This window comes from Paenibacillus solisilvae (assembly GCF_042656405.1).
GTDB classification, from domain to species: domain Bacteria; phylum Bacillota; class Bacilli; order Paenibacillales; family Paenibacillaceae; genus Paenibacillus_Z; species Paenibacillus_Z solisilvae.
In genome coordinates, this window is the sequence record NZ_JBHSOW010000047.1 from 115,343 (window position 1) to 156,418 (window position 41,076).

Genomic DNA, 41,076 nt, shown 5'->3' on the forward strand with positions numbered 1-41,076 from the left:
AAAGATTGCTGCAGCACCTAGAATAACAATTGGAATCCATTGGCCGTAGACTAATAAGAGGGCGATAATAATAATGAATTGAAGGAAGAGCTGCACCATTTGGAATCCGGTAATAACCGTATCATGATGGGATACCTGCTGTGCACGATCGAGGAGATTTTTTGTAGCCGGCCTTTCAAGAGATGCAAAAGGAAGAGCAGCATTCTTCTGCATAATCAGCCGTTGCTCTACGAGAGGACCAATTTCCATCAGTCTTGTCATTGCCATAGGCACAGGAACTCCAAGCGCAATATTGCCGATTACCATAAGCAAGGCCAGCTCGGCAGCGACAATAAGAATCGTAACTATAGAATCCGGTGCCTCCCAAGCTTGAATGCGGTCCACTAATGTTTTGATCAGCCACATTTCCACGGGTATGATGGGAACAGACAGAAGTAAAGCCGCAGCCAACACCCATACAGGGCGTCTTTCAATCCGATATAACAGGACAACCGAATGGGTAAATGCTCTTACATATTTTATCATATTCGCTCCTTCCTCTATAAAGCAGCACGATTAAATATATAGGATTTTTCCCCAAAATTGTAGACTTATATTGATCCTGCATTTATACTATGATTATAGGGAGCCGAAAGTAGGCACCCTGTATTTGAACCCACCTAAATTTAATGAGACGCCTTCCGGGTGTCTCTTTTTCATTCCTTAGAGCTGAAGCCGGCAGCAAAAACAACCGAAAGCGGCCTTATGGCAGCTTCCGGTTGTTGATTTAAACAAGCACTAATCTGATTTTTTCGCCAAAGTGATGACCATTACGATCAGCATGAGTAACTGAATGAGAAGCTCTGCGCTCATTTCATTACCTCCATGATATTCATAATGCTCCTTCGCCTCCGGCTTCTCCTCTTTAGTTACAAGATAACGTCTCCCGCTATATAGATATTCGTGATCATGCAAACTTATGACTCCTAAGCTGAATCTTCCCCTATCCCCGTTTAGTTTGTAATCAAAATTCCAATCGCATATAATACATTTTATATATCTGTGTAACTCTACTACAATCGAATAGAGTTACACCTTTTTAAGAGGAGCAGCTAATCATGAAGCCTTATGAAGAACAAAGTAAAAATGACATCGCTAACCGACGATCATTTGCCGTACGATTGAACATGTTTTTTGTCCTGACCTTCTTATTATTCAGCACGCTGATCGTGCGGCTGGCGATTTTGCAGTTCGTTGATGGCCCGAAGCTGCAGGAACAATTCGATGATTTGAGCACCAAGCCTATCAAAATCCCGCCGATCCGCGGTAACATTCTGGATTCAACAGGCTCCCGTATTGCATACTCTACCTCAACCCAGTCCCTATATTTCACCATTCAACCTAAATTTAAAGAGGAAGATGCGGATAAACTTGCCCAAAAGCTAGAAGCGGTGTTCACTAAATACGGCAATCCTCAGAAAGCATTAACATTAGAAGAAATCAAGAAACGAATGGACATGGATCATATTCAAAATACCTACTCCGTTCCAAGAAGGATCAAGGTAGGACTCTCGAATGCAGAAATCGCAATCTTCTCTGAGAATCAGGAACAGTATCCAGGCATTGATATTGTTGAAGAAAGTGTTCGTAACTATGAACAAGATAAAGTTGCTGTACAGTTAGTCGGCTATCTCAAGAAATACAGAGGCGTCCGCGAATCGATGAGTAAATATGAGAAAATCCAGGAAGAAGACGATCCGAAGCTTCAATATACAGATGATGAAGATGTCGGGGTGGACGGCCTCGAATATTTGTACCAAGACCTGCTGCGCGGGGAGAATGGAATCAAATTATATCCGGTTAATGCCCAGAACAGTATCGTCGGTCCCCCAACTATAACCCCTCCGGTAAAGGGCGATGATATCTACCTCACATTCAATAAGAATGTGCAGCTGAAGACGCAGCAGGCGATTACGGAGCATCTTGATTTCCTGCATCATTCCAACTCCAAACCTTGGAACGATGGCAATGATGCCACTACCGGATATGCCGTTGCAATGGAAGTGCAGACAGGCAAGGTCGTCGCAATGGCAAGCATGCCGGATTATGATCCGAACGTGTGGTCAGGCGGTTCGATTACGACGAAGGAATTGAAGGATATCACTTATTTTCAATCCAATGGCACGATTCGCCAATCCTACCCGCCTTATGAGGATGAGAAAGAACGCAACCGTCACCCTTCATCTATGGTGCCGCTTGGCTCGACTCAGAAACCGTTGTCCGTTCTTGTAGGACTGAAAGAAGGCTTATTCACTACAAATTCGATTTATAACGATACAGGAATCTTTGCATTCGGCCGGAAGGGATCCCAGGTTTATATACACAACTCTTCCAACCATGCTTATGGCAAGATTGATCCTGCTGAAGCGATTGCCCACTCTTCCAATACCTTCATGTCTTCGGAGGTAGGAAACAAATTATATATGAAATACAAAGGCGACAAAGGCGTCGATGTGTGGGACAACTACATGAAACAGTTTGGCCTTGGGGTGACCACTGAAAGTGGACTGCCAGGAGAAAGCAGCGGCGTTATCGACTATTATCACGAGGTTGAGACCGGCAGCGCCCAGTCAGCTCTAGTCAGGGCTTCCTTTGGCCAACAGGCCAAATATACAACGCTTCAGCTGGCTCAATATGCAGCTATGCTGGGTAACCGCGGGAAACGGCTGCAGCCTCAATTTGTAAATAAAGTCGTAGATGCAAGGGGCGCAACTGTACAAACTTTCTCCCCGAAGGTACTGAATACCGTCACTCTGCCGGATTCTTATTGGAATGAAATCTACGACGGAATGGGCAAAGTTTCGGTGCAAGGCTTTGAAGGCTTTAAGTATAAATTCCTTCGGAAGACCGGTACTTCTGAGCAAGATGTCGGTAACCGTAAAAAGGTGGAAAATTCCGTATTTATCGCCTTGGCCCCTGCCGAGAATCCCGTACTCGCGGTGGCAGTCGTGGTCCCCGATGGCGGATTCGGCGCTTATGGCGCAGCTCCAATTGCAAGACAGATCTTCGATGCCTATGACCAATATGTTGGCTTGGACGGCACTCCTCACCCTGGACTCGCTCTAACGACAGAGAAGTGAGTATAATAATCGATAGACGGATTAAGAAACCGGAAGTGCTCAAACGGCGCTTCCGGTTTCTTTGTTACTGTGGGCATCCATAGATTCTATCCTTCAAGTCTTTATCCTCAATCCATAATTGTGAGCTATCGACAACTTCATGCTCATTCTCATAGAACCTTGCATGTCCACCGAATCCAGCACCTAACCATTGATCCACTTTTAGACGCGTGTAAATGGTAATTGTTGCATAGAAAAAACAACCTATGCCATCATGCTCAGGTTGTTTGGAAGTCACGATTCCTGTAAGACCGTTCGCTGTTTATCTAAGGAAATAATACCAATAGGCAACGTGCACACAATCATACATGTCCGAGCATGGAGGGATGGATTCACAGAACATGGCATCAGCCTTGCTTGGGGAAGATACACTGACAGCGACAATAAAGGTTACCGCCAGCACTCCGACAACTAATTTATTGCGTAGTATTTTCAGCATTACATTGACCTCCTTTCACAAGGAAATGATTAATACTTGAACATTTTACCATCTCCTATTGCGGCCCAGACAGTTACTGGAGTAACCAGATTCCACTCCATTGTAGTTACTGGAGTCATATGCACGGATCGTCATTACTCCCGATTCTCTTCCCGAAGCGGTCTGGCATCAAGCGGAATGCGATTGATTTTCAGATCCAGATAATAAACATCAAACGAACCCTTATAGCGAAAGACAGGACCGAAGAGCGGATTGTCAATTTGAACTGAAATTTTGAATTGCTCCTCCCAATCGTCATACCATTCACATACCTCGGCTGTACCTGTGAACCACCGCGGGAATCGAAATTGAAGCCAGCCTTCGTAGAAACGCTGCTCACCCGATCGAATTCGTATGCCTCCGTTCTCTCCTGCAGATAAATCAAGGTCCACTGCCAGATGCTGTTTGTTGCCCAAATAATCCACGATCGCTGCACGCTCCGAACTATATATCATCGTTGCGTCGAACTGTCTAATCGCTTTGGGAAACTTAAACTTCCGATTCCAAGTCACCGTCTCCCTGCCAAAGCGATCCTTATAGGCAAAATTCTCAATGGTGAAAGGAACCCGCTCGCCCCCTTGCGGAAACATGATATTCCTGGTTGTGCCTAAATATAGAGGCAGTGCCGCCCATTTCGCGAACCAAACGGAGTCCATGATACCATGTCCAATCGATGAGATCCGATCTGTACTATTAAAGCCGAACCGCTGCTGAATGCGGGGATGAAGCTTCTTAAACTCACTGCCCATCACCTGCTCATATATGGACGCCATTTAATAGACCTCCCCCTTGATACTTGTGCGTATTTCCGGCCGAATAGGCTTCCTTGAACACCGGCTGGCCTGCGGTAGATCGAGTCCCGACCACCCTGCTACCAAGCAGAATCCAATCATTGGAACACTAAGCGTCAATGGATTAAACGGTGCTTGCAGCAGGTCAGGATTCTTAAACAGAGCAGCACCGGCAAGAGCCAGCAGAGCAGTGATCTGCAGCTTATAGATCCCCGCCTTCCTATGCCCTAGCACGGCAATCACTCCAATGCCAATTTCAGCAATTCCTAGCAGCTGAAGAACCTGTGCTTCCCAACCTCCGAACCAACCCGTATGCTGTAAAATCACGAGTTCACCCGCTTGAGGGTATACAATCTTCGGAATCAGCCCCTCATACAGCCAAAGGAGTGATATCATTAGGACACTGAAATAATGGATAACCGTCCGCTGCAGACTAACCGCAGGAGGGATGTTTTTCTCCAGCCAGATTCGCAAGCAATCGAAGCTCCAAGCCGTAGCAAACCCGAACAGCGGGCGAAAGAATAGGTAATCAAACCACCTGCCAATCACACCGCAGCGCGTCTGGTAATCATACCGGGTTGAGAAGGTCATCCCCTCCCCATTCTGCATGTATTTCCAGTAACCGCCTCCCTTATGGATAAGCGATAAGTACTGATCTGATCCGAAGGTTAATACCGATAGCCGCTTACGGCCATCAGTTCCTTCATAATCGCTTGCTTTTGTGATGCCTGTGCCCGCAATCGCAAGCCCGAATCCGATCCGCGTCTGATAGCGAAAACGCTGCTCCCTTTCTCCTTCTCCCCGAGGTAAGTATTCAATTTTGGAAAAGCGAAGATCCCATTGCTCATGTAACTCCGGCGTCTGTGTCCGCTCCCAAAGAGAATCGATATCCGTCTTGATATCGATTTCAACGTAGATAGACTTTCTTCTCATTCCTTCACCTCCCAACCGATTTGATCCCCGTGTTCAATAAATCTTTCCCTCAGTTCCTTAGATGGCACTAGACAAGTCTTATCCTTCCTAAACCAACGATGCCTATGGCCTGCGACCTGGTCATATACCCAATCTCGAATAAAGGTCGGAACAACTTTAAAACCATAGAATGGAGCCCAAAAACTTCCTAAATGCCGAAGTACATGAAGTGCGGCTTCAGACTTTGTGAATGTCGCGTAGCTTGTCATCATGACAAAAGTGTTCAAATCATTCTGCGGGAGTCTTCGCTGCAGAAGCAGCGCCTGTCCCACCTGTGATTGTATAGAAGCAAAGCGAAATCGCTTATCGGTATCCCGCTTAACGACGAATTTGGTAATCGTATGGCAAAGGGAACACTCACCATCAATTAGCAGTACAATCGGCTCGGCATTCTCCGTTCTATGCAGCACTTTCTGCTTGACTTTCCCCTTACTATGCAGCACATTTGAATCGGCTTTCTCCGTTCTAAGGTGATGATTCATAGCTATCGTGCCTCCTCTCACAGCTTCATTCTAGCTCTAAACCAACTATTTGCTCAGTTCCAACTTTCGTAGGTCCAACGAAAAAAGAGGTACTACATGATGTAGTACCCTGCGGTATTCATTGTGGTATCTCTATTGATAACCAATTGGTCTTATTGATATCCTACTGATCTCTACTGATATTTCTTATTGGTATCCCTTATTGATACCCTATTGGTATCCCTTATTGAGATCTCATATCGATACCTCATTTTGATATCTCATATTGATATCTCATATTGATATCTCATATTGATACCTCATATTGATACCTGATTGGTCTTTTGGTATCTCTATTGACATCCATTGTGGTATACCTTATCGCTACTCAATATGGCGAAATTCAAGATGCGCCTAAATTATACCCAATTTTGCAAATTATTTACTTTTATTTTCTTGAATTGAGCCCTCACCTTAGCGTGTCGAGTCGATCTTCAACTTAACCCCCTTCTGCACATTAAGCCCGAGAAAGCTATACTGGATTTCATACAGTTAAATACTAATTTTTTCGCTATTTCTGCATCTATACTGGATTTCGTACAGCTATATAGCCAAAATGAGCTGCTGGAGAGCAAATTTCTCAATAATAAATGGATATTTACAGTATAGAGAATCATAGAAGCATACCATATCTAAATAACTGTATTTTTCCAGTTTAGATAAGGAGTACGCATAAATGCATGGAGTTTATGCGTTCTTGGTTTGTATGGGAATGACTATTTGAGCAGGATGTGCAAATTACGAGGAGTAACACGTATTACGTCATGCTGAGCATGCTGACATAACTACGCATATAGCGAGCGGTCTTATATTGGATGAAAGATTATTTTGAATAGGATGCTCATTTGATGAGTGGGGCTATAGGATGTTGTGTTGCGCATACTGGCATAGCTACGCGTATAGCGAGCGGTCTTATATTGGATGAAAGTTCATTTTGAATAGGACGCTCATTTGATGAGTGGGATTATAGGACGTCATGCTGCGCATACTGACATAGCTGCGCGTATAGCGAGCGGTCTTATTTTTGCATGAGAGGTACGATTGAATTTAGGATAATCAGTTAGTGAGTGGGGTTATAGGATGTCATGCTGCGCATACTGACATAGCTACGCATATAGCGAGCGGTCTTATATTGGATGAAAGTTCATTTTGAATAGGACGCTCATTTGATGAGTGGGGTTATAGGATGTCATGCTGCGCATACTGACATAGCTACGCATATAGCGAGCGGTCTTATATTGGATGAAAGTTCATTTTTAATAGGACGCTCATTTGATGAGTGGGATTATAGGAAGTTGTGTTGCGCATATTGGCATAGCTGCGCGTAAAGCGAGCGGTCTTATTTTTGCATGAGAGGTACGATTGAATTTAGGATAATCAGTTAGTGAGTGGGGCTATAGGACGTCATGCTGCGCATACTGACATAGCTGCGCGTATAGCGAGCGGTCTTATTTTGCAAGCGTTTTTCTTTGCCCAGAACGCTTGAAGTGGTTAGAGTGTTATTTTGCATGATAGGTTCGGTGTGCCTAGGATGCTCGTTTGGCAGTGGGATCATAGGAGGTCGTGTTGTGCATAATGCCAGTCTACGCGTATAGCGAGCGGCTTTATTTTGCTCGAGTCTTTACGAATTACTCCCGGCTTGCGTGTATTGGCATTTAAAAATAGCCCAGCATGCTTCACGATTATGGACGGCGGGCATTCGTTCAAAATAACCCTTTGCGCTTCACTTTCTTCACTGCTTCTTTACTGCTCTTCACACCGAGCTTTTTCAGCATTTTATTTACTTGGTTCTTCAGTGTGCTCTCGGCTTTGTACAGCTTCTTCTCAATCTCGGGCTGCGTGTAGCCCTCTTCGATGAGCTCGAACACTTCCCTCTCAGCAGAAGTTAGTTCCTTGAGCTGCTCCTCCCTCTTCAATCTCGTAAACTCCTTTAACAATGCTTCCATCGCATTAGGATGATGATAGGCGTCTCTTATCGCATGCGGCAGCGCTTTGAAATTGCTCTTCTCAATATAGTTAACAGCTCCGGCCGTGAAGGACTGCGTCATGACCTGTTCGTCGGTCAAAGAGGACAGCATGATGATTTTGGCAGGATGAAGCTCGAGCATTTCTATGGCTGTATGGATGCCATCAAGCTGACTGCCGTTTAGCTGAATATCCATGAGAACCACATCAAATGCAATTGTCCGAGCAAGCTGGATAGCTTCGGTTGAATCCGTTGCTGCACCTACGATAAGAAGATCCTCTTCCTTATTGAGAAAGACGGTTATCGCTTTAATCCAATCCGGATCATCCTCGACAAGGACCACTTTAATATGATTCATCTGCGTTCCTCCTGGTTCATTTGCAAGATTTTCTTGCGTGAGAAATAAAGCTTGACAAGTGTGCCTTCATTCTCCCTGCTCGACATTTCTACCGATCCGCCGCTCTTCTGCATCACATTGTACACATAAGAGAGACCAAGCCCAAAGTTCCGCGACTGATTCTTCGTACTGTAGAAAGGTTCAAACACGCGGGCAAGCTGCTCAGCGGTCATTCCTTTCCCGCTGTCTTGTATGCATAGTGTAACCCCCTGTTTAATCGCATCCAGGGAAATCTGCATCATCCCGCCGCCTGGCATCGCTTCGAGTGCGTTCATCAGCAGATTCCCCATCACTTCTTTCATATGGACCGCGTCGCACAAAAGAACAGGATGGCAGCAATAACTTGATATAAAGACAATACCGCGAGCTTCGAGTACCTGCCGATGCTGCTCCAAACATTCTGCAACGAGCACGTCCAATCGACATGGGGCTTCGTGTAAAATAATATCCTTCATCTGGCTGTGAATACGAGTCACCATCGCCATCATATGCTCGGAAGCATTCGCGATAATTTGCAGCTGCTGCATGGATTCCTCGTCAGCTATATTTGCTTTGAGATTCTCAGAGCTTATGGCGATTTTGCCAATCTCATTCTTGATGGTGTGGTTTAGAAGCGTCGTTCCAGAGCTGACCGCCTTCATAGCACTCTCCAGCGGGTCTCTCTCGAATCGCAGCTTCACACCAAGCACTCCATAGATGAAGGAGCACAGCAGCGCCACGGTTAACGAGTAGATAATGAATACCGATACATACCGGAAGAAATGAAAATCCGGAGACACTACATTGGCCACATTAATCAGCACAAGTACTGCGAGCAGTGTCGGTACAATTATGACGGTAGCAACGAAACGATTACGTTTCTTGCTGCGATTCGCTTCTTTCCAAAGTGATTTGAGAAGCAAGTAGCAGGAGAACAGATAATAAGGGGCTGCCCATAGAAGCAGGAATAGGTTGAAGTTGTTCATCGGGACAGGAGAAATTGATGTCCATAGCAGCATCGACATCACGGGGATGAAGCCTATAGCTTTAAAATACCGTCTGACCCGGGGACTTGGATACAGTTCAGAATAAACCACACTGAAAATGAAAACCCCATAAGGCGTTAATGTGTGATTAAGATAGGTGACAGCACTCAGCAAGCCGTCAAGCGACTGCTCGGTCAGCCAATCCGACAAGCCGCCAATTGAGGCACTGGTCAAGAAGAATGCTGCCCAACGATTCGTTTCGTTCCGGTGATTGTTGATAAGCAGGATAACAGCTGCTGCAAGCAGCGCGAAGAAATAATACAGCATCGGGCACCGCCCTATTAAGAAAATGATAATGGCATCGACTCATCTAATTCTACTAAGTAATAGCTGTATCTCCATCCGTTACTTGGTTCAAGATCGTATTCAACGTTAAGGAAAGGTTCGATCCCCGTTTCGGATGGATGAACGGATCTCTCCCTCGGAAGTAGTGCGGATGCCCGCCCAGAACAGTAATCGTATTGATATAACCAGGCGCATATTTGCGGCGATCCCAGTACAATAAGCCAAATCGGTTCTTATTCCATCCACCCCAGCTGCCGATTCGGGTAATCGGATCGCTGCGTTTGCCTTCCTCATCTACAGAGAAATAATAACTGACCTTGCTGCGAAAATCCGGATGTATCGGCTGTTTCGGTGAACCCACTTGAATAACCCGGCAGTCCGAAATAACCCCTTGTGTACAAAGCAAAGAGGCACCCAGATAAGCTGCAACACCGCCACCGCTGTGACCGATAAATAAGGCAGGACGTCCATCGGATAGCCGCCTGACCTGATCTGCAATCGCCTTCCCGCCGGCTCGGACAGCCGTCCCGAGCCGGGATAAATCCTTGCCTACAGCAGCGATTTGACGCAGCATGCTTTGTGTATGGTCGCCGTATGGAAACAGTGAACGAATGATGGGATCCCGGCCAGATTCATGGAATCTTCGCTGCAGCTCGTGGGTGCAATCATTAAAAATGCTGGGTGTAGAGCCTACGCCGGCAACCAAGAAAATATCCCATTCCATTGCAAGTTCTGTTTGGATCATAATCATACCGCCTTATTCGCCTTTTTGCCGGCAGATCTGCCGCGCATTAGGTTAGTATGCGGTGGTGGAATACCGAACATTCATGATGTACAACATTAATCTCTAGGATAATTCACCTGCATGATATCCATGAATGGAACTTTCGTAATAGCTCCGAGATGTCTAATATGTACTTTACCGGTTCGTGAATCCATCTCCACAATTTGACCGCGTACAGGCTCTTCCGCGCCCCATACCGTCAGCACAATCTCTGAATCTTCCTGCTTGGCTTCAACTAACTGATTACCGAGCTCCTCGAGCACAAACTCGTCTCTTGTCGGTCGTTTTGGTACCTTGCCTTTAGCCACTGAAATGTCCCCCTGCATATTAGCTTGAACTTATAAATATACCCGAAATCATGCTCAATGGCAACTAATAATCGCATTCTTCAAGTCATCCGAATGGCGCAAGCACGCTCATAACTTCCTCCAGACACTGCGACAGCTACCGATATTGATGAAACCGATTCTTATAATCGACTCCACTGCTTGATTGAAAGAAGTGAATAAACTATACTTTCTGATAGGTTAATTGCCTGAATGAACGATAGCCATATACAAGGAGGCCACGTGCCATGACCGATTCCAAGCCCGTCTACTCTCGCAGCATTTCGAAGGTGCGCTCCGCACATATCAATATTATAAGCCCGAAGCATCAGAACAGCTTTATTCTGGAAAATGGCCAATTTGAAGAGAATGATCCCTTTCTTTTTTTAGCTGAGGACTGGTTTGAGAGAGGTTCATTCGACGTCCATCCTCACCGCGGCATCGAGACCGTTACCTATGTCATGGAAGGTAAGCTGGAGCATTATGACAACACTTCATCGGAGAAAGACGAACTGCTCGCAGGCGATGCGCAGTGGATGACAGCAGGCCGGGGCGTCATTCATAAAGAAGATCCCGCGGATGGCGAACGTGTACATTCACTGCAGTTATGGGTCAATCTGCCAAGCAAGGACAAAATGACAGTCCCGCGCTATCAGAATCTCCGGAGTGCCAATATGCCCATACGGACTGAGAAAGGTGCTGTTATCCGCGTATTCTCGGGTTCATCAGGCGATGTACATTCGCCCACCAAGAACTATGTTCCGGTTACAATGGTGGAGCTTACTTTGGAGCCAGGAGCTGCAGTGAAGCAGGATTTACCGGGATCATATAACGGATTTCTCTATGTCCTGGAAGGTGAAGGGCTGTTTGGAAGTGAGAATACGAAGGGTGCCAAACGACAAGTCCTGCATCTCAGCCGTTCGGAGAATTACGAAGCAAGCGAGGTTGCCATTACAGCTGTAACGGGTCTTCGCGTCTTGTTATACGCCGGAGAGCCGCTCCGCGAACCGATCGCTGCTTATGGCCCATTCGTCATGAACACAGAGGAACAGATTCGCGAAGCTTTTCATGATTATCAGAATGGAAAATTTGCATAGAGCACGGTAAGCTTCTTACTCCCTGTCCATGTCTTCATTAATTACGAAGTCATCTACAGGGAGATTTTGTATATCCAACCTTAGAAGGTTGAATCGGCCGCACCAACCGTTTCACTTACTACGGCAGATATCCGTTTGCCGGCCCGCCATGTAACCCATGCACTTCCCGCATATAGACAAGCACTCGTGTAGAACAGCACGTCGATCGTCAGCCAATCAATCATATAGCCGCCAATGATAACTGCGAAGCCTGATGCCACCGAAGTCCAGAAATGAAACGCACCGATTACAATACCGCGCTCCCCCCGTTTGCTGTGGTCGGCAATCAGCAGCCGTTCACTCATTTTTTGCATCGCATTGCATATGCCCATCAGCAATTGAAGAACAAGCACCCACGAGTATGCCTCCAGCCAAGGGAAAAGAATCATAGCGATCATCATCCCAACCGAGCTTAATGTCAGCAGCCCCATTCCATGCCGGTCCAGACGCGGTGCCAGCCACTGTGACACCGCAGCAGAGCTGATTGTAAATACCGCGAAAGCAAGTCCGTATTTCGAGTAACTATTGCCCAGATTCTTTAGAAACAACAGATAATACGGGTAAATCATCCCCGCAGCCAGCGTCACGATGCTTTGCGAGCGAATCAGCCATCTAACATTCAAGTCTGTCTACTCCCCTTTGTAGTCCATATAAAAGTAGTTCATAAACAAATGATCGGGGTCAACCTGTTCTTTCTTTAGAAAAACTCCCTATGCCCAGCATATATCGTTTGAAATTGATCAAGCCGCGGATAAGCAATATAGGGCAAATAGTACGTTCCATGGTGCTTAATCAGCCTGTCCAGCACGGCTTGAATACCGATCCGCACCTTGGCCTGACCCTGCTCTGAGAGAGGTACGTGGAACAAACAAACGAGTGCAAACATATCAGCCGTCGCATAAGAAAGCGCCGCTTCCTCATCTTGATTGACATATCGAACCGTAATGTTGAGCAGATTCAAGTTCTCGGCCAGCAGAACCTCCCTGAAATCCTTCATAAATCCTGAAAACGCCTGAACCGGGACAAAATATTCCTGCAGAACGTCATTGCTTCCAGCCGTATTGTATTCCATAAACTCCGACTCCGAGCGCATCGCATTATTTCGAGAGATCAGAGTGCCCTGGCTGTTCATGAAAAATGTTTTTTGCAAATTCCACATCGTATTTTTGCCCCAGTCAAAATGCCGGTTCAGAGCAAACATCAGCTTGGCTGGAAGGACACCCTTTTCACGAATATTCAACTTGTCATGACCCTCTAAGGGAACAGATCGGTCCAGAACATAATTGATAGCGTACATATCGGTCAAAAAATGCTCCGGCGCTGCCGAAATTCGGGCAATGTGCATATGGATGTCAGGGTTAGCTTGGACCTTATTGTCAGGGTTACATCGAGAATGATCCCGAACAACCCATATCCTCCAATGACTGCTGGGAACAGGTCTGCGTTTTCCTTGCGGCTTACGTTTAGAATGCGCCCATCGGCCAGCAGCAGATGGAAGGATTCAACGCTTTTGATAAGTGAGCCGTTACGGATATCCCGGCCGTGAGCATTCACACTGAGTGAACCGCCAATTGTAAAAATATTCTGAGACTGCATCGTCTTCACCGAGAGTCCGTAAGGGTTAATATAATCCTGAACGTCCTTCCAGGCTGCACCCGCCTGAACTTGGATCGTTTTACGCTGCTGATCAAATGCCAGCACGCGATTATAAGAAGTCATATCTATGACAACACTGTCTTTGTAATAGGTATGTCCGCCTTGACTGTGCCTTTGACCGGCTATTGAGACTGTAAGCTGCTTTTCCCTTGCTTCCTTCAATATCGCTTTCAGCTGCTCTTCTTCCCGCCCTGCTTCAACCCTTGAAACTTTAACCGGATGCAGCCTGCTGTAGTCGGTAATCAAATAGGGGTCCTGATCAGGCGTGTTATTTTGCACGTAATTGACGAGGCAAACTACGGTGAGGAGGAGGAGAGCAATCCATTTTTTCATGTGAACCTCCTGTCAAAGAATAACATAATTGACTGCCACATGAAGGTATTCGTTAATCCCGGGCAAACTCCTCTTCTTCCGGTCAGCACTGCAAACCTTCATGTTTGAGAATACAAAGAAAAGCATACTGCTTCGGCAGTATGCTTTACCTTCAATCCCTCTGTATTAATTCTGCTGCTCGCTTTCGCTTGGCTTGACCCGGACAGGCCGGGTCACCCAATTATCGCGTTTCATCGGCTTCACTTGATTCTTCGGATCCGACAGATCCACAGGCGGTATTAATGGTGCTTTCTCAGCAGCTGAATCACTGGCGGTCTGCTTTGCTTTTTCTTTAAACCCTGTTCCTGGCGCCGGACCGCCTCCGCCATCGCGTTTGCCCTTGTTCCACACTCTGCCTTTACTCATTACACAGCTCCATACTCATCATAATTTGATTTATTTGTTCGATCGCCAATCCATTTTGCTGTTGTTAAGCAAGTATTCAAAATCATTGTCAAGCCTCTTCTGCTCTGCTTTGCGCGCTTCCTCCGCCTGCTTGGCAGCTTCTTCCTTGCGCTTCTCCTCGGCTGTCGACAGTTCATTCGCCTTTGTTTTTAGCTGCTCCAGAACTTCAGGCCTCAGCAGGTCCTTCAGCGTCGCCGGCTTTTCTTCCTTGGCAGCTGCCGGAGCAGAATTCGTTCTTTTCTTCGCCACCTTGATCACCTCTATTTCTGCACCTATTATAACAAGATTATGCCCTGCATTCTAGACATATGAAGATCCAATCCGATTGGGTTTTCAATAGAAAAGCCAACCAGAAGGTCTGGATGGACAAAAGAAAAAGAAGAGAGCCGACCACGGCTCTCCCCTTGTTAGGATCATCTATATAATCGGGAACCAGCCCGGTGAGTTAATAATGGCTTCCATAATGGAGTCCTACCAACTAACAAAGAAGTTTGGCATAACGGTTTGTTTATAAATTGCGTTCGTTTAATCTGCTGCTCCACTTCATGTTGTAAGTTTGTTTCTTGCTGCTCCCGTTATCCTTCCATCGGCCCGACAATTGCTTCGCAGACATATAAGATTGGCTGACAAGGTCCTGAAACCAATCTTTATCTTTCGTCATTAAAGCCAGATCGATTAAACTCACCAGTTCGTCTTGGTTAAATGGATTGTCTTCGGCCAGCTTTCTAAGTTTCGGGAGCTTAGTTTGAACGTATTCACCGACAATATTATCATGATCACTTTGGGTTACCCAAACCTTCACCATATTATCCTCCGCCAATGAATCAACATACCCGATAAACTTCTCATCCAATTGTGATGTCCCGCTTATCCAATCTCCGACTTGTATTGAAGTATGGTTTGTAGCTGCCATTCCGTTCAACCTCCCTCTCCTAATGAGAATTCATTTGTCTTCCACGTTAACTGGTGTCTGCAGGATGTGCTCTCTTGCTGTTACTGTAATTATAATTGTTACAGTTGAGAAAGTCAACAATTACATATTAACTTTACTTTAGTTATTTAATAACTGCTTGCCGTATGCTAGTCCCCTTTATCCTTCTTGTCCCCAAACATTTGCAAGTTCGAAACAAGTTGTAATTTCAGCGAAACAATCTGTGGGTAATATACGTTATAGAAACAACAACATCATTGGGAGGAGATTACTTATGAAACAACTTACAATGCCTACAAAAACATTTACTTTCGCTACCCTTGCAGCATTGACGCTTGCTCTTCAAGCAGGAACAGCAGGAGCAGCAGCTGCGCCGGCAGCAAAGCCAGCCCCCTATGCCGCAGCTGCATCCGCCGGAGCAGTCAACAGCGCAGCTTCGAATCAAATCTTCAATAAATACATCACTCTGCTTCAGGTCAAAGGTCAGCTGCCGCGTGCAATCGCTTTTCTTGACACTCACATTGACGAGGTATCGGCTTATCAAGCCAGCATCATGGTGCTTCGTTTAGAAAATGCTATTGTTGCCGGACTTCCATCCTTTGAGAGCGGAATTGCGAAGCCTTCCATACAAACCGGTATTAATAAGGTTTATAAATGGAAGGACAGCTTTGCGGATATCATCAGCAAGACCAAAGATAAAAAGCTGAAAGCACTGCTGCAAGAAGCAGATAATAATGGATTGAAGCTTGAAACGGCAGAAGGCTTTTATTTCCCCGTTGTCGATTATAAAGGCTTTCAGAAATATCGTGCTTATGTAGGCGCCGATGTGAAAGCCTACATCGATATTATGACCGTTGAGGCCGAAGAGCCGAAAGTCAAGGATGCCGGGCTGATGATCGGTTATCAGGAAATTGCCAACCGTACGCTTTCTCAGGAACGTTTCGTAAAGCAATTCCCGAGCTCCAATCGAGCGGCCAAAATCAAAAATCTGCTTCACAGCTACAAAATTTTAACTTTCTATGGGGTAAATAACTCCCCGCTGTTCGACTATGACAACAACAAAATGCAGCCGAATGCCATTAAAGGCTACAACATGATCCTGGAGAGAAACAAAGGAACGAAAAGTGAATATTTGTTCTTATTGCAGCAGTTCATGGATCTGGCTAAAGCACATGATTATAAGCTGACCGATGAAGTTACAGCATTCCGTAAAGCAAAACTGCCGATTCAATAAGAAATGTATTGCAGCTGCCCAGCAGTGGATACTATTATAATCGTTCCAAGTTCAGAAAAGAACCGCGTGCCTCATCGTCGTAAGATGACGGGCACGCGGTTCTTTGCGATAGGAAGACGGGAGTCTGTATAGCTTCTGCTTATTCTTGAGGTGAGAGAAGTCGATATTTCCTGGGCTACACTGCCCATATATGAGGCAAGCTCTGCACATGTAATCATCTGGCTGCCCTGCTTACCAATCAATGTCACATCAGTTCCAACTGGATAATAGCATGGCAGCCGTATCATCAGCTGATCCATACAGATCTTTCCGACAACAGGCATTCTGCAGCCATCCACCAGTACCTCGGAGCCGCGGAGCGATTGTGACCAACCGTCCGCATAACCAATGGGAACGGTTCCAATCCATTCCTCATCCTGCGCCTGATAGGAGTTATCATACCCGATATACTCGCCTTTACTCAGTTTCTTTACTTCCATGAGGCTGCTGTATACGCTGAGAGCCGGCTTTAAATCCACTTCCGGAACCAGATTCTTAGGGTAGAAGCCGAACATCGCAGCGCCAATACGCACCATATCCATCGCAAGCTCAGGAAATCTTAATGCAGCAGCACTGTTCGCGCAATGATAATGATTCACTTTCAGTCCGGAATTCTTCACCCAAGCCATCATTTCTTGAAATCTTCCCCACTGTTTCTGGAGAAAATCTGTCTCTTCCCGTCCAGCAGTAGCGAAGTGCGTATAAACCCCATCAACAATCACGTCGGTTGCCTGGAGCCACGGAACAAGATCCATCCATTCCTGATGATTTCGAATACCGATTCGACCGAGTCCCGTATCCAGCTTAATATGAATCTTCAGTTTTTTGGGAGGAATCCCCTTAGATACTCTGCTTAGCTCATCGAACCAGGAAGCGGATGTGACTGTGAGCATCACATTCAATATGCAGGCTGCATGAACTTCCTGCGGCTTAATCGGAGAGAGTATCAGGATGGGCGCTGTGATTCCATTCTTCCTGAGCTGCAGCGCTTCACTTAAGAAAGCCACTGCCAAATACTGCGCTCCGGCTTGAATCGCCATCCTTGCTGCTTCAACGCTGCCATGACCGTAGCCATTTGCTTTCACAACGGCCATAAGCTTAGTATGGGAAGGAAGGTTCTTTCTGATTGTAAGCACATTCGAACGAATCGCTCCCAGATCTACCTTAGCCCAAGTGTCTCTATATCGGCCAGCTTGCTCAATAGACGCGGCTTGACTAATCCTCACTGCATTTCCCTCCCAAATATGAAGCTGTACTCGCAATCAAGCCGTTATCACATCGAATACTGAACCAATTGTTTCTCCGCATGGCGCATGATGGCGTAGTCAATGAGCATCTCAACGAGTTCAGCATAGGTTGTACCGTCTGTTCGCTCCCACATTAGGGGGTACATACTGAAGTTCGTGAACCCTGGCAGTGTATTGACTTCGTTCAAAAACAGCTGTCCCTCCGGAGTGATGAAGAAATCCACCCGCGCCAAGCCCGAACAGTTCAAAGCTTGATAAGCGATAACGGCGTTCTCCTGAATGCGCTTCGTTAACGATGCCGGAATCTCAGCAGGTATGGACATCGTCAGCTTGCCGTCCATATATTTCGCGTCGAAGTCAAAGAATGCTTTTTCCTGAATAAACTCTCCAGGCATTGAAGCGCGGGGATACTCATTCCCCTTGACAGCCACTTGAATTTCCCGGCCTCTTACTTCCTTCTCAACGACGATTTTACGGTCAAATCGATAAGCCGCTTCCAATCCGTTGCGTAATTCATCTTGATTCTCGCACCTGCTGATCCCTATGCTCGATCCGAGGGATGCCGGCTTTACATAACATGGATAACCAATCTTCACTTCAACATCTTCAAGTACCGCCTCCTTATCTTCCAGCCACTCTGTAAAGGATGCGACAAGATGGCCGGTTTGGGCAATTCCAGCTTGTGCTATTATCGCTTTCGTTACAGCTTTATCAAGAGCCATAGCCGAAGACAATACACCATTGCCGACATAAGGTACGTTGAGCAGCTCCATTAAACCTTGAATGGTTCCATCCTCCCCATTCGTCCCATGAAGCAGAGGCATAACAACCTTCTCTTCCTTAAGCGACAACAGCTTGGACAAAATCAGGCCTAACGAAGAAGCCTCAGTTTCATCCGGTGAAGCCGGCTCAAGCTTCAACTCGCTTAAGTCACCCACCGCCTCAGTCCGCTTACCTTGGCTGCACCAGATTCCTTCTCTTGTAATATAGATGGGGTAAACGTCAAATTTGCTGTAATCAAGCGCCTGTATGACGGTAAAGGCCGTCTTTAATGAGATTTCATGCTCAACGGATTTGCCTCCGTATAGAAGGTATAAGTTATATTTCATATTCAAACAGCCTCCAAGTTCAACGGTTATCTTCCTTAAAGATAACCAATAAAACTAACAGGGCTGCTAATTAAAGCTAAAGAAAAGATTACGATTTCTAACTGTTTCTTAATAATTCAAACGGTTATTGGGAACATTAAAAAAGCCGTGGATACCATCCACGGCTTACACCTTACCTGCATTTGTTATACGACTTCCATCCAAATATCATCCATCTTCTCATCAAAGCGAATGCGGAGCTCTTTGTTCTCTAAATACCATAAATTGTCTTCTTCCAGATAGAAAATAATGCCTTCAACAACTTGCTTGAATGCCGGTTTGCGCGGAGAATCCTTCATAATTCCAAGGGAGAAGCCCGGCTGGAAGCTGCCTGAGCCGCCTAATCGGACAAAAATCCGCAGGTGGTCGCCTTCCACTAATGCCATTTCCCTCTTGTACCATTGTGCAGCTGACTGATCCACATGTATACTCATCGCTTTCATCTCCCTTTCAATATTCATCATTGAAAGCGCATCCATCTACATCTATCATATCATTTTAGTTTCAGAATATTCAATCTATTTGGAATGATTTGAAAAGAAATGTTACGCCCTGGTCTCCGCCATTGTTATCCTCCAGAAAATAATGTATATTGACTGAACTGTATTAACTTATCCTATCAGCAATCAAAGTAAAAGAACTTAGTGAGGATATCAGAGTGAATAAACTGAACAAACCTAGAATCGAAGAAATTGAAACGCTGCGGGGTTTTGCGTTTCTGGCTGTCGTCATGCAGCATTCCATAGCGCACTACTTTCCGCTTCCAGGGGCCGGACTCGCTGATGGCGTAATCCTTGGCCTAATCCTGCTGCTCTCGAAGTTCGCCGTTCCCCTATTTGTGTTTATTACGGGACTGGTGCTCTTTTATAATTATGATGGCGAGGTACGTTATAGCCTCTTCGTTCGTAAACGCTTCAAAGATATTGTACTGCCTTATTTGCCCTGGGCGATCTGGTATGCCATTGTATTCCAGCATTTGAATTTGACTGATGCCGGCTCCATCTCCAAGCTCGCACTCCTGATCGTCACAGGCAAAGCTTCTTATCATCTCTGGTATATTGTTATGATCGTCCAATTCTATCTGTTGTTTCCGCTCCTGCAGCGGGTGATTAGGAAATGGAAGCCCAAGGGAGCCTCCATTGCCGCCGCTGCAGTTGTCGTCTTAGGGGTGCTCTATGTGCTCCTGATGCAGCAATGGGGTATCTTATACCAATGGGCATTAAGACTGGACGTTCCTGTTCTGTCCAGTTTCTTCACCAAATATTTGGATCGGAATGCCCTCATGTTTTTCTTCTATTTTGCTTTAGGCGCTGCTGCAGGCTTGTATTTGGAGCAGTGGCGGACATGGATGCTGCGTTACCGCTATTGGATTATCGGTATCTACGGGATTATGCTGTGCGGGATGTTATTCGTTGTTGCTGCACATTTCAAACTTCAACCAACAATCACCATACGGTATGACGATTTGTCGCTGCTGCGTCCTCAAATGGCAGTCCTGCTTACCCTATCTGTCATGGCGACCTATATATTTGCCATGAACTTTAGCCGGAATGCCCCAGGCAGCCTTCGTAAAATCATTACGATAGCAGGCGCCTATTCGTATACGGCTTATCTGGCTCATGCTTATGTATTGAGATATACCGAGCGGGCTGCTGATTTCTTATTCCCGGACGGTTCTATTACGCTGCGGACGATTACAGCCTTCCTGCTGTGCGCGGCCGGCGCACTCCTGCTTGCTTTCTTATTAAGAAAGCTCTCCAAACGAACAGGGAAGTAATTAAACAGTTGAATACCATAGCAAAAGCGCCGACTGCAATCGGCGCTTTTTTGACACGCGTACGTACTCCAAATACATACAATAATGAAGCGCACACCTAAAGATTATCAGCGTTCCAGGAGCTCGCGGGCAGCTGTGCAGCCTGCTTCCACATCCTCAAATAGCTAATGATGGCATACAACTGGAGTTTTACCTAATTTTACGTGAATGGAGTGAATGAAATGTTCAATCCGAATACGAATCAAAGTCAGTCGGCTCCGTCTGTTCAGCAAAAAGCGATGAATCTAATCGGACGTCAAGTCGGATTATCTTTAAAGAACGGTCAGGGTGTCTCGGGGGTATTATGCAGCGTTCAAGGAGGCCAGGTATTTCTCATTCAATACCTCTATGCCGCCCAGTTCGCAACTTTTCACTATGCATTTAATGATATAGCCGATATTCTCCCCTTCCCTGCTTGTCAAACCGGCTAACTGTCAGGATCACGCTTCCACAATAAATTACGTTCCTCATCAATCCTAAAGCCGAATTTGGTGTAATAGTGCCTCAGCCTGGAATCATGCTCTTGGCTTGTGGCATCCTGCATGTGGCCGTCAATATAATCAATCTGCTTATCCCTGGCTATTGAAAGCAATTCATTCATCATGATGGTGCCGTAGCCGCTGTTCATTTTGTCCCCGATTATTCGAATATATAGGATGCTATACGCATTCTCACCCGGCTTTTTCTTCACGAACATCGCCAGGTCATTGAGATATCTCTTGGTCGATACGCCGGTCGGATAAACAATTCTGGCAAAGATATCATACCCCTGCCGGGTTGAGTAAAGGATCAGTGCATTTTGATTCCTGGTGTCTACAACCTTGAGTATGGTACATCCGTCTTTTTGAATGAGATTAACCTGCGTGTTGATGATAGCCTGCATGCTTCAACACCACCCAATTCAACGTTTACGGTAATCATATTCAAGCATTCGCAAGAAATTCCGAACGATCGATGGTTGTGAGGCAGGATAAAGAAAAGCAGCGGCGATGACCGAAAATGGCCTCGCCGCTGCTCTTGTTCTGCTTACCGGTTTCATCCGGGTAAGCCTGAGTTTCAGTTCATTTTGATATAAAACCATTTCTCGCCGGGCTGGAAGATATGATATTTTTGCCCTGGATAATGCTCCAAGCATTCATTCACGAATCCGGCAATGCCTTCGCTATTGTTCGGATAGAGATCGAAATGGACCGGAACGACCGTCCCCATCTGCAGCTCCCAAGCGAGGCCGGCTGCTTCCCTTGCATTCATGTTGCCGTCAATACCGAGCCGGTTACGGAATAGGTCCCGCCCGTTAATGGGCAGAAATCCAAGGTCAATCTTGTAGCCGTGCAGAATGTCGATTAAGGTTTCATTAATCAAGGTATCTCCGGCATGATATACGACGATATCGTCCCATTTCATCATGTAGCCAAGATAGCGGTCCCAGCCCTCTTCATCCACTTCTCTCTCTTCATGCCACGCCGGAATAGGGTCAATCGTCAGCTTCCCTTCACAGTTGAATGACACGCCTGCCTTTAGAGCATGCAGTCGATCAGTTGGAATCCCCATTTCCTCCAGCAGAGGCATACATACCCGCGGACCTGCGAAGGTACAAGCCGGCGAAGCGGCAGCAATCACCTTCAAGGTTTCGGGATCCATATGATCCAAGTGCTCATGCGTGATGAGGACGACATTCAAATCGGTTAAGGTCTCCGCTTGAATCGGCGGCGAATAACGTCGTCTCCAGAAATCATTCGAAGTGGGAAGCTGATCAACCGAACCCGATAAATAAGGATCAATCGCGACGTTAAAGCCATTTTTGCGTAAAATGACACCTACCTGACCGATGTACTGAATGAATACGGACGAATACTCGCTAAGCGCATACTGCATGTTTAACTCCCTCTCTACTTCGTTTATTTTCCCAAGGTGAATGGTCGTTCAAATAATATAGCAAAAATATGATAGGTATAGTATAACGGACGATGCGTCTTCTGGCCAATGTTGAAAGGAAATCGTTTATAGAAGGCGAATGTATTGTGGAAAGAACAATTTCAGCCTCCCGGAAGAAATTAACCCCGCCTCATAACAGCTTGTTATATTGATCTCTGAGTGAAACAGCTGTAAAATGAGCTAGCTACAGCTAAAATGAAGGGACTTTTATCGTGAAATCTCCATCTCTGTCTATCTCGCCTATGATACCGCTGCTTGTTGGAATGATCGCCATCTCTTTTGCTCCCATTCTCGTTCGTTATTCAGATGCGCCCGTATCCGTCCAAGGGATGTATCGCATGCTCTTTACCGTTATTCTAATGCTGCCATTCGGCGTGAACCAGCTTCGCTCCGTTAGTGCAATAACGAAGAAAGACTGGCTGCTGCTGGCTGCTGCCGGCATTTTTCTGGCGCTGCACTTCCTTCTGTGGATGGCTTCACTGAACTATACGTCCATTGCCAGTTCGACGATTATCTTATCGCTTGAACCGGTGTTCGTTATGGTTGGCGCCTACTTTGTCTTTAGAGACAGACCGACTAAAATTATGGTCACCGGCATGGCAATCGCGCTGATCGGCGCTTTTTTCGTTGGTTCGGGTGACATAGGCATTACGAGGACTGCATTTAACGGGGATATGCTCTCTTTTCTTGGCGCCTTGGCAGTTGCTGTAAACATGCTGATTGCCAAACGGATACTTACCCGTATCCCCTCTTATTTGTACAGTTTGATTGTTTTTGCAATTACCTTTGTTTGTTTCTTGCTCTACAATATCGCTGTGGGCATACAGATGACGCAGTATCCGCTGAAGGAATGGATCGTTTTCCTGCTGCTTGCAATTATTCCGACCGTATTCGGACATATGATATTCAACTGGCTCCTGCAGTACGTCCAGGCGACGACCATCTCGATGTCCGTGTTAGCCGAACCTATCGGCTCAAGCATTCTCGCGATGATGCTCTTTCATGAAATGGTGACGGGATTCCAGCTGCTCGGCGGCGCTTGTGTCATTGTCGGGCTGCTTCTGTATTTACGATCCGAGCAGCCGGCAGAGAAGTCAGCACCTGCTGCAGAGCCTCCGATTACGCAGCCGATTCCGGTAATTCAAGAAGAATCATCTCCGGTTGCTTAGTTTGGAAGCTAATGAATAGGACAAAAAGGAGCTGCCGCGGCAGCTCCTTTTTGTCCAATTATCGTAATGAACGGTTGAAATTAAATTAACCGGATATGAGGTAGAGCAGACCTAATCCAACAATCCAGAGTACGGGAACCAGGTGACAATGAGTGTACTGTTCTACTATGGCGGTTTAGGCATCGGTATTGGCCAACGATGAGAATGATGGAACAGGGAGTGAAGACTATTAGATCACTGAATCTTGCTTCGTGAACCATAAGCGGTAGGTTAATAAGCTGAGCATGATGCTTGTTAACGCAGCCGATGAAGCAAAAGCGAATACAATTAAAATTTGATATCTCACTGCTTCCAGCGGACTTGCCCCCGCAATGATCATGCCGGTCATCATCCCTGGCAGCTGTACCAGCCCAACCGTCTTCATGCCGTCTATCGTAGGAATCATACTGGACTTTGTTGCCCGCTTCAGCAGAGGATGAACGGCTTGCCTTGCCGATGCCCCAAGAGCAAGGAGAGTCTCAACCTCTCCACGGTTAGCTGTTAATTCACGGCTCATCTGGTTCAAATAGAGGCTTGCCACGACCATCGCGTTACCGATTGTCATCCCGCTGATCGGTATGATGTACTGAGAGGTGAACGGAATGATGTTCAAAATGAGCAGCAATCCCACCGTAATAATTTCTGTTGTACATAGTGCCGCTCCGATCCGAATTCCAACGCCACTCAGACTTTTATTCCGCCTGCTTACATTCCATGTAGCGACTGCAGTCATGATAAGCAGGATCAAGATAACGATTAACGGCTGGTTTGAATGAAATACATATTGAAGGACGTAGCCTACCAATAAGAGCTGCACAGCAGAACGAACGGTCCCAATAAAAAGATCCTTTTCTAAACCCAGTTTCTGCCATATTGAAATAAATACCGCAAAGGCAACAAAGATAAGAGTCATGGATAAAGCGAAAACAGACATCGAACGGCTCCTTTTTTTGAATTCATTTTACTCTTCTGGAGCCGATTTAAGCGGACGGTTCGAGAAGAACGCAGGCACATCCATATGTATCGTTAAACGGCCTTCTTCCATCAACCACATCTGGTTTGCAAACCGTGAAGCTTGCTCCATATCATGCGTAATCCAAATACATGCTCTATTTTCTTCTAGCTGCCAGTTTGCTAATACATGTTCAACAGCATGTTTGTGATGATTATCCAGAGAAGCAGTTATTTCATCTAATAACAAGATTTCTGGGCGCAGCAGCAGCGATCTGATTAGCGATATCCGCTGTTTCTCTCCGCCGGAGAGACTTGCAGCATTTTTGGACAGGTCCAATTCCGCAAGTCCAAGCTTAGCAAGAAAAGCTTCAGCAGTCTGACTGTCATATTCAGCGCCGCTGAGTTTACTGACTATTCGCAGGTTATCTTCGACTGAGCCCTCCAGCATGAAAGGCTGCTGTGCGACATAACAGACCTTCTGCCTCCATGCCTTCGGCTGCCATTCCATTACCTTACGGCCTTGTAAATACATTTCACCCTCATCATACTGATCCAGAAGCGATAAAATGCGCAGCAGCGTGCTTTTCCCTTGACCGGAGGGGCCAATGACAGCAATTTTATCTGAACGTATCACATTTGCCTCAATCCGGCCGAAAAGCTGCCTGTCGGGATTGCCTTTAATCGTTTTGGAAATCCGTTCGAAATGCAGAAGCGGCTCCACCCTCGCGTTACCTCCCCTCATCAATCATTGATAATGACATCTAAGCATCGTCACACAACTATAAAACTGTTTCAGATGAATGAGTATCCGGCACTTTTACCCGATACCAGTAGGTATAGCGTTCCTTGTAGCCTATTTTATTATAAAGGGAATTCGCTGCCGCGTTATTCTGCAGGACGAGCAGGTAGCTCTTATCCGCTCCGTTTATCTTCGCCCAGTTTAGAATATGAAGTATCAGCTGCTCCCCATATCCTTGATTACGATGACCAAGTGACGTAACAATATCATATAGGCCTACATAATTATCTTCGATAACGCCCAAGCCGCAAGCCACCGGAATTGAATACTTATACAGAATGAAGTACCCCTGCTTTAAATGGGAGCCGGATAATAATTGATAAGTAACGGCTTTATTCTTCTCGGAAAGGCTGTTCAGTTCGGCAAGCACATCCAGCCATTTATTCGTTATCCGCTCGCCGATTTTGATTTCCGTCAGATCGGGAAGCTTCAGGCTGCCGAAATCATCAAGAATTTTCACATGGGACGGTTCAACTTTCGCATAACCTCCTGCTTCTAATATGTGATCCAGATCAGCTGGTGCAAACGGCGTGATTTTGAAAGTCGTGTTTAACGCAGCCTTTGCATACTGTTCCTCGCAATAATCGATCATGCCGCATATGTCTCTCGTAAGCTTAATTTCCTTATAGATCGGATTAATGGAGTTCGAGCGTTTGGTGTAACCTTCAGCAAACCGCAGCAGCCAGCCATCAAGCAGAAGCGTCCTGAGCGCCGGCCACCCATTGAGAGCATATTCTTCAATTCTTCGATTACCCGAATCGGTCATAGCATCTTCTCCATTCAATGAATGTATAAATATACACATTATTGAATGATAATACCACCCAATGATCTTTCTTTCAACCTTCATCACAAAAAAAGGGATATTGTGGGACAAGTGGAAATAGATTAGACTAGTATAACTACCCTATCAAATGGAGAGTTGATATGAACCTATCCCTATTAGGCGTTTCGGGTTTATCTTTTTTCATTGTTGCTGCACTTATGCCTGTTCTCATCTGGGGTCTGCGGACGTTGAAGTTAACCCAGCCCATAAGGCCCGAACTGCCGCCTGATCATCAGGCCAAACGCGGAACTCCGTTAATGGCCGGCCTTATCTTGCTCATCGGCGTAATCGCAACGCTTACCTATCATCCACAGCCAATGACTCTATTCTTGGCGGCCTGCTTCATTCTCTTCAGCGCTATTGGATTCATGGATGATTTCAAGAAAGCCGCCTTTCAGAACCCGTCCGGAATCTCGGGTAAAACTAAGCTGCTGCTGCAGTTTTGCTTCACCGGCATCCTGCTTTATACGGCGATCAGTCAATTTCGGATAAGCTCCTCCATAACGATCTTTAACGGATTCTCCATCGAGCTGCCCATTATCATTTATATGCTTATCATGATGCTGTTTATCGTCGGTTCGGCGAATGCCATTAATTTCACAGATGGCTTGGACGGTCTGCTTATTAATGTTGCAATACCTTCTTATTTTTTCTTCTTCCTGATATCGCAGCGAGTCGAGGTACAGCTGTTCTCCTTGGTCATGATTGCTTGTCTTCTTGGCATGTTCATCTACAACATCTATCCCGCCCGGGCCTTTATGGGGGATACGGGCTCTCTGGCTATCGGCGGCACCTTATCATTCTTAGTTGTACTGGAGAAGGTTGAGATCCTGATTCCCCTTCTGTTCTTCGTTTATCTTGCGGAACAGTTCTCAGTTATCTTCCAGGTCTGGTACTATAAAAAAACGAAGCTGCGCTTATTCCGTATGGCACCCATCCATTATCATTTCAGCTTAAAATACGGCTGGAGCGAGAATAAAATCGTGCTCATCTTCGGTTTCACTTCATGGTTTTGCGTGCTTCTGTGCTGGCTCATCTGGCGGTTCTTACTCTAAAATGGCTTCCGCTTCAATCTCGACCATCAGACGAGGATCGATTAACGCTTTAACCTCCACCATCGTTGCAGCAGGCTGGATGGAACCGAAGAACTCGCCATGCGCTCTGCCGATCTCTTCCCATCTGGATATGTCCGTCACGAACATTCTCGTCCTGACGACATCCGTCAATTTGGCATCTAACTCATGCAGCGCCTTTTCGATGGTTTGCAGAATACACTTCGTTTGTTCGTAAGGGTCATTCATGCCTATCACTTGTCCATCCCGCATTGCCGTTGTCCCGGCTACTTCAATCCGGCTGCCTACCCGAATCGCTCTGCAGTATCCGACCTTTTGTTCCCATGGTGATCCCGTGAATACCTGTCTGCGGTTCATTGTCACAACCAGCACTCCATTCCGTTATTTACATAAAAGTTGATCCTCTCATTATAATCGTTTTGGTTCAAAATGAAGACCCCCATTCAGGTTACAATGGGGGTCTTCATTCATGCAGGGCTATATTACTGGCTTTTCGATGCAAGCTCCAGCAGCGACTTTATGCCTTTGGCAAACTGGCTCGCGTGTGCAGTCGGATTATCCGAATAGCTTCTCATGCGCAGGATCGTTTCCACTGCTTTTGGACTGACGATTTTCAAAATATGAACTTGACCGCCAATTACAGCTTGGATATGCTTGGCAGCCATGTCCAGGTTATCATCAGAATTTTTATTACCTGCTCCATAGGTGCCTACCCGTGTGTTAGGTTCTTTCCCTCTCCCCGAGAATCCGCTTGTTCCACTCAGCACCTTCTCCTGCATGGCGTCATATTGGGAAGCGGTCAATGCCCGCTTCTTCGCAGCCAATATTACCGTATCATCGAATACGAATACTTTTACATCCCCAATGCCTTTACCGCTTAGACGCGACTCCAGATGATTCGATAGACCATTGCTGTGCAGCCCGGAGCTGCCGATCATGCTGTATACGGAGCTGCCCATCCCATACGTGGTCGTGCCATATTCATTGGTCGTTTGGCGTTTAATCCGGTCAACGCTCGGAATAACGCTGGGATCCATGAGCTGTTTCATCTCCTGACGGGGTGAATGACCCGGCATGACGGATTTCACCTTTACTTGGCCGTGATCATTATTTGTTTGGCATCCCGCTATAAGAAACACACTAATAGCTAATGTCGAGAGTACATTTAACGCTTTCATATCGATCCCTCCGGTTCATGTATGCAGCCTTTCTTCTACCGTAAAGGATGTCCATTCCACGGAAATGTATAAACGTATTTTTTTGGAAAAATACTAACAGCGAATACATCTAGGGGGTGAAGCAAATGGCCAGCAATAACAGCAGCAATTCGAATAAACAAGGCGGGAATGTCCCAGAGCCGTCCAGACGGAAATTTCTCGTGAATACCGGATTTGCGATCGGAGGCGTTGTTGTCGGCGGTGCTCTCGGAAGCTTGATCGGCAGGAAATCCAAGACGGAGGAGCCTGCGCCGACACCGACGAAAGAACCGGCGGCAGCAGCCAACTACAACCGTGCGCTTATGTTCTTTACCAACGAACAATTCAGTATTGTCGATGCGGCGACAGAGCGGATTTTCCCTTCAGATGCGAATGGACCCGGTGCGCGGGCATTAGGCGTTGCGTTCTTCATCGACCATCAACTGGCGGGCGATTATGGATTCAATGGTCGTGAATATATGTCCCCTCCTTTCTATGCCGGAGAGAAAGTGCAGGGCTACCAAGGCCGGTTGAAGCGGAAGGAAATATACGAAATCGCGCTTAGAGAGCTGCAAAATTACAGCCAAGTAAAGTATAAAGAAAACTTCTCCGAGTTACCCGGTGAACAGCAGGACGAGGTGCTCAAAGCTTTCGAGTCCGATGAAGTGCAGCTCACAACGGTTTCACCGAGCGGATTCTTCAAGATGCTTAGAGCCAACACGCTTGAAGGAGCCTACAGTGATCCATTGTATGGCGGGAACGCCGATATGAAGGGCTGGAAATTACGCGATTACCCGGGCAATCAGATGAGCTACGCGTCCATTATCGACAAGCCCTATACCAAGATTGCCCCAAGCAGCCTGCAAGAGCATATGAAGACCCACTAGCGAAACGAGGGAATGTAATGGCGAAGAAACTACCGAAAACAGACGTTGTCATCGTTGGTGTCGGCTGGGCTGGCGGCATCATAGCAGCTGAACTGACGAAGAGCGGCTTGAATGTTGTTGGGCTTGAACGCGGCCGCGAGCGTAAGACCGAAGACTATTTCATGGTGCATGATGAGCTTCGCTATGGAGTCCGGTACGATCTGATGCAGGATTTATCGAAGGAAACCGTAACCTTCCGCAGCTCGGAGAAGATTCGGGCATTGCCGATGCGTCAATACGGCTCCTTCCTGCTCGGTGATGGTCTTGGCGGATCCGGGGTGCACTGGAACGGTCAAACCTTCCGCTTCCTGCCTTATGATTTTGAAATTCGCAGCAAAACGATTGAACGTTACGGGAAAAACAAAATCCCAGATGGTATGACCATTCAAGACTGGGGCATTACCTACGATCAAATAGAGCCTTATTACGACAAATTCGAGAAAACAGCCGGCATTTCCGGTGAACCGAACCCGCTCGGAGGCAAACGCTCCAGCCCCTATCCAACACCGCCGATGAAGAAATCACCGGCGATGCAAATGTTTGTCGACTCGGCCAAGAAGCTGAACCTCCACCCTTATATGCAGCCTTCCGCCAACCTGTCCGAGCAGTATACGAATCCCGACGGTATCTCTCGGGCAGCTTGTCAGTACTGCGGCTATTGCGAGAGATTCGGTTGTGAATATGGAGCCAAGGCGGATCCTGTCGTTACCGTCATCCCTGTAGCGAAGAAATCAGGCAAATTCGAAATTCGCACGCATTCACAGGTCAGACGTATTTTGCATAACGGCAGCAAGGCAACCGGGGTTTTGTACACCGATGTTACAACCGGCGAGGAAATCGAACAGCCTGCGGATATCGTCGTTGTTACCAGCTATGTATTCAACAATGTACGGCTTCTTCTCATGTCTGGTATAGGTAAACCATATAATCCGGCAACAGGTACTGGAGTCATCGGGCGAAATTACGCTTATCAAGTCATTAAAGGGAATGCGGTCGGTTTCTTCGAGAAGCAGCAGTTCAATAATTTTGCCGGAGCCGGAGCGCTTGGCGTTAACCTGGATGATTACAATGGCGATAATTTTGATCATTCGGACTTGAAATTCCTGCATGGCGGCTCTATATCGATCAGTCAGACTGGACAAAGGCCCATTCTGAACAATCCAATCCCGGGTGGAACGGCTACTTGGGGCGCCGAATTTAAAACCAATTCGCTGAAATATGCCAATCGCGTTATATCTGTCGGCGGGCAAGGGTCATCGATGTCGTTCAAGCATCATTATCTGGACCTGGATCCCACTTATAAGGATGCCTATGGAGATCCTTTGATGCGGTTGACCTTCGACTTTGAAGAGCAGGACCGGGAGCTTGCTGTATTCTTGGCAAGTAAATCAGCGGAAATCCTTAAAGAAATGGGAGCCGACCGCGTAGATCCGCTTAAGGAGCTTGGACCCTACGACATCGTCACCTACCAATCCACCCATAATACAGGAGGCGTAATCATGGGCTCGAAACCGGAAACATCCGCAGTCAATACCTTTTCACAAATGTGGGATTACGACAATCTGTTCGTCGTCGGCGCAAGCTCCTTCCCCCAAAATGCTGGTTACAACCCGACTGGCACCGTAGGCGCACTCGCCTATCGTGCGGCAGAAGGTATTCTTACATACCGCCAAAAGGGCGGATCGTTAGTATAACTTCGCACCTTAGCCTGCGCTCTCCCGGCTTGAAATGGTGGGAGAGCTTTTTGCTGCATGCAAAAAGGAGCTGTTCCAAGGTCATCGAAGACCAAGGAACAGCTCCTTTTGTTTTCTGCAGGATTGAATCAAAGCAGCTTCGGCTGCTCTTCTTTCACAATAACCTTGCTGTTATCCGGTTCATCATCGTCCGCAATACCCTTAGTGGAATTGCGGAACTCACGAAGTGTATCGCCGAAGGCTCTGCCAAGCTGAGGAAGCTTCGCTGGACCGAAGACGATCAGAGCGATGAGCAGAATGATTACAAGCCCGGAAATCCCAATATTATTGAACATGGTTTCAATCTCCTTTTCGTTATGTTAATTCGTCGTTGGAACGGCTGCCATTCCTCGTCTATGATAATATCTCACAGAAATGAGGACGCTAAGCTCAAAGAGAATAATCAGCGGAACGGTCACAGATAGATGGCTAACAAAATCCGGCGGTGAAATGCAGGAGCCGACGACGGCAAGTCCGACATAAGCATACTTTCGCGTACTCCGCAGGCGGCTTGGATTCAGCAGTCCCAGTCTGGTTAAGAACAAAATAATAAGCGGCATTTCAAATGCGACTCCAAGCGGGAACACCACATTGAACAGGAACGAAAAATATCGGTCGATGCCATAGGTTTCAACAGCTCCTATGCTCTGGTTCATCTGTTCCATAAACCGCAGCATCATCGGGAATACCAGAAAATAACTGAAGGCGATCCCCCCGAGAAACAACAAAAATGAGATTGGCACATACGATAATGTCCCTTTTGCCTCACTCTCGGTTAATCCTGGACGAATGAAAGCCCACACCTGATACAAAAGAAGCGGAAGCGTAAACAATACAGCAAACAAGCATGCACAGCGGAGATAAATGAACAGCCCGTCGGTAAACGAGAAGACATTCCATTCAATAGGCGCCGTGCCCGGCCTGGATTTAATAAATCTCAGGATTGAAGGCGAAACATACAGCCCTCCGCACATGGTTACTGCAAACCAGCCTGCCACATAGATGAGCCGTTTTCGAAGCTCGGTCAAATGGCGAACAAGATCCTCGCTATTGTCCATAATTCTAGCCTGCCTCCACCAAAAATTGAAACAAAATCTCCCAACATTTTCATCTGCGGGATACCCTTACTATAACCATTCACTCCTCATTTATTCGCAAGAACAAGGTTTAACCTCGCTATGCATGCGGTTAAGAAAATAGGGAAATCTTATACAGAGTCAGAACCGGATTAGCTGAACCAGCGGCTGTAAAACAGAGCCCTTTCGAAGCTAGTTTTTGCCGAGACCTACCGTTATCAGGTACGTCTAGGCAGAACCCCTTCGAAGCGAGTTTTTGCTGTGACTACCGTTATCCGGTACGTCCAGGCAGAGCCCCGCAAAAACTTTTAGGAGGACAAAAAATGAAAAAGCGTCTGCTTCCCTTGTTTCTTCTTGTGACGGCATTTATTGTGATTGCCGCTGGATGCGGGGGGAATAACAAGAATAACACGAATGCGCCGGCACCTGCGAACAACACGGGTACGAATGGTAATGCGGGGAACACAACAAACGCCGCCAATGCAGAAGCCACTTATAAGGCTCAATGCGTTGGATGTCATGCCGCGGATCTGAGCGGAGGCGTCGGCCCTAACCTCCAGAAGATAGGCGGCAGCCTAACTGCAGAGCAAATTTCGACTCAAATCCATAACGGCGGAGGCGGAATGCCGGCTTACAAAGGAACTCTGTCTGAGGATGAAATCACTGCACTAACCAATTGGTTAGCTTCCAAGAAGTAAACCGATACGTAATTGTGAAGGGGCTGAGCATGAGTCATTCAAGATGACTTAAGCTCAGCCCCTTCCCATTATTACAGAATAAGCTCAGACAACTTTAGGAGCGCTTTCGTCCCTGACGCGGCAGCAGCAGCATAGCGGATAATCCGGCAATAATCCCGGCAATGCCCCCATAAATAAACGAATCATTCATCCCCCACACAAACCAATCAGCTGCTGCTGAGCGTAAATTTGTTTTTGCAGCTGTGATTAGATCCACGGTCAGAATGACGTTCATGTCTCCCGCCGCCAATCATTACGGCAGGAAAAGTTTTGTCTCCATCGATGAATGAAGAAAAGCCGTCCTGCCTTGTGATAGGCATAAGACGGCTTCTAATCCGCTAGACATCATTGCGATCAACCGGCAGGTTATTTACTGCTCACATGCTGCTAATTCGTATGGATCTGGAAATTCGCCCGGCGGTTCGGATCCGAATCCCCATTCAGGAAAAACTCCGTAATATCCTGAAGCTGCTGCATGTTATCCGCCCAATGGAACTGCAAAGATAGTCCTTGCGCCTGAGGATTATCTTTGCCGAGCGATTGTCTTGAAACACTAAGCTCCAGCTGATTCCCGGAACTATCGCAATTGTGGAAAAAATGATATAAATAGAAAGACTAACAAAGAACCAAACAAAACGTTTTGAGAATACGAAATCAACCAAGTGAGGGTAATCGTATGGCAACCATTAAAGATATAGCCCGTGAGGCGCAGGTCAGCATTTCAACGGTTTCTTTTGCCATTAACGGAACAGGTCCCGTAGCACCGGAAACGAAGAAACGGATCATGGAAGTCATTGAGCGGCTGAATTATCACCCCAGCAGCGCAGCCCGCGGACTCGTAACGCGAATGACTAATAATATCTGTCTCTACGTGCCGCATCCCAAGTCCAATATCTTCACCTTTCACGGCAACAATTTAATTAATGATATGCTGCAGGGAATCGGCGAATCAATTGATGAGAAGGATTATAATTTGCTGCTTGCCTGGGAACAGCCTGGAAGCGAGACTGATGCGAAGATCATGTCCTTGGTGAATAAGAAGGCGATTGACGGTATTCTCTTCTTTAATCCGACGCATAATTTCAAGCCGATTTATGAGCTCATTAAGCAAAAATTCCCGTTCGTGTTCATGGGACGTTTCTTCGATAATGAGCCGATCGATATTGTCGATATCGATAACTTCGATGCCGGTTACCGTAACACCGTCCATCTTATTAAACTCGGACATAAGAATATTGGATTTATTAGCCCGGGCCCGCTTAATTATTTGGTTGCTGGAGACCGCTTTGAAGGTTATCAGGAAGCACTTAGGGATCATAATATCCGTTACAATGAGCATTATTTCTACTTGGGTGATAATCGTGAGGCCAGCGGCTACAGCGCACTCGAAACTTTCTTGAAGCTGAAGGAGCCTCCTACCGCAGTCGTTGCCGGCCGGGATATCCAAGCTGTCGGGATGCTGCAATATGCACAGGAAAATGGCATTCTGGTGCCGGAAGACATTGCCATTGTCAGCTTTGAGAATTCGCAGCTCGCTGAACTTCATGATATTACATCGATTCGTACCGATCTGTATCGGATCGGAAGAGAAGCTGCCAAACTGCTGCTCCAAGCCATTGGACGCAGAAAGGAACGTCAAACACAGAATATTATCATTCCTTCGGATATCGTCATTCGCCGAAGCTGCGGCAGCGTTCTGAATCCGGAATAGTTTCCCAGTAAATCCCTCCTGCCCCATACATCGCTGCTGCTTGGCAGCGTATGGAGCAGGAGGGTTTTTTCTTCAACGAATGAAGCCCATGATTTGATTATCTGGCTCCGTGAACGACTTAACGACTTCCTTGTAATGGGTAATACCAGCGAACTCCCTGTACAGGAGATCGCTCACTTTAGCGGTTGTTATACTGATCTTAAAGCTGGAATAGAGCGGGTAAAGTGTAAATGCCAGAAAGCCGATGACCCAGATCGATGTAAAAGTATTTGCGGTAATCCACGACGTTTACCCGCGCACGAAGAAGCCCTCCCTGCCGGCAATTACAGGCAGAAAGGGCTGTTACATTCCTTATCAATTCAAGCACACTTGAGTTATTCTGACGGTTGATCCCGTACATATGCAAGCAGTAACACAGCCGTATTCACAATTGCATCGATATGAGTCCGTTCCATACTGTGAGACGCATGTACACCTGGACCAATTAGCGCAGCGCGAATGCTGCTTCCTCCCCGAAGGGCGGCTGTTGCATCCGACCCATAATGAGGGTAAATATCAACTGCATGCGGAATGTTCTCACGCTTTGCAAGCTCAATCAGCTTTGAAGTCATCTTATAGTCGTAAGGCCCGGAGGAATCCTTCGCACAGATGGAGACATCATGCTCGGTCGTCGATAAATCATCCCCGATCGCTCCCATATCCACTGCAATAAGCTCTGTGATGTCAGGCGGAATATGTGACGCTCCGTGCCCAACCTCTTCATAAGTCGAGATAATCAGCTTTATAGTGCGAGTAGGGACGGTCCCGCTTCGCTTGATCCATTCCAACAAGCCGAACAAAGCAGCCACGCTTGCTTTATCATCCAGATGCCGTGACTTGATCCAGCCATTCTGAAGTACACGAGTACGCGGATCCCATGAGATGAAATCTCCAACTCCGATACCAAGGCCTAGAGTATCCTCCTTTGATCGGACGAGCTCATCAATGCGAATCTCCATATTGGCTTCTTCCCGTTTCCAATCACGCGCATCGGAATAAACGTGCACAGACGGTTTGGTGGTCAGAACCGTCCCTTCGTAGCTTCTGCCGTCACGGGTGTGGATCAGGCAATATTCATTTTCCACGCTTTGCATCGCATAGCCGCCAATCGGCGTAAAACGCACCGTTCCGCTGGACTTAATCGAACGAACCATCGCACCTAGTGTATCCACATGAGCGGATAGTCCAATGACATCCTTCGAGCTGAAATCCGTTCCTTGAATAGTAATGATTCCATTGCCTTTGGGAGTCAGCTCCACTTGATAGCCAAGCTTAGCCGCTTCCTCCGAGATTAAGCTCATAATTTGCATGCAATAGCCGCTTGGACTCGGGGTTTGAAGCAGCAGCTTCAGGATGCGAATCATATATTCGCGATCCAGCTTCGAGCTTAGAGTGTCCGCCAATTTACATCACTCCTTATCAATTCGATGCTCGTGATCTTCCCATCTCTTGGAATAAGCCTTATTTGTTACCCAAATCGTCATCCACGTGATAATTACGACAATAACACCTGCCACAACCCACACACCAGTAGGTACACCCATTTCAAATCCCCTCCCTTGCTCTTTCTCTGTATGCTTAAATAAAAAGATCGATTCGCAGAGCCTAAATCTCTTGCCGTCTTCACTCAACTTTCGTGGTTGAAACATGATTATCGTACCACGACATAGCGGACAGATGCATAACAGTTGTTACAATTTAGTTAAGATGACGGTAACGGAAAAAAGCCTGATCGCTCAGGCTCTCCCTTAGTATGGTGTAAGAAGACGATTTAATCCGCGCCAAGCTTGTCCTCTATTCGAGTCCATGATCCTCACGAATTTTGTAAAGTCCTTGAATGATCGGCTCTGCAGGATCACGATTAAGTAAATAGTGCGAAATCAAAATGTGAAGCGGCAATGCACAGACATTATTACCGTCCTTAATCGCCGTAAAACCGGCTTCAAGCACAGGACCATGCTGTTCATGAAAGTCCAAATCGACGTAAACATTTTCTTGATCAAATTCTTCACGAATGGATTTGGCGCAATGCGGTACAATTGTACTATCGATTAACGCTTTTGCTTCGTCTTCCGATTGCGGAGGCTGAGGGAGCAGCTTACTGCCTTCCCCCTTCATAAGGTCATAGAAAAAGGAAGCAAGCCAAATGGCCGGATCAGCGTTATTCTGGAACTTGTCCAGCAATTCACGCATGAAGAACCCGGATGCGTAAGCATTTCCGCTCTCTTTTACCTGAATCCTGAAAGTGAAAATCGGACCATACAGCTCATGATTTAACACTTGACCGTCCACCTCGTCCCCCTCAAACATCGAGGACAATGCGTGAATGGCATTGTTATGAAGAGCTCCGATTAACCTCTGAATTTCTTCTTCTGTCGGCTGTTGTACTTCTTGCTCATCATTGGTTACGTTGTTATTTGTCATTGTTTGTTTTCACCCGTCATTATCATAACATTACTTACCGCAAAGAAAAAGTCTCAGATTCAAACATCCAAATTTGACTTTTCTTGATGACAGTAAGGCATGACCAAGGTTAGCCGCCTTGCAATAATTGCGAAGTGAATAACAGCTTCCTCTTAAGCTTTCCTTACACGAAGTTTATTATGATGAGACTGACCCTTCATCAACGTTTGGACCACCAATACAGCAGGCAGAATATAACGCCGCTTGAAACAATCAACAAGGAATCCCGGGGCCGCCACAGCTCGCTTTTCATTAAAGTTGGACTCCGGTGTAAACCTACCCCCCTGCTCTCAAGCGCATTAGCCACATTATCGCCGAGCCGAAAAAGCGACAGCATGAATGGAATTGCGATATCCCTCAGCTTGCTGATCATGCCCCCTGAACTCTTACGGATGACCTTGCCCCTTGCAATCGAAACCCGGGAGAAACGCTCCCACTCCGCGAGCAGTACAGGCACAAACCGCAGAAGAAGCGTTATCGTCAAGATTATCCTCATTGCAAGCGGAGGAACTTTGCCGCCCACGGACAATATTTGCTCTAAAGACCGCCTAAGACGCAGCGGCGTTACCGCAAGCGGAATTGCAAATCCGATCAGCATAGCGAACCATGGTTTCGAGAGTGAACGAAGTGACAGCAGAAAGGCACCCATGTTCCAAAGACGGTGATCCCCCTCAGCGGTGAAACCTGCAAAGACTGCAATCATTCCCGTAAAAAAACTCAAAGCCATGATCGGTCCCCGCCAGCGCTGCAGTTGAATGCGGCCAATTAAAATGATAAGGATAGTTAACACCGCAATAAGCGCAATGCCAGACCAAGTTTGCTGTAGAAACATGCTGGATGACAACAAGATGTAGGAAACCCAGACAGCCCGCGGATCAAATAAAGCGATAGGCGGCACATGCGGAGCTCTAGCATCGAAATGATCCCGATCCGCCCGGGCGGCAGCTTCTCCCTGTACTCGGGTGAATGCTTCATTAACCTCAATCGCGGCGGAGTTTGTGGCGGGTGCGGTTACAGCCATGCTGGTATAACGAGCTGCCGGTACAGCGCTCGAAGAGGAGCTCTTCCGCATTCCGATCCCCTGCGCGAGCTCCGCTGGCTTCCATACTTGTTCGGCAGCGATACCTCTCTTCCATAAGCCATGTGCCAATTGGAGCCAATTAGGCACCCTCATTCCAGCTTGTTTGAGCCATTCCGGGTGTGCCAGCAGCTGCTCCGGGCTGCAAATCCGGATTGAACCGTCCGCTTGCATCAATAGAACGGAATCAGCGAGAGGAAGCGCCCAATCACTTTCATGTGAAATGAGCAGTACGCCCTGTCCCGCGGCTGCGCATTGCTTTAACTTCCGGCCAAGCAAGCTGTGACCTCCGGCATCTAATCCAGCCGTCGGTTCATCCAGCAGCAGCCAATCTGCAGGCGTTACGAACAAGCTGGCCAGCGCTGTTCTTCTGCGCTCGCCCCCGCTCATCTGATACGGATCACGCGTGAGCCAGGAGGCATCCCATCCGACTGCAGCCAAAGCCTGCACCATTCTGTTATAAGCCTCTTGTCCTTGCAATTCATACGGCTGAAGCACATATTTCAGTTCACCCTCAACCGTGCGGGCGAATAACTGCTCCTCGGGTGACTGGCAGGAATAGCTGTATGCAAGCAGTGCAGCCTTGTTGCGTCTGCGGGCTCCGAGAGCTCTAGGAATCCACACTTTCTCAGCTCCGTAAGAAATCTCGATGTTCTCATCCGTATTCCTTAAGCCTGCTGCCATCTCCATTAAACGGGTTTTGCCGGCACCGTTTGGGCCCATAAGGACATAAATGCTCCCTTGGTTCAGCAAGATCTCCGGTGAAATCTCTGCAGCGGAAGCCTTGCGGTCAGCCTCAGCGCCAGGTTCTATAACTCGCTTCCATCCGCTAATATGTAACGAACCTTCCTGCTTAATCATCTAAATCCAGCGCCTTTCGCCATTCTGCCATAGATACCGGAAATGGCGGCTGCAGCTGCCCATTTCGATACATTTCTATTGCCAGTGAAGCTAAGTACGGTAAGCGGAGGCCGCATTCTTCACAAGGGGTTTCCTTTGGCAGGTCTGCGAGATTACCGCTGGGCAGATCCCCATATAGAAAATGCTCGCTCCTGCCGTCAAAAACGATTTTCCCGTCAGTTAATGCGACGATTCTTGAAGAACGCTCGAGCTCATCGAGACGTTGAGTAACCCAGACAACCGCTGTCCCCCGCTTCTGAAGCTCACTTGCCATGCCGTGAACCCGCAGGCGGGACTCATCATCGAGCATGGATGTCGCTTCATCGAACACAAGCAGCGGCACTTCCCCCGCAGTTGCAGCAGCAATAGCTGCAAGCTGCCGCTGCCCGCCGGATAACCGCTCCCACGGGAAATCTGCGACAGGCATTAATCCTGTCATCTCAAGAACCGAATCAGCCTTATCCGTTATAGATTCCGCAGGATATTGCAGCCATTCTAAGGCGAAAATAATCTCTTCCCGCGGCGTTTCGCCAAATAATTGGGCATCAGGCTGCTGCATGACGTAAGGTGCAGGCCTGCTGCCTGCAAAACCGCGGTTTATAAATCCGGTCGCTCCTTCAACGGTTAACCCGGCAAGGATTCTGGCTAATGTCGTTTTTCCGCTGCCGTTGACGCCGACGACCGTTACCCATTCACCTGGCGATAAGTTCAAATCTATATCTTTAAGCCGGGCAGGCGATGATTCATTCTCTTCACCTGATGCGCCCGAAACGGATAACCGGGAGATTTCAAACCTGCTCATTTGTTTAGTCTCCTTGTAAATTACCTCTTCCCAAACTTTAAGACCCATGATAAAATTCGATATGTTAACCAATAAATACAGTTTGTGGTTAACATTAATTTTTTACTAAGATACCATGTAAAAGGGGATTTGACAATGGAAACACCCACTCCACCCGTAGTATCCGCAGCTTCGCAAACAAATTCAGTATACTGGATCCGAGGGATCGTATTTACCGCTTTGTTCGCAGCCCTGTTCGTCGCATTCAGCTGGATTAAAGTACCCCTCGGATTCACGAGTGTTCCAATTACAATGCAAACTTTAGCCATCATGCTTGCCGGCGGTCTTCTGGGAGCAACTTATGGATTTTGGAGTATTATGATCGTTGTTATTCTAAGCGGTTTCGGCCTTCCCTTAATCAGCGGCACCAGCGGACTCTCCTTATTGCTCGGATTTACAGGCGGCTATATCTGGATGTTCCCGATTGAAGCGCTGTTTATCGGTCTCGTAAGCGACCATCTGTTCCGCAATAAGAAGACATTATCCACGAATTCTTTCTTCATTCTTTTCATTGGTATAATCGTTTTTGGTGTTCTATTAGCCTATGTTGGCGGTGTTCCATGGCTCGCGCATAAAGCGCATATGTCAATGTCGGCTGCACTTAAAGCAGGCTGCTATCCATTCCTCATAGGGGATACAATCAAGGCAGTCGTCGCTGTATTCCTTATCCGCACCCTTCGCCCTCTGCTTCCTAGATTCAAATAGGCAGCAGAGCAGCATTTTCCCCCTCATCGTTGACAACGTCCAGCGTACAGCTGTCTGCAAAGATGGCTTCAGGTTGTCCTTCGATGAGGGTTTTTTACGTGAAAAAGCCGCATAAAAAAAGCGAGGCCACTGAAAAAGTCCTTCTGAATAAAAAGGCACATCCCCTCATTTTTTTGAGGGGATGTGCCT

General features: G+C 46.9%; 44 protein-coding genes and 1 pseudogene (1 of these 45 running past the window's edge). 12 read left to right on the plus strand and 33 right to left on the minus strand.

All coding sequences use genetic code 11. The annotated features are described in order from the left end of the window. Both ACFPYJ_RS14300 and ACFPYJ_RS14305 read right to left on the minus strand, forming a co-directional pair. Positions 1–525, minus strand: partial view of an ATP-binding cassette domain-containing protein gene (locus tag ACFPYJ_RS14300; RefSeq protein WP_379188825.1) — the 5' portion only. 1,227 nt of this gene lie to the left of the window's left edge; 525 of the gene's 1,752 nt are visible here — the first part of the coding sequence; its start codon is at positions 523–525; its stop codon lies off the left edge, out of view. Positions 526–777: 252 nt separating this feature from the next. Further along, on the minus strand, positions 778–954 hold the full coding sequence (locus ACFPYJ_RS14305; protein WP_379188826.1) for a hypothetical protein: 177 nt from the start codon (positions 952–954) through the stop codon (positions 778–780). A gap of 143 nt (positions 955–1,097) precedes the next feature. Here ACFPYJ_RS14305 and ACFPYJ_RS14310 point away from each other — a divergent pair, with 143 nt between their 5' ends. Beyond that, positions 1,098–3,119, plus strand: a complete 2,022-nt coding sequence (locus ACFPYJ_RS14310; RefSeq protein ID WP_379188827.1) for a peptidoglycan D,D-transpeptidase FtsI family protein — start codon at positions 1,098–1,100, stop codon at positions 3,117–3,119. Positions 3,120–3,420: 301 nt separating this feature from the next. Here ACFPYJ_RS14310 and ACFPYJ_RS14315 read toward each other — a convergent pair whose 3' ends face one another. From ACFPYJ_RS14315 to ACFPYJ_RS14350, 8 genes are all read right to left on the minus strand, one after another. Next, a complete protein-coding gene (locus ACFPYJ_RS14315) occupies positions 3,421–3,597 on the minus strand; it encodes a hypothetical protein (protein WP_379188828.1) in 177 nt (58 codons plus the stop codon). A 134-nt stretch (positions 3,598–3,731) separates the two neighbouring features. Further along, positions 3,732–4,409 (minus strand): DUF4166 domain-containing protein, encoded by a 678-nt coding sequence (locus ACFPYJ_RS14320; protein ID WP_379188829.1) that lies wholly within the window; start codon positions 4,407–4,409, stop codon positions 3,732–3,734. Next, a complete protein-coding gene (locus tag ACFPYJ_RS14325) occupies positions 4,410–5,360 on the minus strand; it encodes a DoxX-like family protein (protein ID WP_379188830.1) in 951 nt (316 codons plus the stop codon). It abuts the gene before it with no gap. Then, positions 5,357–5,881, minus strand: coding sequence for a thiol-disulfide oxidoreductase DCC family protein (locus ACFPYJ_RS14330; protein WP_379188831.1), 525 nt, complete (start codon positions 5,879–5,881; stop codon positions 5,357–5,359). The genes ACFPYJ_RS14325 and ACFPYJ_RS14330 overlap by 4 nt, the downstream gene beginning before the upstream one ends. A gap of 1,742 nt (positions 5,882–7,623) precedes the next feature. Then, on the minus strand, positions 7,624–8,244 hold the full coding sequence (locus tag ACFPYJ_RS14335; protein ID WP_379188832.1) for a response regulator: 621 nt from the start codon (positions 8,242–8,244) through the stop codon (positions 7,624–7,626). Beyond that, positions 8,241–9,575: a sensor histidine kinase gene (locus ACFPYJ_RS14340; RefSeq protein ID WP_379188833.1), complete on the minus strand. Its 1,335-nt coding sequence runs from the start codon at positions 9,573–9,575 to the stop codon at positions 8,241–8,243. Before ACFPYJ_RS14340 ends, ACFPYJ_RS14335 begins: the two co-directional genes overlap by 4 nt. A gap of 52 nt (positions 9,576–9,627) precedes the next feature. After that, positions 9,628–10,338 (minus strand): hypothetical protein, encoded by a 711-nt coding sequence (locus tag ACFPYJ_RS14345; RefSeq protein ID WP_379188834.1) that lies wholly within the window; start codon positions 10,336–10,338, stop codon positions 9,628–9,630. Positions 10,339–10,433: 95 nt separating this feature from the next. After that, positions 10,434–10,685, minus strand: coding sequence for a YolD-like family protein (locus ACFPYJ_RS14350; RefSeq protein WP_379188835.1), 252 nt, complete (start codon positions 10,683–10,685; stop codon positions 10,434–10,436). A 266-nt stretch (positions 10,686–10,951) separates the two neighbouring features. Between ACFPYJ_RS14350 and ACFPYJ_RS14355 the strand changes: the two genes are divergently transcribed. Further along, a complete protein-coding gene (locus ACFPYJ_RS14355) occupies positions 10,952–11,800 on the plus strand; it encodes a pirin family protein (RefSeq protein WP_379188836.1) in 849 nt (282 codons plus the stop codon). An 80-nt stretch (positions 11,801–11,880) separates the two neighbouring features. Here the strand turns inward: ACFPYJ_RS14355 and ACFPYJ_RS14360 are convergent, their stop codons facing one another. From ACFPYJ_RS14360 to ACFPYJ_RS14380, 5 genes and pseudogenes are all read right to left on the minus strand, one after another. Then, complete coding sequence (locus ACFPYJ_RS14360) at positions 11,881–12,462, minus strand: MFS transporter (RefSeq protein WP_379188837.1); 582 nt, start codon at positions 12,460–12,462, stop codon at positions 11,881–11,883. A gap of 6 nt (positions 12,463–12,468) precedes the next feature. Continuing rightward, a pseudogene (locus ACFPYJ_RS14365) lies at positions 12,469–13,828 on the minus strand (FAD-binding oxidoreductase). A gap of 165 nt (positions 13,829–13,993) precedes the next feature. Beyond that, on the minus strand, positions 13,994–14,233 hold the full coding sequence (locus ACFPYJ_RS14370; protein WP_379188838.1) for a hypothetical protein: 240 nt from the start codon (positions 14,231–14,233) through the stop codon (positions 13,994–13,996). A gap of 30 nt (positions 14,234–14,263) precedes the next feature. After that, entirely contained in the window at positions 14,264–14,521 is a 258-nt protein-coding gene (locus ACFPYJ_RS14375) for a YqkE family protein (RefSeq protein ID WP_379188839.1), read from the minus strand. Between the two features lie 259 nt (positions 14,522–14,780). After that, positions 14,781–15,185, minus strand: a complete 405-nt coding sequence (locus ACFPYJ_RS14380) for an IDEAL domain-containing protein (RefSeq protein ID WP_379188840.1) — start codon at positions 15,183–15,185, stop codon at positions 14,781–14,783. 292 nt (positions 15,186–15,477) lie between these two features. On the opposite strand from ACFPYJ_RS14380, the gene ACFPYJ_RS14385 reads away from it, so the two are divergent. Further along, positions 15,478–16,437 (plus strand): hypothetical protein, encoded by a 960-nt coding sequence (locus tag ACFPYJ_RS14385; protein ID WP_379188841.1) that lies wholly within the window; start codon positions 15,478–15,480, stop codon positions 16,435–16,437. Positions 16,438–16,508: 71 nt separating this feature from the next. Here ACFPYJ_RS14385 and alr read toward each other — a convergent pair whose 3' ends face one another. From alr to ACFPYJ_RS14400, 3 genes are all read right to left on the minus strand, one after another. Next, entirely contained in the window at positions 16,509–17,702 is a 1,194-nt protein-coding gene (alr, locus tag ACFPYJ_RS14390; protein ID WP_379188842.1) for an alanine racemase, read from the minus strand. Between the two features lie 47 nt (positions 17,703–17,749). Then, on the minus strand, positions 17,750–18,832 hold the full coding sequence (locus ACFPYJ_RS14395; RefSeq protein WP_379188843.1) for a D-alanine--D-alanine ligase: 1,083 nt from the start codon (positions 18,830–18,832) through the stop codon (positions 17,750–17,752). 185 nt (positions 18,833–19,017) lie between these two features. Next, positions 19,018–19,305: a HesB/YadR/YfhF family protein gene (locus ACFPYJ_RS14400; RefSeq protein WP_379188844.1), complete on the minus strand. Its 288-nt coding sequence runs from the start codon at positions 19,303–19,305 to the stop codon at positions 19,018–19,020. A 224-nt stretch (positions 19,306–19,529) separates the two neighbouring features. Here ACFPYJ_RS14400 and ACFPYJ_RS14405 point away from each other — a divergent pair, with 224 nt between their 5' ends. Further along, entirely contained in the window at positions 19,530–20,648 is a 1,119-nt protein-coding gene (locus ACFPYJ_RS14405) for an acyltransferase (protein WP_379188845.1), read from the plus strand. Positions 20,649–20,869: 221 nt separating this feature from the next. Further along, complete coding sequence (locus ACFPYJ_RS14410; protein ID WP_379188846.1) at positions 20,870–21,118, plus strand: hypothetical protein; 249 nt, start codon at positions 20,870–20,872, stop codon at positions 21,116–21,118. On the opposite strand, the gene ACFPYJ_RS14415 is transcribed toward ACFPYJ_RS14410, so the two are convergent. Both ACFPYJ_RS14415 and ACFPYJ_RS14420 read right to left on the minus strand, forming a co-directional pair. After that, positions 21,115–21,570 carry an N-acetyltransferase gene (locus ACFPYJ_RS14415; RefSeq protein WP_379188847.1) on the minus strand — a complete coding sequence of 152 codons (456 nt, stop codon included), beginning with the start codon at positions 21,568–21,570 and terminating at the stop codon, positions 21,115–21,117. The two genes, ACFPYJ_RS14410 and ACFPYJ_RS14415, sit on opposite strands and share 4 nt — an antisense overlap. 173 nt (positions 21,571–21,743) lie before the next feature. Next, complete coding sequence (locus tag ACFPYJ_RS14420; RefSeq protein ID WP_379188848.1) at positions 21,744–22,562, minus strand: MBL fold metallo-hydrolase; 819 nt, start codon at positions 22,560–22,562, stop codon at positions 21,744–21,746. 272 nt (positions 22,563–22,834) lie between these two features. Between ACFPYJ_RS14420 and ACFPYJ_RS14425 the strand changes: the two genes are divergently transcribed. Next, positions 22,835–23,791 carry a DMT family transporter gene (locus tag ACFPYJ_RS14425; RefSeq protein WP_379188849.1) on the plus strand — a complete coding sequence of 319 codons (957 nt, stop codon included), beginning with the start codon at positions 22,835–22,837 and terminating at the stop codon, positions 23,789–23,791. A gap of 229 nt (positions 23,792–24,020) precedes the next feature. Here the strand turns inward: ACFPYJ_RS14425 and ACFPYJ_RS14430 are convergent, their stop codons facing one another. From ACFPYJ_RS14430 to ACFPYJ_RS14440, 3 genes are read right to left on the minus strand one after another with little or no spacing between them, the layout of a single operon-like run. Further along, positions 24,021–24,764, minus strand: coding sequence for an ABC transporter permease (locus tag ACFPYJ_RS14430; RefSeq protein WP_379188850.1), 744 nt, complete (start codon positions 24,762–24,764; stop codon positions 24,021–24,023). 27 nt (positions 24,765–24,791) lie between these two features. Next, positions 24,792–25,505, minus strand: coding sequence for an ABC transporter ATP-binding protein (locus ACFPYJ_RS14435; RefSeq protein ID WP_379188851.1), 714 nt, complete (start codon positions 25,503–25,505; stop codon positions 24,792–24,794). Positions 25,506–25,563: 58 nt separating this feature from the next. Further along, on the minus strand, positions 25,564–26,349 hold the full coding sequence (locus ACFPYJ_RS14440) for a GNAT family N-acetyltransferase (RefSeq protein WP_379188852.1): 786 nt from the start codon (positions 26,347–26,349) through the stop codon (positions 25,564–25,566). A 161-nt stretch (positions 26,350–26,510) separates the two neighbouring features. Here ACFPYJ_RS14440 and mraY point away from each other — a divergent pair, with 161 nt between their 5' ends. After that, positions 26,511–27,464 (plus strand): phospho-N-acetylmuramoyl-pentapeptide-transferase, encoded by a 954-nt coding sequence (gene mraY, locus ACFPYJ_RS14445; RefSeq protein ID WP_379188853.1) that lies wholly within the window; start codon positions 26,511–26,513, stop codon positions 27,462–27,464. On the opposite strand, the gene ACFPYJ_RS14450 is transcribed toward mraY, so the two are convergent. Together ACFPYJ_RS14450 and ACFPYJ_RS14455 are read right to left on the minus strand one after the other, a co-directional pair. Next, a complete protein-coding gene (locus tag ACFPYJ_RS14450; protein WP_379188876.1) occupies positions 27,456–27,839 on the minus strand; it encodes a RidA family protein in 384 nt (127 codons plus the stop codon). The genes mraY and ACFPYJ_RS14450 overlap by 9 nt on opposite strands. Positions 27,840–27,964: 125 nt before the next feature. Next, on the minus strand, positions 27,965–28,660 hold the full coding sequence (locus ACFPYJ_RS14455; RefSeq protein WP_379188854.1) for a hypothetical protein: 696 nt from the start codon (positions 28,658–28,660) through the stop codon (positions 27,965–27,967). Between the two features lie 125 nt (positions 28,661–28,785). Between ACFPYJ_RS14455 and ACFPYJ_RS14460 the strand changes: the two genes are divergently transcribed. Continuing rightward, positions 28,786–29,565: a gluconate 2-dehydrogenase subunit 3 family protein gene (locus ACFPYJ_RS14460; protein WP_379188855.1), complete on the plus strand. Its 780-nt coding sequence runs from the start codon at positions 28,786–28,788 to the stop codon at positions 29,563–29,565. Between the two features lie 17 nt (positions 29,566–29,582). Then, positions 29,583–31,298, plus strand: a complete 1,716-nt coding sequence (locus ACFPYJ_RS14465; protein ID WP_379188856.1) for a GMC family oxidoreductase — start codon at positions 29,583–29,585, stop codon at positions 31,296–31,298. 128 nt (positions 31,299–31,426) lie between these two features. Here ACFPYJ_RS14465 and ACFPYJ_RS14470 read toward each other — a convergent pair whose 3' ends face one another. Both ACFPYJ_RS14470 and tatC read right to left on the minus strand, forming a co-directional pair. Continuing rightward, a complete protein-coding gene (locus ACFPYJ_RS14470) occupies positions 31,427–31,633 on the minus strand; it encodes a twin-arginine translocase TatA/TatE family subunit (protein WP_379188857.1) in 207 nt (68 codons plus the stop codon). Positions 31,634–31,657: 24 nt separating this feature from the next. Next, a complete protein-coding gene (tatC, locus tag ACFPYJ_RS14475) occupies positions 31,658–32,395 on the minus strand; it encodes a twin-arginine translocase subunit TatC (RefSeq protein ID WP_379188858.1) in 738 nt (245 codons plus the stop codon). A 341-nt stretch (positions 32,396–32,736) separates the two neighbouring features. On the opposite strand from tatC, the gene ACFPYJ_RS14480 reads away from it, so the two are divergent. Beyond that, positions 32,737–33,111: a c-type cytochrome gene (locus ACFPYJ_RS14480; protein WP_379188859.1), complete on the plus strand. Its 375-nt coding sequence runs from the start codon at positions 32,737–32,739 to the stop codon at positions 33,109–33,111. A 94-nt stretch (positions 33,112–33,205) separates the two neighbouring features. On the opposite strand, the gene ACFPYJ_RS14485 is transcribed toward ACFPYJ_RS14480, so the two are convergent. Then, a complete protein-coding gene (locus tag ACFPYJ_RS14485; RefSeq protein WP_379188860.1) occupies positions 33,206–33,385 on the minus strand; it encodes a hypothetical protein in 180 nt (59 codons plus the stop codon). 441 nt (positions 33,386–33,826) lie between these two features. On the opposite strand from ACFPYJ_RS14485, the gene ACFPYJ_RS14490 reads away from it, so the two are divergent. Next, on the plus strand, positions 33,827–34,861 hold the full coding sequence (locus tag ACFPYJ_RS14490) for a LacI family DNA-binding transcriptional regulator (RefSeq protein ID WP_379188861.1): 1,035 nt from the start codon (positions 33,827–33,829) through the stop codon (positions 34,859–34,861). Positions 34,862–35,235: 374 nt separating this feature from the next. Here the strand turns inward: ACFPYJ_RS14490 and ACFPYJ_RS14495 are convergent, their stop codons facing one another. The 5 genes from ACFPYJ_RS14495 to ACFPYJ_RS14515 form a co-directional block, all read right to left on the minus strand. Beyond that, positions 35,236–36,264, minus strand: coding sequence for a M42 family metallopeptidase (locus ACFPYJ_RS14495; protein WP_379188877.1), 1,029 nt, complete (start codon positions 36,262–36,264; stop codon positions 35,236–35,238). Between the two features lie 45 nt (positions 36,265–36,309). Continuing rightward, entirely contained in the window at positions 36,310–36,444 is a 135-nt protein-coding gene (locus tag ACFPYJ_RS14500) for a hypothetical protein (protein ID WP_379188862.1), read from the minus strand. 250 nt (positions 36,445–36,694) lie between these two features. After that, positions 36,695–37,324 carry a hypothetical protein gene (locus tag ACFPYJ_RS14505; protein ID WP_379188863.1) on the minus strand — a complete coding sequence of 210 codons (630 nt, stop codon included), beginning with the start codon at positions 37,322–37,324 and terminating at the stop codon, positions 36,695–36,697. A 199-nt stretch (positions 37,325–37,523) separates the two neighbouring features. Beyond that, positions 37,524–39,302: an ATP-binding cassette domain-containing protein gene (locus ACFPYJ_RS14510; RefSeq protein ID WP_379188864.1), complete on the minus strand. Its 1,779-nt coding sequence runs from the start codon at positions 39,300–39,302 to the stop codon at positions 37,524–37,526. Continuing rightward, entirely contained in the window at positions 39,295–40,143 is an 849-nt protein-coding gene (locus ACFPYJ_RS14515) for an energy-coupling factor ABC transporter ATP-binding protein (protein WP_379188865.1), read from the minus strand. The genes ACFPYJ_RS14510 and ACFPYJ_RS14515 overlap by 8 nt, the downstream gene beginning before the upstream one ends. A 135-nt stretch (positions 40,144–40,278) precedes the next feature. Between ACFPYJ_RS14515 and ACFPYJ_RS14520 the strand changes: the two genes are divergently transcribed. Continuing rightward, a complete protein-coding gene (locus tag ACFPYJ_RS14520; RefSeq protein WP_379188866.1) occupies positions 40,279–40,887 on the plus strand; it encodes a biotin transporter BioY in 609 nt (202 codons plus the stop codon). The last annotated feature ends 189 nt before the right edge of the window (positions 40,888–41,076 follow it).

Bases quoted from the DNA above. Each gene is read 5' to 3' on its own strand.
- ACFPYJ_RS14310 (WP_379188827.1), top strand. From the start codon at position 1,098: ATGAAGCCTTATGAAGAACAAAGTAAAAATGACATCGCTAACCGACGA.
- ACFPYJ_RS14315 (WP_379188828.1), bottom strand. From the start codon at position 3,597: ATGCTGAAAATACTACGCAATAAATTAGTTGTCGGAGTGCTGGCGGTA.
- ACFPYJ_RS14320 (WP_379188829.1), bottom strand. From the start codon at position 4,409: ATGGCGTCCATATATGAGCAGGTGATGGGCAGTGAGTTTAAGAAGCTT.
- ACFPYJ_RS14325 (WP_379188830.1), bottom strand. From the start codon at position 5,360: ATGAGAAGAAAGTCTATCTACGTTGAAATCGATATCAAGACGGATATC.
- ACFPYJ_RS14330 (WP_379188831.1), bottom strand. From the start codon at position 5,881: ATGAATCATCACCTTAGAACGGAGAAAGCCGATTCAAATGTGCTGCAT.
- ACFPYJ_RS14335 (WP_379188832.1), bottom strand. From the start codon at position 8,244: ATGAATCATATTAAAGTGGTCCTTGTCGAGGATGATCCGGATTGGATT.
- ACFPYJ_RS14340 (WP_379188833.1), bottom strand. From the start codon at position 9,575: ATGCTGTATTATTTCTTCGCGCTGCTTGCAGCAGCTGTTATCCTGCTT.
- ACFPYJ_RS14345 (WP_379188834.1), bottom strand. From the start codon at position 10,338: ATGATCCAAACAGAACTTGCAATGGAATGGGATATTTTCTTGGTTGCC.
- ACFPYJ_RS14355 (WP_379188836.1), top strand. From the start codon at position 10,952: ATGACCGATTCCAAGCCCGTCTACTCTCGCAGCATTTCGAAGGTGCGC.
- ACFPYJ_RS14370 (WP_379188838.1), bottom strand. From the start codon at position 14,233: ATGAGTAAAGGCAGAGTGTGGAACAAGGGCAAACGCGATGGCGGAGGC.
- ACFPYJ_RS14380 (WP_379188840.1), bottom strand. From the start codon at position 15,185: ATGGCAGCTACAAACCATACTTCAATACAAGTCGGAGATTGGATAAGC.
- ACFPYJ_RS14385 (WP_379188841.1), top strand. From the start codon at position 15,478: ATGAAACAACTTACAATGCCTACAAAAACATTTACTTTCGCTACCCTT.
- ACFPYJ_RS14395 (WP_379188843.1), bottom strand. From the start codon at position 18,832: ATGAAATATAACTTATACCTTCTATACGGAGGCAAATCCGTTGAGCAT.
- ACFPYJ_RS14400 (WP_379188844.1), bottom strand. From the start codon at position 19,305: ATGAGTATACATGTGGATCAGTCAGCTGCACAATGGTACAAGAGGGAA.
- ACFPYJ_RS14410 (WP_379188846.1), top strand. From the start codon at position 20,870: ATGTTCAATCCGAATACGAATCAAAGTCAGTCGGCTCCGTCTGTTCAG.
- ACFPYJ_RS14415 (WP_379188847.1), bottom strand. From the start codon at position 21,570: ATGCAGGCTATCATCAACACGCAGGTTAATCTCATTCAAAAAGACGGA.
- ACFPYJ_RS14420 (WP_379188848.1), bottom strand. From the start codon at position 22,562: ATGCAGTATGCGCTTAGCGAGTATTCGTCCGTATTCATTCAGTACATC.
- ACFPYJ_RS14430 (WP_379188850.1), bottom strand. From the start codon at position 24,764: ATGTCTGTTTTCGCTTTATCCATGACTCTTATCTTTGTTGCCTTTGCG.
- ACFPYJ_RS14440 (WP_379188852.1), bottom strand. From the start codon at position 26,349: ATGACCGATTCGGGTAATCGAAGAATTGAAGAATATGCTCTCAATGGG.
- mraY (WP_379188853.1), top strand. From the start codon at position 26,511: ATGAACCTATCCCTATTAGGCGTTTCGGGTTTATCTTTTTTCATTGTT.
- ACFPYJ_RS14450 (WP_379188876.1), bottom strand. From the start codon at position 27,839: ATGAACCGCAGACAGGTATTCACGGGATCACCATGGGAACAAAAGGTC.
- ACFPYJ_RS14455 (WP_379188854.1), bottom strand. From the start codon at position 28,660: ATGAAAGCGTTAAATGTACTCTCGACATTAGCTATTAGTGTGTTTCTT.
- ACFPYJ_RS14460 (WP_379188855.1), top strand. From the start codon at position 28,786: ATGGCCAGCAATAACAGCAGCAATTCGAATAAACAAGGCGGGAATGTC.
- ACFPYJ_RS14465 (WP_379188856.1), top strand. From the start codon at position 29,583: ATGGCGAAGAAACTACCGAAAACAGACGTTGTCATCGTTGGTGTCGGC.
- ACFPYJ_RS14470 (WP_379188857.1), bottom strand. From the start codon at position 31,633: ATGTTCAATAATATTGGGATTTCCGGGCTTGTAATCATTCTGCTCATC.
- tatC (WP_379188858.1), bottom strand. From the start codon at position 32,395: ATGGACAATAGCGAGGATCTTGTTCGCCATTTGACCGAGCTTCGAAAA.
- ACFPYJ_RS14480 (WP_379188859.1), top strand. From the start codon at position 32,737: ATGAAAAAGCGTCTGCTTCCCTTGTTTCTTCTTGTGACGGCATTTATT.
- ACFPYJ_RS14485 (WP_379188860.1), bottom strand. From the start codon at position 33,385: ATGAACGTCATTCTGACCGTGGATCTAATCACAGCTGCAAAAACAAAT.
- ACFPYJ_RS14490 (WP_379188861.1), top strand. From the start codon at position 33,827: ATGGCAACCATTAAAGATATAGCCCGTGAGGCGCAGGTCAGCATTTCA.
- ACFPYJ_RS14495 (WP_379188877.1), bottom strand. From the start codon at position 36,264: ATGATTCGCATCCTGAAGCTGCTGCTTCAAACCCCGAGTCCAAGCGGC.
- ACFPYJ_RS14500 (WP_379188862.1), bottom strand. From the start codon at position 36,444: ATGGGTGTACCTACTGGTGTGTGGGTTGTGGCAGGTGTTATTGTCGTA.
- ACFPYJ_RS14505 (WP_379188863.1), bottom strand. From the start codon at position 37,324: ATGACAAATAACAACGTAACCAATGATGAGCAAGAAGTACAACAGCCG.
- ACFPYJ_RS14510 (WP_379188864.1), bottom strand. From the start codon at position 39,302: ATGATTAAGCAGGAAGGTTCGTTACATATTAGCGGATGGAAGCGAGTT.
- ACFPYJ_RS14515 (WP_379188865.1), bottom strand. From the start codon at position 40,143: ATGAGCAGGTTTGAAATCTCCCGGTTATCCGTTTCGGGCGCATCAGGT.
- ACFPYJ_RS14520 (WP_379188866.1), top strand. From the start codon at position 40,279: ATGGAAACACCCACTCCACCCGTAGTATCCGCAGCTTCGCAAACAAAT.